This is a genomic window from Cellulomonas sp. T2.31MG-18 (assembly GCF_964266755.1).
Classification (GTDB): Bacteria; Actinomycetota; Actinomycetes; order Actinomycetales; family Cellulomonadaceae; genus Cellulomonas.
Genome location: NZ_CAXWGW010000001.1, coordinates 508,925 through 566,595, shown reverse-complemented (window position 1 = coordinate 566,595; position 57,671 = coordinate 508,925). Strand labels below are relative to the sequence as shown.

The window sequence follows — 57,671 nt, the reverse complement described above, 5'->3', positions numbered from 1 at the left end:
GGCTCGGCTGTATTCGAACGTGTGTTCGCAAAACTGTGTGTTCGCTGTGAGCGATATGACCCGCAGGCGACGGCGGACTCGTCGCGGCACCGCCCCCCGCCACACGAACCGCGCGGCCGGCCCAGCTCAACGCGCCCCGCGCCGGCCATGGCGGGACTCACGCCCACCGGGCGGCAGAGATACATGACTGTCTCTTGGGTGGGTACTCACGCGCCGGGCCGCCGCCGGTACCGGGCTCGGCGTCGGGCCCCGACACCCTCGACCTCGGCCCGCAGCTCGCAGCCGCCAGCCGGCAGGCGACACCGCGGACCCGCAGCTCTCAGCCCTGCGGCCGGAGCGCCACCGCCATCGCCTCGACCGCGAGCAGCGGCGCCACGTTCCCGGCCAGCCGCGTCCGTGCGACGCCCACGGCATCCATCCGCCGCAGCGTCTGCTCCGCGGTGCTGTCCGCCGCCAGCCCCCGCACCAGGGCCTCGTGCTCGCTGTTGACCAGCTCGACGCCCGCCCCGAACTGCACCACCAGGACGTCCCGGTAGAGCGACAGGAGGTCCACCATCGCCCGGTCCAGCACGTCGCGCTGCGAGCGGGTCGCGCGGCGCTTCTGCTCCTCCTCGAGCTGGCGCACCTGCGCCCGCACGGTCGGTGGGAGCGTCGCGGCGTTCTCGGCGCCGAGGGTGTGCAGCAGAGCGGCACGCTCGGCCGCGTCCTTCTCGTCCGTCCGCGCGCGGGCCTCCGCCTGCGACGTCTCGACCAGCTCCCCCGCAGCCAGCACCGCGTCGCCCACGCCGCGGATGCCACCGGCCAGCTCCAGCACGCGGTTGCGACGGGCCCGCGCGTCCGCGTCCCGCGCGAGCCGGCGGGCGATGCCGACGTGGCTCTGCGCGGCACGGGCCGCCACCAGGGCTGTGGTCGGGTCGATCCCGTCCCGACGAGCCAGCAGCTCCGCGACCGCCTCGACGGGCGGCACCCGCAACGGCACCGAACGACAGCGTGAGCGCAGGGTGACCAGCACGTCCTGGGCGCTCGGCGCGCACAGCACCCAGACGGTCCGCGCCGCCGGCTCCTCGATGGCCTTGAGCAGCACGTTGCCCGACGAGTCGTTCAGCCGGTCCGCGTCCTCGACCACCACCACCCGCCACCGGCCCTGCGACGGCGCCCGCGCCGCGAGCTCCACCAGCGGGCGCGCGGTGTCGACGCGGATGAACACGCCCTCGGTGGCCACCAGCGTCACGTCCGGATGGGTGCCCGCGAGCGCCGTCGTGCACTCGTGGCACACCCCGCAGCCGCCGCGCGGGCACTGCAGCGCCGCGGCGAAGGCCCGCGCCGCGTTGGACCGGCCCGATCCCGGTGGCCCCGTCAGCAGCCAGGCGTGGGTCATCGCCGTCGGGTCCGCCACCGCGTGCGCGAGCACGCCCACGGCCGGCTCCTGCCCGACGACGTCGTCCCAGACGGTCACGACGAGGCCCGCCCCGGATTGCCGACAGCCCCCGCGGCACCCACCGGCACACCGAAGAGCAGCGGCTCCACGCGCGCCCGGATCGCGTCCGCGAGCTCGTCGGCCGGCCGGGTCCCGTCCAGCACCAGCCACCGTCCCGGGTCCGCCGCCGCCCGGTCGAGGAACGCCTGCCGCGTCCGCCGGTGGAATTCGTCCCCCGCACGCTCCAGCCGGTCCGGCTCCCCGGTCAGTCGCGCCTTGCCCGCCACCGGGTCGATGTCGAGCAGCACCGTCAGCGCCGGGAGCAGCCCCTCGGTCGCCCACAGCGACAGCTGCTCCACGGCGTCGGCTCCGAGGTCCCGGCCGACCCCCTGGTACGCCACCGACGAGTCGAGGTACCGGTCCGTCACCACCACCTCGCCGCGGTCCAGCGCGGGCCGCACGACGGTGGTGACGTGGTGCGCACGGTCGGCGGCGTACAGCAGCGCCTCGGTGCGGGCGTCGACGTGGTCGCCGTGCATCACCGCGTTGCGGAGCAGCCGGCCGAGCTCGGTGTCCCCCGGCTCGAAGGTGAGCAGCACCGTGCGACCGGTGCTGACGAGCCAGTCGCGCAGCGCACGGGCCTGCGTCGACTTCCCGGCCCCGTCACCGCCCTCGAAGGACACGAACAGCCCGTTCACGTGCGCCAGGGTAGCCGCCGCCACCGACACCGCCCGGCACGGGGAGGGGGACCAGCCGCCTCGACCGATCCCCCCTTCGCCAACGTCGGGTGCGGCTCAGCCCCGCGGCTCGCCCGGGTACACCACGCCGACCTGCCGGCGCACCTCGTCCATCGTCCGGAGCACGGCCAGCGTGCCCTCCCACGTCATCCGCGGGCTCTCCGTCTCCCCTGCCGCCACGCGCCGCGCCACCTCGGCCGCCTCGTACTGCAGGCCGTTCTCGGCCGGCTGCGTGAACGTCCACACCCGCCCGTCCCGACGGGTCACCTGGAACGACGTCGGCCGGTAGAACTCGCCGGCGACCCGGATGTGACCCTCCGTGCCCGAGATGGACGACGTGGTGGGCGTCTTGGCCCACAGCGTGGTGTTCAGCTGCGCCAGCGCGCGGTCGCCGTAGCGCAGCACCGCGGACACCTGCCCATCCACACCGGTCTCCGTCAGCACGCCGACGGCGTGCACCTCGTCGGGAACGCCCAGGAAGTCGTGCGCCCAGGCGGCGGTGTACACGCCGAGGTCGAGCAGGGCGCCGCCGGCCAGCTCGGGTGCGTACACGCGGCTGCGCGGGTCGAAGGCGAACCACTGACCGTGGTCGGCGCGCAGGTTGACGATCTCGCCGATCTCACCGGCGTCGATCACCTGGTGCAGCGCGGCGACGTGCGGCAGGAACCGCGTCCACATCGCCTCCATGACGAAGACGCCGGCCTGCCGGGCGGCGGAGAAGATCTCCTCCGCCTCGGCGACGTTCCGGGTGAACGCCTTCTCGACGAGCACGTGCTTGCCGGCCTTGATCGCCTGCAGGGCGTTGTCCCGGTGCTCGGAGTGCGGGGTGGCGATGTAGACGGCGTCGACCTGAGGGTCCTCGACCAGCTGCCGGTACCCCACGTGCGTGGTCGGGATGCCGTGCGCCGTGGCGAACCGCTCGGCACGGTCGCGGTTGCGGGAGCCGACGGCCACCAGCTGGGCCCGCGTGTGCTGCGCCACCGCGTGGGCGAACACGGAGGCGATGCCGCCGGCGCCGAGGATGCCCCAGCGGATCGGAGGTGCGGTACGGGGGTCCTCGGTGCGTGGCATGGCGCCAACGTAGCGCTGCCGCGACCGCCTCGTCGCGCGCGCCCGAACGCGTCACGACGACCCTTGCGACCGGCTCACGACGAGCGTCGGGCCCCGTCCCGACGCGACCGCCGGAACCGCTCAGGAGCGCGAGCTCGCCCGGCTCTTCCCGGCCCCGGCACGGGCCCGCGGAGCCGCCTTCCGCTTGGTCGGGCCGGCCTCCCGCTTGGCCGCCAGCAGGGCGATCGCCTCGTCCGGGGTGATGGACTCGGGCGTCGTGTCCTTGGGCAGCGTGCGGTTGGTGACGCCGTCCGTGACGTAGGCGCCGAACCGGCCCTCCTTGACCACGATCGGCTTGCCGCTGGTCGGGTCGGTTCCGAGCTCGCGCAGCGGCGGCGTGGTGACCGCGCCGCGACCGCGCTTGGGCTGCGCGTAGATGGCGAGCGCGTCCTCGAGCGTGACGTCGAACAGCGCCTCCTCCGACGGGAGGGTGCGGGAGTCGGTGCCCTTCTTCAGGTACGGCCCGTACCGGCCGTTCTGGGCAGTGATCTCGGCACCGGTCTCCGGGTCGGTGCCGACCACGCGCGGCAGGGACAGCAGCTTGAGCGCGTCCTCGAGCGTGATGGTGTCCAGGGACATCGACTTGAACAGGGAACCGGTGCGCGGCTTGGGGGCCGCGGCGAGGGCCTTCTTCCGGGCCGCCGCCGAGAGGCCGGGGTCGAGCTCCGGCTCGGGCAGCACCTCGGTGACGTAGGGGCCGTAGCGGCCGCTGCGCGCGACGATGGTGGTCCCGGTGGACGGGTCCGTGCCGAGCTCGCGGTCGCCGTCCGGCTGCGTGGTCAGCAGCTCGTGGGCCTTCTCCACCGTCAGCTCGTCCGGTGCCAGGTCGTCCGGCACCGACGCCCGTTGCGGGTCCGTGGAGCCCTCCAGCGGCGGCGCCTCGAGGTACGGCCCGTACCGGCCGACGCGCAGCGTGATGCCGTCGCCGACGTCGATCGAGTTCACGTCCCGCGCATCGATCTCGCCGAGGTTGTCCACCAGCCCGTGCAGCCCGCCCGACTCGCGGGAGTCCGACCGGTCGCCGAAGTAGAACTCGGTCAGCCAGTCGACCCGGTCCCGCTGCCCCTCGGCGATCGCGTCGAGGCCCTCCTCCATGTCGGCCGTGAAGGAGTAGTCGACCAGCCGGTCGAAGTTCTCCTCGAGCAGCCGCGTGACGGCGAACGCCAGCCACGTCGGCACCAGCGCCTGCCCGCGGCTGGTGACGTAGCCGCGGTCCTGGATGGTGGAGATGGTGGCGGCGTACGTGGACGGGCGGCCGATGCCGCGCTCCTCGAGGGCCTTGACCAGGCTCGCCTCGGTGTACCGCGGGGGCGGTGACGTCCGGTGGCCGTCCGCCGCCAGGTCGCTCGCGGTCAGCGGGTCGCCCTGCGCCATGCGCGGCAGGCGCGCCTCGCGGCCCTCACCGGCGGAGCCGGCCGCGGCGTCGTCGTCGTACCGGGAGACGTCCCGGCCCTCCTCGTACGCCGCGAGGAACCCGCGGAACGTGATCACGGTGCCGGAGGCGGAGAACACGGCCTCACGCCCGTCGCTCGTCGTCGCCGCCAGGCGCACCGAGGCCGTCTGGCCCCGGGCGTCCGCCATCTGCGAGGCGACCGTGCGCTTCCAGATCAGCTCGTACAGGCGGAACTGGTCGCCGGACAGCTCGCGGGCCACCTGGGCCGGCGTGCGGAAGTGGTCACCGGCGGGGCGGATCGCCTCGTGCGCCTCCTGGGCGCCCTTCGCCTTGGCCGTGTAGATGCGCGCCACGTCCGGCACGTACTCCGCGCCGTACAGCTCGGCGGCCTGCCGGCGCGCCGCGTCGATCGCCTGCGTGGACAGTGCGGGCGAGTCGGTCCGCATGTAGGTGATGTAGCCGTTCTCGTACAGACCCTGTGCGGTGCGCATCGCCTGGCGGGCGCTCATCCGCAGCTTGCGGCCGGCCTCCTGCTGCAGGGTGGAGGTGGTGAACGGCGCCGCCGGGCGGCGGGTGTACGGCTTGGTGTCCAGCGACTGCACGGCGAACGGCGAGGCGGCCAGCGCGCCGACCAGGGCGGTCGCTGCGGCCTCGTCGAGCGCGACCACGCCGGACGACGAGCGCAGCGCGCCCCGGTCGTCGAAGTCGCGGCCGCTGGCCACCCGCGCCCCGTCGAGCCCCGTCAGCCGCGCGGAGAACGTCGGCTCGTCGTCGTCGGCCACCGCGAACGTGCCCGTCAGGTCCCAGTAGTCCGCGGCGCGGAACGCCATCCGCTCCCGCTCGCGCTCCACCACCAGGCGGGTCGCCACCGACTGCACCCGGCCGGCGGACAGGCCGGGCCGCACCTTGCGCCACAGCACCGGCGACACCTCGTACCCGTACAGCCGGTCGAGGATGCGGCGGGTCTCCTGCGCGTCCACCAGCCGGTCGTCCAGCTCCCGGGTCGACGTCAGCGCCCGCTGGATCGCCTCGCGGGTGATCTCGTGGAACACCATCCGCTTGACCGGCACCTTGGGCTTCAGCTCGGACAGCAGGTGCCAGGCGATCGCCTCGCCCTCGCGGTCCTCGTCGGTGGCCAGGTAGAGCTCGTCGGAGTCCTTCAGCAGCCGCTTGAGCTCGGCGACCTTCTTCTTCTTGTCCGCGTCGACCACGTAGTACGGCGTGAACCCGTTGTCGACGTCGACGGCGAACTTGCCGAACGGGCCCTTCTTCATGTCCGCCGGCAGCTCCGACGGCTGCGGGAGGTCGCGGATGTGGCCCACGGACGCCTCGACGTCGTACCCCTCGCCGAGGTACCCCGCGATCGTGCGCGCCTTGGCAGGCGACTCCACGATGACGAGCTTGCGTCCTGCAGCCATGCTGTCCGGCCTCTCCAGCGTTCCGGCGCATCGGTCGAGCGCCGTTCCCGCCGAACCCTACGACCTTCCGTCAAGCGAGCCGGTGGCCCGGCGCAGCACCAGCATCGCGGCGAAGGTCAGCGCGGAGGCGGCGATCACCGCGCTCACGCCGCCGGCGTAGGCGAGCACCTCGGCGGCCCGGGTGGCCGTGGCGGACCGCACCGACCACGTGCGGACCAGCAGCAGCGCGCCGACGACCGCAGCTGCCGCCCCGCCCGACAGCAGCACCCCGAGCACCACCGCGTGCGTGCTGGGCGCACCGTTCGTGCGGACCACGGGCACCTGGTCGGTGACGGTCGGCGCGGACCGGCGGGTGGACAGGGCGCAGGCGACGGCGGTCCACGCGAGCACGACGAGGGTCGCGGCGACGGCGTCCGACGGGCGGTGCCAGCGCCCGATCAGCGTCGAGACGCCGGTCGCGGCGGTGTACGCGCCGCCCAGACCAGCCACCCACGGGCGGGCGCGCGGCGGGACGACGAACAGCAGGGCCGCCGAGACGGAGGCGGCCGCGGTGGTGTGGCCGCTCGGCAGCGTGTTGTCCCCGGTGCCGGGCTGCAGGTGCGGCCGCTGGAGCACCACCAGCTTGAGCAGTCGCGTGGTGCCGTTGGCGCCGATCACCAGCACGGCGACCTGGACGGCCAGCTCCCACCGGCGCCGGACCAGCGCCACCACCACCGAGACGGCCAGCGCCGCGGCGATGAACCACGTCGACACCACGTCGAGCACGCCGTGGGCGGTGCTCCACAGGTGCGTCTGGCCGAACCGCGCACCGTCGAACGCCAGCCGCTCCACCTGCTGACCGGCCACCGTGTCCACGAACACCCGCCACAGCAGCCACACGCCGACGGCCGAGACGGCCGCCACCGACCAGGCGACCAGCGCCGCGCGTCGCCTGCTCACCGCCCCACGGTAGGCGACGGCACCGCTGCCCCGCCGCCGGCCCGTCGGCCCACGGCCCGCCAGCGGACCCGTCAGCGCAGCCGTCAGCCCCGCCGTCAGGCGACCGCCACCGGCACCGGCTCGCCGGCGCCGACCACCAGCGCGTGCGTGCACGCGCCCAGCCGGCCCCGTGCCTCGTCGTCCGCGTTGATGCACAGCAGGCAGCCGCCGCGGCCCTCGAGCCGGGCCGCCGCCTCGTCGATCGCCGCGGCCGCTCGTCCGGACCGCAACCGCGCCGCGCCGAGGTCCAGCACGACGAGGGACGCGCACGCGGAGAGCGCGTCCAGCAGGGCGCGCAGCCGGCCGACGTCCTCCCGTCCGAACGACCCCGCCGGTCGCACCTGCGCGGTGAGCCAGCCCTCGCCCTCGAGCGGTCGGTGCTCGGACGTGCGCGGCACGGTGGGAACCGTCATGGCTGGCCTCCTGGTCGATGTGACCTGGTCAGCCCATCGCCCGAGCCTGGGACGGTGCTGGGAGCCGACGTCGGGATGCCTGAGAGCGGCCCGCTCCCGGTCGACCTCCCGCTCAGCCGCCGAGCCCGGGGATCGTCGTCGCCTGGGCCGCGGAGCCGAGCAGCGGCAGGCCGAGCACCTGCTCCGTGGTGCGCAGCAGGGAGTAGTGGTCCAGGCGGGTGCCGATCCGGGTCTGCGCCGGGACGGTGGGCGCCACCACCAGCAGGGGGACGCGGTTGTCGTGCGCGGTGTCGTCCTCGTCCCACGTGATCAGCACCGCCGTGGTGCCGCGGGTGTAGGCGCTGCTGTTCAGCACCGCGGGCAGGTGCTCGCGCAGCCAGGTGTCGCCGGTGGACACCGAGCAGTCGTGCATGTCGTGGCACAGGTCGGGCGTGACCAGGGAGAACGCGGGCAGACGGTCGGCCGCGAGGTCGGTGGTCAGCTGGCCGAGGCCGACGTCCCAGCGGGCGCAGTCGGCGCGCACCGCGGTGTAGTAGGCGGCGGGGTTGTGCCGGACGGCATAGCTGCCCGACGAGCTCGGCGCGCACGGCGCCGGCATCCCCTCCTGGTACGACCGCCACTGCTTGCCCGCCGTCGTCAGCTGGCCGAACAAGGACGGGCCGGACAGCGGGTGGACAGCGGGGTCGCCGTCGTCCGCGACGCCGTTGGTGGAGCCGGAGGTCGCGGCGAGGTAGTTGGGCAGCGACGGGTGCGTGATGCCGTGGTAGTCCATCGCCAGCGCGCACGAGGCGGCGAGGGTGGTGATGTAGGAGGCGTCCGGTGAGCCGATGATGCTGGTCGAGGGCTTGTTCTCGAACCAGATCCAGATCACGTGCTCCCAGGTGGCCGGCTGCGCGGCGCCGACGCACGGCCGGTTGGACGAGACGCCGGACACGCTGGGCGACGGCGCCGACGTGGAACCGTCGGCCGCCGTGGCGATCGAGGACCCGGCCGTCCCAGCCGCCGACGGCCGAACGGACGACGAGGTGGTGGAACCGTCGGACGGCGACGTGCCGACCGTGCACCCGGCCAGCAGCAGGAGCACCGCGGCGGCACCGACCAGCGCCGACCGTCCCGTCGTCAGCCGACCCTTCACCCGAACGCGCACCCGGACACTGTGCCGCCCCCACCTACCGGGACGCGAACCGGCGGGCTGCCGGGGACGGACCCGGCGGCCCTCCGGCCGGCTCGGCGGGCCCGGTTCGGCAGGCCCGGTTCCGCAGGCCCGGCTCAGCGGCCCGGCTCAGCGGGCCGCGAGCTCCGGCGGCACCGGGACCGGCTCGAACCCGGCGGCGGCCACCCGCTCGGGTTCGTGGCGCAGGCACGCCACCGTCCGCCGCGGGTCGTCGCCGGCCACCGCCGGGGTCACCAGCTCCGGCCGCACGGCCGCGCACGCGTCGAGCACGTACGGGCAGCGGGCCCGGAACGCACAGCCGGACGGCAGGGCCGCCAGGTCCGGCGGCGAGCCAGGGATGCCGCCCAGCTCGCGCTTCGGCCCGCGCAGCGGCGGGAACGAGTGCAGCAGCCCGCGCGCGTAGGGGTGGCGCGGGCGGCGGTACACGTCCTGGGCGGCGGCGTCCTCGACGATCTCGCCGGCGTACATGATCGCGATGCGGTCGGCGATCTCGATCAGCAGCGAGACGTCGTGCGTGATGAAGACGACCGAGAAGCCGAGGCGCTCGCGCAGGTCGGCGATCTGCTCGACGATCTGCCGCTGCATCACCACGTCGAGGGCCGTGGTCGGCTCGTCCATGATCAGCACCTGCGGGTCCAGGGCCAGCGCCATCGCGATCATCACGCGCTGCCGCATGCCGCCGGACAGCTGGTGCGGGTAGCTGCGCAGCCGGTCGGTGGAGATGCCCACCAGCTCCAGCAGCTCGGCCGCCTTCTCCAGCGACTCGGCGCGGCCCATCCCGGGCCGGTGCGCGCGGATGCCGTCGGCGATCTGCCGGCCCACCCGGAACACCGGGTTGAGGGAGTTCATCGCCCCTTGGAACACGATCGCCGTGTCCTGCCAGCGGGAGGCGCGCAGCTCGGTGTCGCTCAGCGCCAGCAGGTCGCGGCGCGACCCGTCCCGGTCGGTGAACATCACCTCGCCGCCGGTGACCAGCCCCGGCGGCGGCAGCAGGCGGGTGGCGGCGTAGGCCAGCGTCGACTTGCCGCAGCCGGACTCACCGGCCAGCCCCAGCACCTCGCCGCGGTGCAGGGTCAGGGACACCTCACGCAGCACGTGCACCGGGTCCTCGTCGTACCCGTAGTCCACGGACAGGTTGCGGATCTCGAGCACGGGATCCCCGACCACGGCCCGCCCCGGACCGGTCTCCTCCAGCACCACGTCCACGCTCACTGCTCCTTCGCCTCGTGCACCACGGGGGTGAACCCGACGCGCGGCCGGATGCCGCGCCGGCGCAGGGAGCCGGCGTTCAGGCCGGTGCTGCGCAGGCGGGGGTTGACGAACTCGTCGATGCCGAAGTTGATCAGCGTCAGGCCGGTGCCCAGCAGCGCGATGCAGAGGCCGGCCGGCACGAACCACCACCAGGCGCCGCGCTGCAGCGCGAGGTTGCCCTGGGCCCAGAACAGGATGGTTCCCCAGTTCCAGCTGGACACGCTGGTCACGCCGATGAACGCGAGCGTGATCTGCGACAGCACCGCGAACACCACGGTGCCGACGAACCCGCTGGCGATGATCGCCGTCAGGTTGGGCAGGATCTCGCTGGTGATGATGCGCCACGTGCTCTCGCCGTTGGCGCGGGCGGCCTCGACGAAGTCCCGACGCCGCAGCGACAGGGTCTGCGCGCGCAGCACGCGCGCCCCCCACGCCCAGCCGGTCAGCGCGATCACCATCGCGACGGTGATGCCGCCGGCCGACGGCAGCTGCCCGGCGATGATGATGATCAGCGGCAGCTGCGGGATCACCAGGAACACGTTGGACAGCGCGGACAGCGTCTCGTCCCCCGCCCCGCCGATGTAGCCCGCGGTCACGCCGATCAGCACGCCCATCGCGGTGGCGACCACGCCGGCGATCAGGCCGACCACCATCACGCCGCGGGTGCCGACCACGATCTGCGACAGCACGTCCTGACCCAGGTGCGTGGTGCCCAGCCAGTGCTGGGCCGACGGCGGCTTGAGGATCGCCGTCGAGACGGCGCTCGGGTCGTACGGCGCGATCCACGGGCCGATCACGGCGAGCACGCCGAAGAACCCGAGGATCGCCATGCCGGTGATCGCCTTGGCGTTGCGCAGGAACAGCAGCCTGCGCCGCTTGCCCTTGCGGGCCCCCTGCACGGGGGCGGTGACGTCGGCGCCGGTGGTCAGCGCGGTGGTGTCGACGGCCATGTCAGCCCTCCTGCCGGGTGCGCGGGTCGAGCAGGGCGTACACGACGTCCGCGACGGCGTTGGCCACCAGCACGGACAGGGTGATCACCAGGAAGCAGCCCTGCATCAACGGGTAGTCGTGGTTGGACACCGCGGTGTACAGCGCCCAGCCGATGCCCTGGTAGCTGAAGACCATCTCCATCACCAGCGTCCCGCCGACGATGAAGCCGAGGGACAGGGCGAAGCTCGACACCTGCGGCAGGATCGCGTTGCGCGCCGCGTAGCCGAACATCACGCGTCGCTCCGACAGGCCCTTGGCGTGCGCGACGGTGACGTAGTCCTCCGAGGAGACGGTCACCATCATGTTGCGCATCCCGAGGATCCAGCCCGCGATGGACGACAGCACGATGGTCAGCGCCGGCAGCGTGCCGTACCGGATCACCGACCCGGCGAACTCCGGCGTCAGCGCCGGCACCATCGACCGGTCGTAGCTGCCCGAGGCGGGCATCCAGCCGAGCTTCACCGAGAACAGCGCGATGCACAGCAGGCCGAGCCAGAAGTACGGCACCGCCTGGAAGAACGTCGAGACCGGCAGGAGCATGTCCGCCCACGTGCCGCGCCGCCACCCGATGCCGGCCCCGATCAGGGTGCCGATGACGAAGCTGAGGACGGTGGCGATGCCGACCAGCCCGATGGTCCACGGCAGCGACTGCTTGATCACGTCCACCACGGGCGTCGGGAAGTAGCTGAACGACAGGCCGAGGTTGCCGTGCAGCAGCAGCCGCCAGTACTGCACGTACTGCGTCCAGATCGACGCGTGGCTGTCCAGGCCGAACAGAACGCGCAGCGCCTGCTCGGCGGAGGAGTCGAGGCGACCCTGGTTCTTGGCGATCAGCGCGGCGACCGGGTCGCCCGGCATCATCCGCGGGATGAGGAAGTTGATGGTGACCGCGGCCCACGCCGTGATGACGTAGAAGATCGCGCGGCGGACGAAGAACTTCACGACAGGTCCTCCTCGACCGGCACGGTGGACGGGCGCGCGGGGCCCGTGGCGGCGGCCAGTGCGGAGCGGTCGCCGTAGGCGTCCAGCACCGAACCCAGCACGGGTGCGTCCGGGCGGTCCGAGTAGCCCCAGCACGCGGCCTGACGCTCGGCGCCGACCTCCAGCAGCGGCGGCACCTCCGCGCTGCACAGGTCGACCGCGAACGGGCAGCGCGGGTGGAACCGGCAGCCGCTCGGCGGGTGCACCAGCGACGGGGCCTCGCCGTGGGCGCCGTGGGCACGGGCGGCCAGGTCGTCGGGGTCCGGGGCCGAGCGCACCAGCAGCTGCGTGTACGGGTGCGCCGGCTCCTGCGTCACCGACTCGGCGTCCCCGCTCTCGACGACACGACCGGCGTACATCACCATCACGCGGTCGGCGAAGTAGCGGGCCGAGGCGATGTCGTGCGTGATGTAGAGGATCGCGATCTGCAGCCGGTCCCGCAGGTCGCGCAGCAGGTTGAGGATGCCGAGACGGATCGACACGTCGAGCATCGAGATCGGCTCGTCGGCCAGCAGCACGTCGGGGTCCGCCGCCAGCGTCCGGGCGATCGCCACGCGCTGGCGCTGACCGCCGGACAGCTCGTGCGGGAACTTGTCCACGTACTGCGCCGCCGGCACCAGCTGGACGCGCTCCAGCAGGCCGGTCAGCGCCGCCTCGAGCTGCTCGCCGCGCAGCCGCCCCTGGTGGATCCGCACCGCGCGGGTCAGCGTGTACCGCACGGTGTGGATCGGGTTCAGCGACGCGAACGGGTCCTGGAAGATCATCTGCACCCGGCGCGTGTAGGCCCGGAATGCCCGGCGGCCGTGCACCGTGGCGTCCTGCCCGTCCACCAGCACCTGGCCGGCCGTCGCCGGTATCAGCTGGGCCAGCAGCCGCGCGATCGTCGACTTGCCGGAACCGGACTCACCGACCAGCGCCACGACGCGCCCGCGGTGCAGCTCGAGGTCGACGTCCTCCACGGCGTGCACCACGTCGTGCGACCGCACGCCGCGGACGGGGAAGTGCTTGCGCAGGCCGACGGCCTGCAGCGCCGGGACGTCGGAGGCAGGGGCCGACCGGGGCCCCGGCACGGGCGGGGGGTTGCTCAACGTTCACCTCGGAGACGGGCGGGGGTGCGGCGGTCGCGCGGCTCACGCGACCGCCGCACCCGGTGACGGACAGGGTCAGAGGCTCACTTGGTGGGGGTGAGCTTCATGACGATCTGGGCGGCCTGCGGACCCGTCGGCTGCGGGTTCGCGTAGGGGTCGTCGTCCGTCGGGAAGCCCGTGTAGTTCGCCGTCGCGTACTGCGCGACGGACGGACGGGCCCAGATCACCAGCGCCGGGGCGTCGTCGACGAAGTGCTTCTGCACCACGGCGAGCGACGACTTGCGGGTGGCGTCGTCCGACGCGCCGCGGAAGTCCGCGAGCGCCTTGGTCACCTCGTCGTTCTTGTACCGGCCGAAGTCCCAGGTGGCCGTCTTGCCGAGCGGCACGTAGGAGGCGCCGTCCATCACGTCCGCGTACATGTTCCACGGGGTGGCGCCACCGTCGGTCCAGTGCAGGGTCGCCTGGAAGTTGCCGTTGGGGATGATGTCGTTGAACCAGGCGTCCTGGTTCGCGGCGTTGACGGTGGCGTCGGCGCCCAGCTGGGCGGCCGCCGTCTTGATCAGGTCCAGGGCCGTCAGGTAGTCGTTCCAGCCGGCGGGGTTGACCAGCTCGAAGGTGACCTTCGCGCCCTTGGGGTCGACCAGCTTGCCGGCGCCGTCCCACGTGTAGCCGGCGTCCTTGAGCAGCGCCTTGGCGGCGTTGACGTCCACCGACTGCTTCTTGCCCTTGTAGTCCGGCGCGATCCAGTCGTCACCCGACGGGCTCGGCATGCCGGTGACAGAGCCGATGGCGGGCCAGACGCCCGAACCGGCGAGCTGCGAGATCTGCTCGCGGTCCACCACCATCGACAGCGCCTTGCGGAACGCCACGTTGTCGAACGGCGCCTTCTCGTTGTTCAGGTAGAGCACGTCCACCCCGAAACCGCCGCCGGCGACCTGGTGGAACGCCTTGGGGTTCTTGGCGATGTACGTGTTCTTGTAGTCGGCGATGAACGTCCAGCCCCACTGCGCCTCACCGGTGGTCAGGGCCGTGGTCAGGGCGTTGTTGTCGTTGTACGAGGAGTACTGCAGCTTGGCGACCTTCGGCGTGCCGCCCCAGTACGTGGGGTTCGGGACGAGCGTCGCAGCCTGCGGCGTCCAGGACTGCAGCGTGTACGGGCCCGTGCCCACCGGCTTGGTGTCGGTGTAGGTGGTCGGGTCGACGTCCTTCCACAGGTGCTCGGGGACGATCACCTGCTTCAGCAGCTTGATCTGGTTGACGTACTCCGGCTGCGTGAAGTCGACGGTCACCGTGCTGCCCGACGCGGTCGCGGACTTGATCTGGTCCGGGAAGTCGGCGTTGATCGCCTTGTACTTGATCAGCAGGTTGAGGGTGAAGGCGATGTCGTTCGCGGTGAACGCCTGGCCGTCGGACCACTTCACACCGTCACGGGCGACGATCTTCGCCTCCGTGTAGTCGGCGTTCCACGTCACCGACGTGGCCAGCCACGGCGTCGGGTTCTCCAGCGGCTTGATGTCGTTGACCTGCATGAGCGACTCGTAGATCACCCACGCGTAGCCCAGCGACTTCGCCGCGGAGCCGGTGGGGATGATCGGGCTCTGGTTCTCCGTCAGCGTGCCGTTGGGCATGCCGACGGTCAGCACCGCGCCCGATCCCTTGCCGGTGGTGCCGGACGACGAGCTGCTGGCGCTGCCCGACGAGCAGGCGGTGACGGCCAGCGCGACGGCTGTCAGTCCGACCACGAGCGGTGCGAGCTTCCGCGTTCTCACAAGTGCCTCCTTGCACTGGTTGCTGCCGTGGAGCGGGGGCGGACGCCCCCACCGATCACTGAGGTGCTGCTGCGCGCGTCGGCTGGACCACGTCCAGCGCCAGGCGCAGGTCCCGCGAGGACCGGCCGATGCGCAGCCGGTAGGTGCCGGCCGGGACGGTCCAGCCGCCGCGACCTGCGTCCCCTGCCTGCCAGGTGCGGAAGGCCTGCACGGCCACCGGCACCCGGACCGTGGTGGTGACGCCCGGCTCGGCGTCCACCACGGCGAACCCGCCGAGCACGCGCACCGGACGCTCGCCGCGAGGCGTGCCCTCCGGGGGCTCGACGTACACCTGAACCACCTCGCGGCCGGGCCGCGGGCCCGTGTTCCGCACGGTGACGGCCAGCTCGACGGACCCGTCGGGCGCCTGGGCCCCGAGCGTCACGGACTCGTGCTCCCACGTCGTCCAGCCCAGGCCGTGCCCGAACGGCGCCGCCGGCGTGCGACCGAGCAGGTCCCACGACCGGTGCCCGACGTGCACGCCCTCGCGGTACTCGACGACGCCGTCCACCGGGATCGCGTCCGGCACCGGCACGTCCTCGGCCCGGGCGGGCAGCGTCCACGGCAGCCGTCCGGCCGGTTCGGCGCGACCGGCCAGCACGTCGGCGACCGCGTCGGGCCACTCCTGCCCGCCGAGCCAGCCCCACACCACGCAGGGCGCCCGGTCCAGCCACGGCAGCAGCACCGGGGCGCCGGCGTTGACCACCACGACGGTGCGCGGGTTGGCCGCCAGCACGGCGTCGACCAGGGCGTCCTGCTCGCCCGGAAGGGCCAGCGAGGTGCGGTCCCAGCCCTCGGACTCGACCTCCTCGGTGGTACCGACGACGACGATCGCGACGTCGGCGGCGGCCGCCGCGGCGGCCGCCTCCTCCCGCAGCCGCGCGGCGGACGGTCCGGGCACGCGGTGCACCAGGAGGGCGCGGGCGAACGAGTCGTAGCCGACGGGGTGCACGGCCTGCACGGTCGCGTCGAGGTGGACCGTCGCGGGGCCGGCGACGGGCAGCATCGCCGGGGCGGGGTGGTTGACCGTCGAGTCGAGGATCACCTCGGCGCCGACCACGTGCTCGGACGAGGACACCGTGACGCCGTCGACCACCAGGCGGTGCGCGCCGACCGTGCCGACCCCGACCTGGTGCAGGCCCGGTTCGGTCAGCCGGACCGCAGCCCGCAGCCGGACAGAGGCCGCGGCGGCCGGCGGCTCGCGCAGCCAGCCGTCCCAGGCCGTCACGTCGTGGGTGTCCAGCACGGCATCGTCGGCGTCGAGCAGCTCGACGCGCAGGCCCGGCGTGCCGTCCGGCGTCGTGCACGCCGCGAGGTCCAGGTCGGGCGGCACCAGCCGGGACGCCGCACCGACGTGCACGTCCACCGGCACGCCGAGGGCGTCCGCCAGCCGGTCGGCCAGCACGGCGCGGCGGTCCGGGGCGACCATCGAGGAGCCGCCGCCCTGCAGGAACGGTTCGACGGCGTTGGCGCCGATCAGCGCCACGCGGGTCGGCGCCGTACCGGCTGCCGGGACGCGGGACGTGCCGGTCAGCGGCAGCAGACCCTCGTCCCGCAGCACCACCATCGAGGCCGTGACCAGGGCGCGCAGCTGCGCGGCGACCTGCGCCGGGTCGGGCAGCGGCAGGGCTGCCTCGTCGTCGGCCGCCCCGTCGTCGTCGGCCGCCGCGAACGCGCCCACGCGCTGCGCGAGCCGCAGCAGCCGCAGCACCTTGTCGTCCAGCTCGCTCTCCGCGACGACGCCGGTGCGCATCGCGTCGAGCAGCCCGTCGCCCCACGGTCCGTCCGGACCGGGCATCTGCAGGTCGAGCCCGCCGCGGACGGCGCCGGCCACCGACCGGGTGGCCACCCAGTCGCTGAGCACCACGCCGTCGAAGCCCCACTCCTCCTTCAGCACCTCCGTGAGCAGGTGCCGGTGCTCCAGCACGGGGGCCGCCTCGACCCCGTCGTCCACGCCGCTGTACGCGCCCATCACCGACCACGCGCCGGCCCGGACCGCGGCCTCGAACGGCGGCAGGTACACCTCCCGCAACGTCCGCTCGTCGACGTGCGACACGTACCGGGTGCGGTCCGTCTCGGAGTCGTTGGCGACGTAGTGCTTGACGCACATCGCCACCCCGGCACGCTGCGCGGCGTCGACCAGCGGCACGGTGAGCCGGGACGTCAGCAGCGGGTCCTCGGAGAAGCACTCGAAGTGCCGCCCGCCCACCGGCGTGCGCTGCAGGTTCACCTGCGGGGCCAGCACCACGTCGACCCCGTGCCGGTGGGCCTCCGCGGCGAACAGGGTGCCGACCCGGCCGGCCAGCTCGGTGTCCCAGGTGGCCGCGAGCGCGGTCGGCGCCGGGAACGACGCCGACGTCCCGGCGTCCGGACCGACGCCGCGCACCCCTGCGGGCCCGTCCGACAGCACCATCGCACGCAGCCCGATCCGCGGGATCGCGGTGGTGGTCCACAGACCGGCGCCGACGACGAGCGCGACCTTCTCCTCGAGCGTGAGGGTGCCGGCGAGCGCGACGAGCGCGTCGGTGCCGGTGCTCGGCTGCTGAGCCGTGTCGAGTGCCACTGCGGTGAGGCCTTCCGATCGGGGGACGTCGTCGTCCGACCGGAGAACAGAACCACATCGCTTACTTACCTGTCAGTAAGTGATTGATAACAGTATGGTGTCGGTCCATGGCGGACCCCGCTCCCCCGACGCCGGCGTCGACGGATGCCGCACCGGGCAGCGCCGCGCCCGCGGGCCGCTCGCCGAAGCCCGGCGCCACGGCCGCGCGCGGGCCACGCCGCCGCCCCGCCACCGCGGAGCGTCGCGAGGAGATCCTTCGCGCGGCGGCCAACACCTTCGGCGCCAAGGGCTACAAGACCGGTTCGCTGGCCGACGTGGCCGAGCAGGTGGGCATGACGCACGCGGGCGTGCTGCACCACTTCGGCTCCAAGGAGCAGCTGCTGATCGAGGTGCTCGAGTACCGCGACAAGGAGGACGTGCGCGACCTCGAGGGTCAGAAGATCCCTAGCGGCCTCGAGCTGTTCGTCCATCTGCTGCGTACGGTCCGGGCCAACGAGCAGCGCCGCGGCGTGGTGCAGGGCTACACGGTGCTGACCGGCGAGTCGGTCACCGAGGGGCATCCGGCGGCGGCGTGGGCCGGCAACCGGTTCTCGATCCTGCGCGGCGAGATCGTCGACGCGCTGCGCGAGCTGGCCGGCCCCGACGTGCCCGAGGCGACGTTGAGCCAGGCCGCGAGCGCCATCATCGGCGTGATGGACGGGCTGCAGGTCCAGTGGCTGCTCGACCCCGACGCCGTGCACCTGGCCGAGTCGACGACGTTCGCCATCGAGGCGATCGTCGCGACGGCCGTCGCCGGGGCTGCCGCCCCGCTGCCGGTCCCACCGCCGGACGCGTCGAGGCAGGCTCACTGAACGGCCGACGTCCGGACCACGTGCTGGGCCGATGTCCGCCTGCCCGCCTACCGTCGTGGCATGTGCCGCAACATCACCACCCTGCGCGGGCTGGAGCCGCCCGCCACCGCTGACGAGATCCAGGCCGCTGCGGTCCAGTACGTCCGCAAGGTCACCGGCATCACCAAGGTCACCGACGTGACCCGTGAGGCGTTCGACGCCGCCGTCGCGGCGGTCGCGGCCGCGACCGCGCAGGTGCTGGGCGACCTGCCGGAGCGCCGGAACCCACCGGCGAAGCTCCCGGCCCCTGCGCCGCGAGGAGGTCGCCGCCCGGGTGGCTGCGCGCCAGCGCGCACGCGAGGAGCACGAGCGCCTGCACGAGCTGGGCGTGCCCCACACGCACTGAACGCCTCGACACAGGAAACTCTCAGGCTCGCTCCAGGGCCGCCACAGCGTCCGCTCCCACGCTGGTCGCATGACGACCACCGCCGCCCGACGCCCCGACGTGCTCACCCGTGCCGACGGCTCCCCCGTGCGCGCGCTCGTCGTGGACGACGAGCCCAACCTCGCCGAGCTGCTGTCCACCGCGCTGCGGTACGAGGGCTGGCAGGTGGAGCACGCGCTGACCGGCCACGCGGCGGTCCGTCGGGCCAAGGACCTGGACCCGGACGTCATCGTGCTGGACATCATGCTGCCGGACCTCACCGGCCTGGAGGTGCTGGCCCGGGTCCGCGCGACGCACCCGAACGTGCCGGTGCTGTTCCTCACCGCGAAGGACGCCGTCGAGGACCGCATCGCCGGCCTGACCGCCGGCGGCGACGACTACGTCACCAAGCCGTTCAGCCTCGAGGAGGTCGTCGCCCGCCTGCGCGCCCTGCTGCGCCGGGCCGGTGCCGCGTCCGGCCGCGAGGAGGCCCAGCTGGTGGTGGGCGACCTGCGGATGGACGAGGACAGCCACGAGGTGTGGCGGGGTGCGGACGAGGTGCACCTGACCGCCACGGAGTTCGAGCTGCTGCGGTACTTCATGCGCAACCCGCGCCGCGTGCTGTCCAAGGCCCAGATCCTCGACCGCGTGTGGCAGTACGACTTCGGCGGGCAGGCCAACATCGTCGAGCTGTACGTCAGCTACCTGCGCCGCAAGATCGACAAGGGACGGGCGCCGATGCTGCACACCCTGCGCGGCGTGGGGTACGTGCTGCGCCCGGCGGCGTGAGCACGCGCTGGACTCTTCGGCGGCGGCTGCTGGCCACCGTCCTGGGACTGCTCGCCGTCGTCGCGACGGTGATGGGCGTCGCCTCCACCCTCGCGCTGCGGGCCTCGCTCGTCGCGCAGATGGACGACCGGCTGCGGTCGGCGAGCCAGCGCGCGGTGCACGCGCCCGAGCGGAGCAGCAGCGGCACGACGGGCACCGGCTCGGCCGCGGCGGCGCCCGGCAGCTCCCCCACCCCGTCGGCCACCACGCCGCCGTCACCTTCCGCCGACACCCGCCCGCCGTGGTTCGAGGGTCCGGGCCAGGAGGTCGGCACGGCGAACCTGGTCGTCTCCGGCGGCGTGACCCGCGCGGGCTACATCGGCGCCGACGGCACGTACCACCACCTCGACACCGGCCAGCACGCGACGCTGCTCGCCCTGCCGACCGACGGCGTCGTCCGGCCGGTGGACCTGGGGGCGCTCGGTGGCTACCGGGCCGTGGCCGTGCGCACCGAGACGGGCGCCATCGTGGTGACGGCGCTGCCGACCAGTGAGCTGGAGGCGACGGTCGAGCGGTACGTCGTCGTCGAGGTGCTGGTCGCGATCGTCGGGCTCACGCTGGCCGCCGTCGGCGCCAACGTGCTGCTGCGCCGCGAGCTGCGACCGCTGATCCGGGTGGCGTCGACCGCGACGCGGGTGTCCGAGCTGCCGCTGGACAAGGGAGCCGTGCGGATCCGTGACCGGGTGCCGGCGCGCGACACCGACTCGACCACCGAGGTCGGGCAGGTGGGTGCGGCGCTGAACCGGATGCTCGGGCACGTCGAGCAGGCGCTGGCCGCCCGCCACGAGTCGGAGTCCCAGGTGCGCCGCTTCGTCGCCGACGCGAGCCACGAGCTGCGCACGCCACTCGCGTCGATCCGCGGCTACGCGGAGCTGGTGCGCCGCTCGGAGGAGGAGCTGCCCGGCGATGCGCGGCAGGCGATGACCCGGGTCGAGGCGGAGACCGTCCGGATGACCGCCCTGGTGGAGGACATGCTGCTGCTCGCCCGGCTGGACGCCGCGCAGCCGCTCGAGCACGAGCCGGTGGACCTGTCGGCGCTGGCGGTGGATGCGGTCGCCGACGCGCACGCGTCCGGGCCCGACCACACGTGGAGCCTTGCGCTGCCCGGTGGAGACGACGTCCCGGACGACGTGCCGGACTGCTTCGTGGACCGTCTCGACGACGATGCCGTCGACCTCACCGACGACGCCGTCGACGAGCTCGAGCCGGACCCCGACGACGAGCCGTCCACCGAGGTGCTCGGCGACGACCACCGCCTGCGCCAGGTGCTCGCCAACCTGCTGACCAACGCCCGCGTGCACACCCCGGCGGGCACGCACGTGCAGGTCGCGGTCGCGCGGGAGGGTGCCGACGTCATCGTGCGGGTGACCGACGACGGCCCCGGCATCCCGCCGGACCTGCGGGAGCGGCTGTTCCAGCGGTTCACCCGTGGGGACGCCTCGCGCAACCGCGCGGCCGGCTCGTCGACCGGGCTCGGCCTGGCGATCGCGCACGCCGTGGTCGCCGCGCACGGCGGCGAGCTGTCCGTCGAGAGCGAGCCGGGGCGCACGCAGTTCGTCGTCCGGCTCCCGGCCGCTTCACCTGCGCCGATGCCGGCCCCGGCCCCACAGCGGCACCACAGTGAGCACCTGACCACCGCGTAGGTCCGCTCGACAACCTCGAGGCATGGACACCACCAGCCTCGACCAGCCGGCCGTCGCGCCGGCGCCGGACCAGGTCCCCCGGACGCCGCTCGCGCCGGTGCTCGACCTGGTCATCCCGGTGCACGACGAGGAGAAGGACCTGGAGCGCGCCGTGCGCGCCACCCGCCGGTACCTCGACGAGCACTTCCCCTACCCGGCACGGCTGACCATCGCGGACAACGCCTCGACGGACGGCACGTGGGCGATGGCCCTGCGGCTGGCCGAGGAGCTGCCGGGTGTTCGGCTGCTGCACCTCGAGGCCAAGGGTCGCGGGCGGGCGCTCCGAACCGCCTGGACCGCCTCGGACGCCGCCGTGCTCGCCTACATGGACGTCGACCTGTCCACCGACCTCTCGGCTCTGCTGCCGCTGGTCGCCCCGCTGATCTCGGGCCACTCGCACCTGGCGATCGGTACCCGCCTGTCCCGCTCCTCGCGGGTGCTGCGCGGCCCCCGCCGCGAGGTGATCTCCCGCTGCTACAACGTGCTGCTGCAGGGCACGCTGGCCGCCCGGTTCTCGGACGCGCAGTGCGGGTTCAAGGCGATCCGGGCGGATGCCGCCCGGTGGCTCTTGCCGCTGGTCGGCGACACCGGGTGGTTCTTCGACACCGAGCTGCTGGTGGTGGCCGAGAAGGCGGGGCTGCGCATCCACGAGGTGCCGGTGGACTGGGTCGACGACCCCGACAGCCGGGTGGACGTGGTGGCCACGGCGCGCGGCGACCTGGCCGGCATCGCCCGGCTGGCACGCGAGCTGGTGTCCGGCCGGCTGCCGCTGGAGGAGATACGTGCGCACCTCACGCTGGCCTCCGACACGGCTTTCGAAGCGGACGGCACCGCACGGTCCGACGCCGCCGTCGCCGGACGAGACCGGCGGCTCCTCGGGCAGCTGATCCGGTTCGCCGCCGTCGGCCTCGCCTCGACGCTGGTCTACGCGCTGCTCTACCTGGCGCTCGCCCCGCTGCTCGGCGCGCAGGCCGCCAACGTGCTGGCCCTGCTGATCACGGCCGTCGCCAACACGGCGGCCAACCGGACGTTCACGTTCGGCGTCCGCGGACCGGCTCGCGCAGTGCGGCACCAGGGGCAGGGGCTGATCGTGTTCGCCCTGGCGTGGGCGCTGACGTCCGGGTCGCTGACCGGGCTGCACCTGCTGGTGCCGGGCGCCGGGCGGACGGCCGAGCTCGTGGTGCTGACCGTGGCCAACCTCGTCGCGACCGTCCTGCGCTTCGTCCTGCTGCGCGGCTGGGTGTTCCGCGCCGCGACCCCCGCCCACGTACCGGCCTCCGCACCCGTGCCCGTCACGGAAGGGATCCTCCGATGACCACCACCGCCCCCATCCAGCCCCCCGGCGCCGCCGGCGGTGCCGCACCGATCCCGGCGCCCGCACCGCTCGGCACCCCGCCGGCCTCCGACCCGACCACAGCACCGCTCCTGACCGACGCCATCCCGGCCGACGGCGCTCCGGCGCCGCGCGACCCCGGACCGACCCTCACCGACCTGCCCGCCCACCGGCGCTGGGACACCCCCGCGTTCGTCGGCCTCCTCGTGCTGACCGCGGTCCTGTTCCTCTGGAACCTGTCCGCCTCCGGCTACGCCAACTCCTTCTACTCGGCGGCCGCCCAGGCCGGCTCCCGGTCCTGGTCCGCGTTCCTGTGGGGGGCGTCCGACGCGGGCGGCTCCATCACGGTGGACAAGCCCCCGGCCGCCCTGTGGGTGATGGCCCTCTCCGTGCGGGTCTTCGGACTGTCGTCGTGGTCGATCCTCGCGCCGCAGGCGCTCATGGGGGTCGCCGGCGTGGCGCTGCTCTACCGCACGGTCCGCCGGCACTTCGGCGCCACGGCCGGCCTGCTCGCGGGCGCCGTGCTGGCGCTGACCCCCGTCGCCGCCCTGATGTTCCGGTTCAACAACCCGGACGCCCTGCTGATCCTGCTGCTGATCGCCTCGGTATGGGCCACCCTGCGTGCCGTCGACGGCCCTCGCACCACCCGGTGGATGGTCCTCGCCGGCGTGCTCGTCGGCCTCGCGTTCCTCACCAAGCAGCTGCAGGCGTTCCTCGTCCTGCCCGGCCTGGCGGCTGTGTTCCTGTGGGCCGGTCCCGTGCCGCTGCTCAAGCGGGTCCGCGACGGGCTGCTCGCCGTCGGCGCCATGGTGATCTCCGCCGGCTGGTGGGTGGCGCTCGTCGAGCTGTGGCCCGCGTCCTCCCGGCCTTACATCGGCGGCTCGCAGACCAACTCGTTCCTCGAGCTGACGTTCGGCTACAACGGCCTGGGCCGGATCACCGGGAGCGAGGTCGGCTCGGTCGGCGGCGGTGGCGGCGGCGCCAACGCCGGCGGCAACTGGGGTGCCACCGGCATCACCCGGATTTTCGGCTCCGAGGTCGGCGGTCAGATCGCCTGGCTGGTCCCTGCCGCGCTGATCCTCGCGGTCGCCGCGCTGTGGCTGCTGCGCCGCGCACCGCGGACCAGCGGGGCCCGCTCCCAGGTCGGCGCCTGGCTCGCGTGGCTCCTGGTCACCGGCCTGACCTTCTCGTTCATGGCGGGCATCTTCCACGCGTACTACACGGTCGCCCTCGCACCGGCGGTCGCGGCCCTGGTCGGCATCGGTTCGGTCCTGCTGTGGCGGCGGCGCACGACGATCGCCGCCCGCACCGTCCTGGCCGGCACCACGCTGGTCACCGCCGCCTGGGCGTGGCAGCTGCTCGGTCGCTCGTCGACGTGGCTGCCGTGGCTGCGCCCCTCGATCCTGGCGACCGCCGTGATCGGTGCCGTGCTGCTGCTGGCCGGTCCCGGCCTGGTCGGCGGCCGCGCCGGTCGGAGCATGACCGGCGTCGGTGCCGCGGTGGCCCTGGCTGCCTCGCTGGCCGGGCCCACCGCGTACACGCTGCAGACGGTGTCCACCGCGCACGCCGGCTCCATCGTGAGCGCCGGACCGACCGTGGCCGGCACCGGGTTCGGCGGCCGTCCCGGCGGCATGCGCGGCCAGTTCGGCGGTGGCCAGCTCCCGGCTGCCACGCAGGGTCAGCCGCCGGCGGGCGCACCGGGCGCGACGACGGGTCAGCTGCCCGGCGGTCAGACGGGCACCGGACCCACGGGCGCCGGCACCGGCACCGCACCCACCCAGGGCTTCGCCGGCCGCGCCGCCGGCGGCGCAGGCGGCATGGGTGGCCTGCTCAACGGCACGACGGTCAGCGCCACCCTCAAGACGATGCTCGAGGCCGGCGCCTCGCAGTACCGCTGGGTCGCCGCGACCACCGGCTCGCAGAACGCCGCGAGCTACCAGCTGGCCACGCAGCAGTCCGTGATGCCGATCGGCGGCTTCAACGGCTCCGACCCATCACCGACCCTGGCCCAGTTCCAGGCGTGGGTCGCCGCGGGCCAGATCCACTACTACATCGGTGGCAGCGGCTTCGGCCGGTCGAACGGCGGCTCGGACGTCGCCGGCCAGATCAGCACGTGGGTCGCGTCGAGCTTCACCGCCCAGACGGTCGACGGGGTGACGGTCTACGACCTGACGTCACCGACCTCCGGCTCCTCCTCGACCACGTCGTCGACAGGAGCCTGACCCGCGACCATCGTCGTGACATCGGTGCGCGGCAGGTAGGCCAGCGCACGCAGACCGGGCCCGGCGGTCCGCTCGAGCAGGAAGTCCCCGACCAGCTCGAGCGGGCCACCGGGCCCCGCCACGTGCCAGTGCGCGGTCACGACGAGACGGGCCGCACCGAGCTCCACCACGTCGACCCGCCCCAGCCGCGGCGCGGGCAGGTCGGACATCGCACGCTGCCGGCCGACGACGGCGGCGACGAACCGCTCGCTCGGCAGCGCCGTCGTCGACGGCGGGGCGCCCCCGGCACCGCCGACCAGGATCACCGGCCCGAGCAGCCGCTCGGCCACCGCGGGATCGTCGAGCCGGGTCCAGTCCCGGAGAAACTGCCGGACGGCGGGATCGAGGCCCGCCAGAGAATCGTCATGTGAAGACATGACATTCTATTATATCACATTTCTTGTATTCCCGCGACATTCTCGGTGCATTCCGCGAGCACCGCCCAAGGGTCAGGCGGAGGCGGGGAACCTCTGCAGCACCGCACCCGAGTCCGCGTCGAGCACCACGATGCCGGTGCCGCTCACGCCGCTCGGCGCGGAGAAGTCCGGGATCGGCCCGCAGGTGCGCCGGTCCCAGCTCGAGATGACGCGTCCCGTGGCGGGGTCCAGCACGACGGTCCGCGGGTGGTCCCGCAGCTGAGCCGGCCATTGCGCCGGGTCGGTCAGCACGTTCCCGTTCGCGTCCGCGGGGGTCGAGCTCCACCAGCCCTCCGGGTCGCCGGGGGTCGGGGGCTGCGGCGGGAACTCTGCGCAGAGCGTCGGCGTCGGCGTCGGAGCGCTCACGGGCCCGTTCACCGGCCCCGCTGCCGCACCTGCGACGCCGCACCCACCGAGAAGCAGCACCGTCGCCACCGCCGCGGACCCGTACCTCGTGCCCATCCCGACCGCCCCCTGACGTCACCGTCACCGTAGCGGCGGCGGCGTCGCCGCCGGGGCGGTTCGGGCGTCGTCCCGCCCGCCACCCCTGCCACCGGGGACCTCCCGCCTACCATCGGCGGATGCCCGAGCCGACCCTGCTGCTCCGCCCCCTGACGACGGCCGACGAGGCCCAGGCGCTGCTCGCCGAGCGCGAGCTCGCCGCCGACGGCTTCGACTTCCTCGTCGGGCGCGACGGCCGGCCGTTCGACCGGTACGTCGAGCTGTTGGCGGCGACCCGGGAGGGGCGCGACCTGCCGCCGGGCTACGTGCCCGCGACGTTCCTGGTCGGCCTGGTCGACGGCGACCTCGTCGGCCGCGTGTCGGTGCGGCACCAGCTGAACGAGCACCTCGCCCGCGTCGGCGGGCACATCGGCTACGGCGTCCGACCGGGCTTCCGCCGGCGCGGGTACGCGACCGCGCTGCTCCGCGGGGGTCTGGCGATCACGGCCGGCCTGGGCATCGAGCAGGCGCTGGAGACGTGCGACGACGCCAACGTGGCGTCATCGGCCGTCATCGAGCGCTGCGGCGGCGTGCTGCAGGACGTGCTGGCCGACGGTGCGGCACGCGTGCGGCGCTACCTCGTACCGACGAGCGCGGTGTACACGAGCGCGGTGCGGACGAGCGCGGTGCAGCCGAGCGCGGTGCCGACGAGCGACGAGGCCGCCCGGCTCAGAGCGGGAACGCCGTGTAGGCGGCGTACGCGTCCGCCGCGGGCGCGACCAGCATGAACACCGACTGGCCGTTGGTCCACACCGCCGTCGCGGTGCCGTCCCCGGAGTCCACCACCGAGTAGGTGCCGACCGTCGCACCACCCGCGGTGACGTCCCCCGACCTCGGCAGCCCCGCCGTGGCGGTCGAGCTGGCACCGGCCGACGGGGTCGCGACGGCCGAGGCCGTCGGTGCGGGCGTCGCCACCGCTGCGACCAGGGTCGCCGCGAACGCCTTCGCCTGGTCGGCGGTCTCCCACTGACCCGCGCGCAGCTTCAGCGTGTGCGCGGACCCGTCCGTGTACGTCTCGTCCCACGCCTCGAGGGCACCGGCGTTCTGCCACGCGGTGTCCGCCGTCGAGGTGGCGAGCGCGTACTGCAGCACGCTGCTCGGCAGCGCCTTGGCGAAGGCTGAGGTCGCCTGCCGCGCGACCGCGGTGACGGTCGGGGTGGGCGACGGCAGCACCACGGTGGCGGCGGCGGCCGGCGAACCCGTCGCGCCGCTCTTGCCCGAGCGCTGCGACAGCACGACGCCGACGACGATCCCGGCGACCACCACCACGGCGGCGACGATCGCCACCGGAAGCAGCCAGGCCGGACGCCCGCCGGTCCCCGACCCGCTGTGGTGTGCCGTCTCGCTCATGCCGTCCCACCCCCGCACCGCCGGCCGAGCGCCGGACGGACGGCAGCCTATCGACGCGCCCGCCGCGTCGTGCCCCTGCTCCGGGGCCGTGTCGGTGCCCACCGCTACCGTCCGACCCGTGACCAGCACCTCCGTCCGCCGCCCGGCGAGCCCACGTGGTGACGCCGCGCGCGCCGACCGCAGCCGCCCGGCCTTCCGCTGCGTCGAGTGCGGGTGGACCACGTCGAAGTGGGTCGGCCGCTGCGGCGAGTGCCAGGCGTGGGGGTCGGTGTCCGAGGACGTCGGGCCAGGCGGCGGCGCACCCCGCACGGCCGCGGTGGTGCCGACGCGGTCGCCCGCGCGGCCCATCGGCGAGATCGACGTCGAGGCAGCACGGGCCCGTCCGACGGGCGTCCCGGAGCTGGACCGGGTCCTGGGCGGCGGCCTCGTGCCGGGCGCCGTCGTGCTGCTGGCGGGCGAGCCGGGCGTCGGCAAGTCCACGCTGCTGCTCGACGTCGCGGCGCGCACCGCCGCTGCCGGCCGCACGGTGCTCTACATCACCGGCGAGGAGTCCGCGGGCCAGGTTCGGCTCCGCGCCGACCGCATCGGAGCGCTGCACCCCGGACTGCTGCTCGCGGACGAGACGGACCTCGCCACCGTCCTGGGCCACGTCGAGCAGGTCGACCCCGATCTACTGGTGCTGGACTCGGTGCAGACGGTCGCCTCCGCCCTGGTGGACGGCACGGCCGGCGGTGTCGCGCAGGTCCGGGAGGTCGCCGCCGCGCTGATCGCCACGGCCAAGAGCCGCGACCTGCCCGTGGTGCTCGTCGGGCACGTCACCAAGGACGGGTCGGTGGCCGGTCCCCGCACGCTCGAGCACCTGGTGGACGTGGTCTGCCAGTTCGAGGGCGACCGGCACTCCCGCCTCCGGATGCTGCGCGCCACCAAGAACCGGTACGGCCCGACGGACGAGGTCGGCTGCTTCGACCTGTCGGAGCGGGGCATCGTCGGCCTGGCCGACCCGAGCGGTCTGTTCGTGTCCCAGGCGCTGCACCCGGTGCCCGGCACCTGCCTGACCGTGACGCTCGAGGGCCGCCGTCCCCTGGCCACCGAGGTGCAGGCGCTGGTGGCGCCCAGCGCAGCACCGAACCCGCGCCGGACCACGTCCGGCGTCGACCCCGCCCGGCTGTCGATGGTGCTCGCGGTGCTGCAGCGCCGGCTCGGTGCGCGCCTGTCCGACCAGGACGTCTACGTGTCCACCGTCGGCGGCGCGCGGGTGGTCGAGCCGGCGGCCGACCTGGCGCTGGCTCTCGCCACCGTCAGCGCACGGGAGGACGAGACGCTGGTGCGCGGGCTGGTCGCGGTGGGCGAGGTGGGTCTGGCGGGCGAGATCCGGACGGTGGCCGGGGTGGACCGGCGGCTCGCGGAGGCCGCTCGGCTCGGCTTCCGGCGGGCCGTGGTGCCGGCCGGAAGCCTCGAGGGCCTCGTCGTCCCGGAGGGCATGCAGGTGGTCGGCGCCGGCGACCTGGCACAGGCCGTCGACGCCGCGGGCGTCGGTGTCCCCGCGGGCGTGACTCGGCTGCGGGGTGGCCAGCACGGCTGACCTGCTCCGGGTCGACGCCGACGTGCCCGCCGCGCGGGTGGTGCCATCTCACCCGAACACCCGCGGACCCCTCCAGGCTCCGCGCAGCATCCGCCTATACCATCGCCTGGTGCCTGCGCCGTCCCAGGAGGAGCTGCTCCGCTCCACCCTCAGCGCCGTCGCGCCCGGCAGCGGCCTGCGCGACGGGCTCGAGCGCATCCTGCGGGGGCGTACCGGCGCGCTGATCGTCCTCGGCATGGACCAGGCCGTGGAGCGCCTGTGCTCCGGCGGGTTCGTGCTGGACGTCGAGTTCAGCGCCACGCGCCTGCGCGAGCTGTGCAAGATGGACGGCGCCGTGGTGCTGGACCCGGCGACCAACCGCATCGTCCGCGCCGCGGTCCAGCTGCTGCCGGACCCCAGCATCGAGACGTCCGAGTCGGGCACCCGCCACCGCACCGCCGAGCGCGTCGCCAAGCAGACCGGCATCCCGGTGATCTCCGTGTCCGCCTCCATGCGGATCATCGCGATCTACGTCGGCGACGCGCGGCACCAGCTCGAGGACTCGACCACCATCCTGTCCCGCGCCAACCAGGCGCTGGCGACGCTGGAGCGGTACAAGGCCCGGCTGGACGAGGTCAGCGGCACCCTGTCGGCGCTGGAGATCGAGGACCTGGTCACCGTGCGGGACGTGTCCGCGGTGGTGCAGCGCCTGGAGATGGTGCGCCGCATCAGCGAGGAGATCGACGGCTACGTCGTCGAGCTCGGCTCCGACGGCCGGCTGCTGGCGCTCCAGCTCGACGAGCTGATCGCCGGGGCCGGTGCCGACCGGGCTCTGGTGATCCGCGACTACGTCGACACCTCGCGCCGTGACGTCGACCAGGTGCTCGCGGCACTGGCCGACCTGACGTCCACCGAGCTGCTGGACCTGGCGCACATCGCCCGGGTGCTGGGCCTGCCGGGCAGCACCGACACGCTCGACGGAGCGGTCGGCCCCCGCGGCTACCGCCTGCTGTCGCGGGTCCCCCGGCTGCCCAGCACCGTGGTCGACCGGCTCGTCGCGCACTTCGGCGGCCTGCAGAAGCTCCTCGCGGCCGGCGTCGACGACCTGATGTCCGTCGACGGTGTCGGCGAGCAGCGCGCCCGCTCGGTGCGCGAGGGGCTGTCCCGGCTGGCGGAGTCCAGCATCCTCGAGCGCTACGTCTGACGCCCGTCCCGCTCCGGTGGGCTGACGACCGTCCGCACCAGGCCCGGTGCAGGTCCGGCTCAGTGCAGGTCCGGCTCAGTGCAGGTCCGGCTCAGTGGAGGTCCGGCTCAGTGCAGGACGAACACCGCCGGCCCGCCGGTCGCCCCGGCGAGGTTCACGGCGGCCTGGTAGGTGCCCGTCCCGGGACGTGACTGCCCGCCCGGGCATCCCGGCGCCGACCGCACCCGGTTCCACGGCATCTGGGTGGTGTCCGACTGGCCGGCGGCCAGCAGCAGCGTCCGTCGCGGTGCGTTGGCCGCCACGCAGTCCTTGGACGACCACACCCGGTCCGCACCGGACGTGATCACCACCTCGCGGTAGGCGTCGCCGGCGTCGACCAGGCACGGCGCCGTCCCGGTGTTCTTGATGGTCACCGTGAACGTCGGGCTGACGCCGGCCGGCACGTCCACCGCAGCCGGGGTGAGGCCCAGCGCGAGCTGCGCCGGCTGGCAGTCGCCAACGCCCCCACGCAGGGACGGCGTGGGGGTCGGCGTCGGTGACGTGCTCGCCGGCGCGGCCGGTGCAGCGGCCGCGGCCGTCCCCGCTGAGGTCGTCGTCGACGTGGTCACCGATACGCGCGCGGCGGCGCGGTCCGCGGCCCGACCGGCCCACGGGTGGATCACGACGAGCACCAGGAGCAGCAGCACCAACGGCACACCGAGCACCACCGCTCGTCGCACCCAGTACACCCGGGCCGGTAGCCTCCGGCTCGTCGTCGCCACGTCCGTCGCCCTCCGTCGTGCAGCGGGCAGCCCCCACCGGGCGCCCGTCGGGCATCCACGCTACGAAGCGCAGGGAACGGATCGGCGCAGGACGCGCCCGAGCGACCCGACGGCGACCGGGCCGGGCGCCTACAGCTCGAGCCGGACGATCGCCCGCCCGTGCCGCGGCCGCGCCACGAGCTCGAAACCGGCGCGCAGGAACAGGTGCAGCGTCCCCCGGTGCAGCGAGTCATCCTCGGGCTCGGACCGCTCGGACGTGTCGGCCGGGTACCCCTCGAGCCAGCCGGCGCCGGACGAGCGGGCGTGCTCGACGGCCGCGTCGAGCAGGGCGGTGGCAACCCCACGCCGACGGAACCCGGCGCGCACCACGAAGCAGGTGACGGACCACACCCCGGGGTCGTCGGGCTGGATGCCCGGCACCGACATCGCGCTGCAGCTGCGGGCGCGCACGAACTCCACGCGCGGCGCCACGGAGCACCAGCCGACCCGTTCGCCGCCGATGCTGGCGATCACTCCGGGCGCAGGCAGGTCCTGCGCGATGCGATCGGCGAGCCGGCCCCGCAGGTCCGTCGGCGTCAGGGTCCGCTGCTCGACACCGGACAGCCGGTCGGCCTGGCACCAGCAGTGCGCCGCCTGCCCGTGGGCGCCGATCACCTCGTCCACGTCGCCGATGGACCGGCACAGGGCGGTCTTCACCAGCGGACGGGCGGAGACCACGGGGATCCCGGCGGTGGTGGGCGGTGGCTGGTGAACGCCGGTGGTGGTCCCGGGCGTCGCGGACCGTTGCGTCACCCAGTGGGTCCGCACTCCGGTGTCCGCCGACGGACCGTCGACCATGTCATAACGGTACGCGTGGGGCGCGCTCCCTGTCCCGGGACGAACGTCTGGGACCATGGTCCGGTGCTCGACGGTCCGGCTCGGCGCTCGTCGGACGCCGCGGCGCTGCACGGCACGCTCCTCGACTGGTACCGGGACAACGCCCGTGACCTGCCGTGGCGGGCGCCGGACCGGACGCCCTGGGGCGTGCTGGTCAGCGAGGTGATGCTGCAGCAGACCCCCGTCGTCCGGGTCGAGCCGGCCTGGCGCGCGTGGATGGACCGCTGGCCCACCCCGGCGGCACTGGCCGCGGCGTCCACGGCGGACGTGCTGCGCGCATGGGACCGGCTCGGGTACCCCCGGCGCGCGCTGCGGCTGCAGGAGTGCGCGTGCACGCTCGTGCAGCGGCACGGCGGGCAGGTGCCGGACGACCCGGCCGAGCTCCGCGCGCTGCCCGGTGTCGGCGAGTACACCGCCGCAGCCGTGCTGGCGTTCGGGTTCGGCCGTCGGTCCGTGGTCCTGGACACCAACGTGCGCCGCGTCCTGGGTCGGCTGCTCGGGGGCACCGCCCTGCCACCACCGGCCCAGACGGTCGCGGAGCGGCAGCGCGCCGCCGCCGTGGTGCCCGACGACGACGCCACCGCCGCCCGGTGGGCGGTCGCGACGATGGAGCTCGGCGCGCTGGTGTGCACCGCGCGGTCCCCCCGCTGCGCGGCGTGCCCGGTGGCCGACCGCTGCGCCTGGCTGGTGGCCGGGCGGCCGGACGACGAGCACGCCCACCGACGCCGCACCCAGGCGTTCGCCGGCACCGACCGGCAGGTGCGGGGCCGGGTGATGGCGCTGCTGCGGGAGACGCTCGAGCCGGTGCCCGCGACCGGCGTGGAGGCCGTGTGGCCCGATCGCGTCCAGCTGGCGCGGGCGGTGAACGGCCTGGTGGCGGACGGTCTGGTCGAGGTTCTCGTCCCCGCGTCGGACGACGAGCCGGCGGCCTACCGGCTCCCCGCCTGACCCCGGACCGCTAGAGCTCGAGCAGCATCCGGGTGTTGCCCAGCGTGTTCGGCTTCACGCGCGCCAGGTCGAGGAACTCCGCGACGCCGTCGTCGTGCGAGCGCAGCAGCTCGGCGTAGACGGACGGGTCCACCGGCGTCCCCTGGATCACCTGGAAGCCGTGCGCGGCGAAGAACTCCACCTCGAAGGTCAGGCAGAACACCCGGGCGAGGCCGAGGTCCCGGGCCCGCTGCACCAGGCCGCCGAGCAGCGCGTGCCCCACGCCGTGCCGGCGCTGGTCCGGCCGGACCGCCAGTGTGCGGATCTCCGCGAGGTCCGACCACATCACGTGCAGGGCACCGCAGCCGACCACCTCGTCGTCGACCACGGCGACCAGGAACTCCTGGACGGCCTCGTAGTAGCCGACCCACTCCTTGGGCAGCAGGATGCGCTGCTCGGCGTAGGGCTCCACCAGGTCGTGCACGGCGTGCACATCGGCGGGCAGGGCGGCCCGGACCACGACCTCGCTCACGCCGGTCACGGTACCTGCCGCCCGGCGCAGGCCCCGACGCAGACCCGGCCCGGCCCGGCGTCGGGCGGGGGTCCAGCGCGCGCAGAGGCCTACGCCCGCGAGCGCTGCCGCCCGAGCCGCGGCACGTCGACGTGCTCGAGCAGGCCGGTCGCGGTGATCTCGTCCACCACCAGGTCGGTGACCACCCCGGCGCGCAGGGCGGCGAGCAGCGGTGCGACCTTGTTGTCGCCGGCGACCACGCACACCCGCCGCGGGATGTGCTTCAGCTCGTCCGGCGTGGGCCCGGTCGCGCGGGCGTTCAGCGGCACGTCGGCCCAGGAGCCGTCGGCGCGCAGGAAGACGGTGCACACGTCGCCCACCACGCCCTCGTCGTGCAGGGCCTGCACGTCGGCGTCGTCCAGGTACCCGGCCGAGTACACGTGGCTGGGCACCGCCCCGGCCACCGCACCCACGCTGAACAGGGCGATGTCCACGCGCGCCTGCATGTCCAGCACCCGCCGCACGGACCGTTCGCGCCACATCGCCGCCTTGGTGTCCGGGTAGTCGAAGAAGGCGGGCACCGAGAAGTGGTGCACGCCCGCGCCGAACGCCGTCCCGAACGACGAGATCAGGTCGGACGCGTACTCGATCCCGCTGGTGCGCATGTTGGCCGCGCCGTTCAGCTGCACCACCACCGACCCCCGGGTGGCCTTCGGCGTCAGGTACCGGGAGACGGCGGCCAGCGTGGTGCCCCACGCGACGCCGAGCACCATGTCGGAGTCGAACCACGAGGTCAGCAGCTTGGCGGCGGTCATCGCCACCTGGTCCAGCCGCTCGACCGTCCCGGCGGAGTCCGGCACCGCGACCACGTAGGCGTCGACGCCGAACGCCGCGGTGAGCGAACGACCGATCCCGGGTGCACGCGTGCTCGCCGGGCGCAGGGTGATCTCGACCAGGCCGGACTGCCGCGCGCGCTTGATCAGCCGCGAGACCGTGGACCGCGAAGTGCCCAGGTGCCGTGCGATGACCTCCATCTTCATGTCCTGCAGGTAGTACATCGACGCCGCCCGGAGCACGTCCTGCTCCCGCTCCACGTACACAGGTGCCTCCTCGCCCCTGCGTGCACATTTGTGCACTGCTGTTGCGCGTACGTTCCGCCGCTGCCGAGGATAGGGCGAATCCGGGCCGTTCGTCCTGGGCCATCGGCCCGAACGGCCGCGACACCGTCGTCGCGAGAACCCGGGCGAACGTCACCAGCACCGAGGAGCCAGCCACATGAGGACCGCCCCGCTCACCGTCCAGGCCCGGACCGACTCGTTGGAGCGGTTGCGTCGCTCGACGGAGCGGGACTCCGAGCTGGACATCCTGGTGATCGGCGGTGGCGTGACCGGTGCCGGCATCGCGCTCGACGCGGTCACCCGCGGGCTGGACGTGGCGATGGTCGAGGCGCAGGACTGGGCCAGCGGCACGTCCAGCCGCTCGTCCAAGCTGGTGCACGGCGGTCTGCGGTACCTGCAGATGCTCGACTTCCACCTGGTGCACGAGGCGCTGACCGAGCGTGACCTGCTCATCTCCAAGCTGGCCCCGCACCTGGTCAAGCCCGTCAGCTTCCTGTACCCGCTGGAGAACCGCGTCTGGGAGCGCGCCTACGTCGGCGCCGGCGTGGCGCTGTACGACACGCTGGCCACCGCGTCCGGCACCCGCCGGGCGATGCCGATCCACCGCCACCTGACCCGCAAGGGCATGGAGCGGATGTTCCCGGACCTGCGGCACGACGCCGCCATCGGCGCCATCCGGTACTGGGACGCCAGCGTCGACGACGCCCGCCTGGTCGAGACGCTCGTCCGCACCGCCGTCTCCTACGGCGCCCACGCCGCCTCGCGCACCCAGGTGCTCGACCTGCACACCACCACCGGCGGCGCCGTCAGCGGCGCGCTGCTCGAGGACCTGGAGACCGGCGAGCGGTTCGACGTGCGCGCCCGTGCCGTCATCAACGCCACCGGCGTCTGGACGGAGAAGACCGAGGCGCTGGCCCGCAGCGGCGGCGGCCTGCGGGTGCTGGCCAGCAAGGGCATCCACATCGTCGTGCCGCGCGCCCGCATCCAGGGCGACACCGGTCTGATCCTGCAGACCGAGAAGTCGGTGCTGTTCATCATCCCGTGGTCCCGCTACTGGGTGATCGGCACCACCGACACCCCGTGGCACCAGGAGCTGACCCACCCCGTCGCCACCAGCGCGGACATCGACTACGTGATCGAGCACGCGAACGCGGTGCTCGCCCGGCCGCTGACCCGCGACGACGTGATCGGCGTGTGGGCCGGCCTGCGCCCGCTGCTGCAGCCGGGCACCAAGGAGGGCACCAGCTCCGCCAAGGTGTCCCGCGAGCACACCGTCGCCTCCCCCACACCGGGTCTGACGGTGATCGCCGGCGGCAAGCTGACCACCTACCGCGTGATGGCCAAGGACGCGGTGGACTTCGCCATCGGCTCACGGGCGACGACGCTGCCGTCGATCACCCACGAGGTGCCGCTGGTCGGTGCCGAGGGACTGCGCGTGTTCCAGCGGCAGGCCCGGGCCATCGGGCTGCGGTACGGCTGGGAGCAGCACCGGATGGACCACCTGCTGCACCGGTACGGCTCGCTGCTCGGCGAGCTGATCGACCTGGTGGACGCCCGTCCCGAGCTGGCGCAGCCGCTGCACGGCGCCCCGGCGTACATCGGTGCGGAGATCGTCTACGCGGCGACGCACGAGGGCGCGCTGCACCTGGACGACGTGATGATGCACCGCACGCGGCTCAACTACGAGCAGGCGGACAAGGGCGTCGGCGCGCTCGACCAGATCGCCGACCTGCTGGCGGCCGAGCTCGGCTGGGACGCTGCGACCCGCGAGAAGGAGATCGAGGCGTACAAGGCCCGGGCCAAGGCGGAGCACGAGGCCGCCGAGCAGCCCGACGACGCCTCGGCCGAGCGCGTCCGGCTGCAGGTGCCGGACCTGTCGCCGATGCAGCCGCTCGAGGGCGTCGCGACGCCCGGGACCGGCACCGGCTCGGTCGGCCCCGGGTCGGCCGGCACCACGGGGCACGCCTGACGGCTGCCCCCTCAGGACCCCCGCGACCGATGTCGCGGGCGATGCAGACAACGACGTCGACGAAAGAGGTCCACGTGAACTACACGATCGGGCAAGCCTTCATCTCGGAGGTGCTCGGCACCGGAATGCTGATCCTTCTCGGTGGCGGCGTGGTTGCCAATGTGATCTTGCCCAGGAACAAGGGTTTCAACGGCGGGTGGATCGTCATCACCTTCGGATGGTGCATCGCCGTCATGGCCGGCGTGTACGTCGCCTTCAAGTCGGGCGGCTACCTGAACCCCGCCGTGGTGCTGGGCGTCTGGGCGTCGGGCGCCAAGACGCTGGCCCCCGGCATCGACATGACCGCGACGAACGCCCTGCTGTTCATCGTCGCCGAGCTGCTCGGCGCCTTCATCGGCGCCGTGCTGGTGTACCTCGCCTACAAGAAGCACTTCGACGAGGACGCCGACCCGGCCACCAAGCTGGGCGTCTTCTCCACCGGCCCGGCGATCCGCTCCTACTTCTGGAACTTCGTCACCGAGGTCCTGGGCACCTTCGTCCTGGTGTTCTGGGTGCTGGTGTCCGGCAAGACGCCGGCCCAGATCGGCCCGCTCGCCGTGTCGCTCATCGTGCTCGGCATCGGCCTCTCCCTCGGTGGCCCCACCGGGTACGCCATCAACCCCGCCCGTGACCTCGGCCCGCGCATCGCGCACTTCGTGCTCCCGATCCGCGGCAAGGGCTCCAGCGACTGGGCGTACTCCTGGGTGCCGGTCTTCGGCCCCATCGTCGGCGGCGTGCTCGCCGGCCTGACCGGTCACTGGTTCGTCGGCTGACCACCCACTGACAGCACGTCCTGAACGACCCTCGACGAGGAGGCACCATGGCTGACAAGTACGTGATGGCGATCGACCAGGGCACCACGAGCACCCGCGCGATGATCTTCGACCACGCGGGAACGGTGGTCTCGGTCGGCCAGAAGGAGCACGAGCAGATCTTCCCGAAGCCGGGCTGGGTGGAGCACAACCCGAAGGAGATCTGGGACAACACGCGTGAGGTGGTCGGCCAGGCACTCGGCAAGGCGAGCCTGAACTACGACGACCTCGCCGCGGTCGGCATCACCAACCAGCGCGAGACCACCGTGGTGTGGGACCGCGAGACCGGCGAGCCCGTCTACAACGCGATCGTCTGGCAGGACACCCGCACGCAGAAGATCGCCGACGACCTCGGCGCCCTCGGCGGCGGTGCGGACCGGTACAAGGCCCGCGTCGGTCTGCCCCTGGCGACCTACTTCTCGGGCCCGAAGATCCGCTGGATCCTCGACAACGTCGAGGGTGCCCGGGAGAAGGCCGAGGCCGGCAAGCTCGCGTTCGGCAACACCGACTCGTGGGTCCTGTGGAACATGACCGGCGGGGTCGACGGCGGCATCCACGTCACCGACCCGACCAACGCCTCGCGCACCATGCTGATGAACCTCGACACGCTGACGTGGAACGAGGAGATCGCCGGCGAGATGGGCATCCCGCTGTCGATGCTGCCGCAGATCCGCAGCTCGTCCGAGGTGTACGGGCACGGTCGCAAGGGCGGTCTGGTCCCGGGCGTGCCGATCTCGGGCATCCTCGGCGACCAGCAGGCGGCGACGTTCGGCCAGGCGTGCTTCGAGGTCGGGAACGCGAAGAACACCTACGGCACCGGCAACTTCATGCTGCTGAACACCGGCACGTCGCCCATCCCGTCGAAGAACGGCCTGCTGACGACGGTCTGCTACAAGATCGGCGAGCAGCCGACGGTCTACGCGCTCGAGGGCTCCATCGCCGTCACCGGCTCGCTGATCCAGTGGCTGCGGGACAACCTCGGGTTCATCCAGAGCGCGCCCGAGGTCGAGCAGCTGGCCGAGACGGTCGAGGACAACGGCGGGGCGTACTTCGTCCCGGCGTTCTCGGGCCTGTTCGCGCCGTACTGGCGCGGCGACGCCCGCGGCGTCCTCGTCGGCCTGACGCGGTACGTCACCAAGGGGCACATCGCACGCGCCGCCCTGGAGGCCACCGCCTTCCAGACCCGTGAGGTGCTCGACGCGATGAACGCCGACTCCGGCGTGGACCTGACCGAGCTGAAGGTCGACGGCGGCATGGTGGCCAACGAGGCCCTCATGCAGTTCCAGGCCGACATCCTCGGCGTGCCCGTGATCCGGCCGAAGGTGGCCGAGACCACGGCGCTCGGCGCGGCCTACGCGGCCGGCATCGCCGTCGGGTTCTGGAACGGCGAGCAGGACGTCATCGACAACTGGGCCGAGGACAAGCGCTGGACGCCGTCGATGGACGACGCCGAGCGTGACCGCCAGTACCGGTTGTGGAAGAAGGCCGTCACCAAGTCGTTCGACTGGGTGGACGAGGACGTGCGCTGATCGCACGGTAGTGCGGCCGGGGGTCGCGACGACGGGTGGAGAAACCGGCGTCGCGGCCCCTCGTCGTGCGTGGCGACGGGCGCCGGGCGTCGCCCGCCCGACGGGCCACCCGCCCGCTCGGGTGTCCGGCCTCACGTCGGCTCGGCAGGTGGGCGCGTCGGTGGCCGTGCTTACGATGCGCGGCGTGATGACGACAGTGCAGGTGGGCCACTCGGACCTCGCGGTTCTTCCGCTGGCCCTGGGGGGCAACGTCTTCGGGTGGACGGCCGACGAGGCGACGAGCCTCGACGTGCTCGACGCGTTCGTCGACGCGGGCGGGTCGATGGTGGACACCGCCGACGGGTACTCCCACTGGGTGCCGGGCCACACCGGCGGCGAGAGCGAGACGATCATCGGCCGGTGGCTGGCCCGCCGCGGCCGCCGGGACGACGTGGTGGTGGCGACGAAGGTCTCGCGGCACCCGGACTTCCTGGGCCTGGCACCGGACACGATCCGCGGTGCGGTGCACGCGTCGCTGCAGCGGCTGGGCACCGACCACATCGACCTGTACTACGCCCACTTCGACGACCCGTCGGTGCCGCTGGCCGACTCCCTCGGGGCGCTGTCCGCCCTGGTGGACGAGGGGCTGGTGCGCTACCTCGGCATCTCCAACTACACCCCCGACCGGATCGACGAGTGGCTGGCCGTCACCGAGCGGGAGAACCTGCACCGGCCGGTCGCGCTGCAGCCGGAGTACAACCTGGTCGAGCGCGGGTTCGAGGACGGGCTGCAGGCCCGTGCCGAGACGTACGGCCTGGGCGTGTTCCCGTACTACGCGCTGGCGTCCGGGTTCCTCACCGGCAAGTACCGCGCCGACGGCTCGCCGAGCGGTCCGCGTGCCAGCCGGGCGGCGCAGTACCTCGAGGGCCGCGGCGCCGCGGTGCTCCCCGTGCTGGACGAGGTCGCGGCGGCGCACGGCGTGTCCGACGCGACCGTGGCGCTGGCGTGGCTGCGCCGGCGGCCGACGGTCGTGGCGCCCATCGCGAGCGCCCGGAGCCTCGACCAGCTGCCGGACCTGCTGGCCTCCACCACCCTCGAGCTGGCGGCCGACGAGGTCGCTGCGCTGGACGCCGCCTCGCGCTGACCCCCACGACCGCGGGCGGACGGTCAGGCTGTCACCGGTCGCAGGTACCGTGCCGTCCATGCGCCTGGCCACCTGGAACGTCAACTCGATCCGTGCCCGCGTGGACCGGGTGCTCGCCTACCTCGAACGCACCGGCGTCGACGTGCTGGCGATGCAGGAGACCAAGGTCAAGGACGAGTCGTTCCCGCGGGAGGGCTTCGAGGCCCTCGGGTACGAGGTGGTCACCAGCGGGTTCAGCCAGTGGAACGGCGTCGCCATCGCGTCGAAGGTCGGCGTGGCCGACGTGGAGCACGGTTTCCCCGGCCAGCCGACGTGGGGCGACCCCGGGGCCGTCGAGGCGCGAGCCGTGGGCGCGACCTGCGGCGGGGTGCGCGTGTGGAGCCTGTACGTGCCTAACGGTCGCGACGTCGGCGACCCGCACTTCACCTACAAGCTCGAGTGGCTGGAGCGCCTGCGGGAGGCCGCCGGCGGGTGGCTGCACGCCGACCCCGCGGCCCGGATCGCCATGGTCGGCGACTGGAACATCGCCCCGCTGGACACCGACGTCTGGGACATCGGCTTCTTCGCGGGCCGGACGCACGTCACGCCGGCCGAGCGGGAGGCGTTCGAGGCGATCGCGGCCGCCGGGTACACCGAGGTGTCGCGGCAGCACGTCCCCGCCGAGCACACCTACACGTACTGGGACTACCAGCAGCTGCGGTTCCCCCGGAACGAGGGCATGCGCATCGACCTGACGTACGCCTCACCGGCCCTCGCGGCGGAGGTCACCGACGTGGTCATCGAGCGGAACGAGCGCAAGGGCAAGGCGCCGTCCGACCACGTACCGGTGGTGCTGACGATCGCCGACTGACGGCGGAGGCCGCGCGCGTGGCGACGGGTGCGGGCTGCAGGTCGGGCGGGGTCGGGCGGGTGTGTCCCCCGGCACAGATCGCCCGCCGACCAGGGCATACGTGTGGGAGCGCTGCGCTACGTTGCGGCCCATGAGTCAGGACCCGGGTGCCGCAGCGGACTCTGCGCAGCAGCCCGACCCGTACGCCGCACCCATCCCGCAGCCCGAGGGTGGTGGCAGCGCCCCGGCCCCGATGTACGCCCAGCCGAACCCGTACGGCGAGGCACCGGTGTCGGGGCAGACACAGCCGGGGCAGGGACAGCCGGGGCAGCAGCCGGTGCACGGGCAGGAGCCGTACGGAGCGGCGCAGCCGTACGGGCCGGCGGCTTCGTACGGTCCGGCGCCGGTGTACGGGCAGCAGGCGGTCTACGGGCAGCAGCCGGCGTACGGGCAGCAGCCGGCGTACGGGCAGCAGCCGGCGTATGGGCAGCAGGCGGTCTACGGGCAGCAGCCGGCGTACGGGCCACCGGGGCAGGTCCCGACGTACGGTCCGTACGGCTACCCCACGGGGCAGCCGTACGCCCCGGCGGGCGGCTGGGACACCCCCAAGACGGACCCGATGTCCATCGCGGCACTCGTCGTCGCGCTGAGCGGGTTCCTGTTCGGTCTCACGTTCCCGGTCGGCCTGGGACTCGGCATCGCCGGCATGGTGCGCACCAAGCGTCGCCAGCTCGAGGGGCGTGGCCTCGCCATCGCCGCGGTGGTGGTCGGGGCCTTCGGGACACTGCTGATCATCGGGTTCATCGTGCTGATCGCCGTGCTGGGGAGCAGCGGCGGGCTCGACGACTCGGCGTCGTCGTCCCGGACGTCGTCGGGGCCGGTGCACAGCGGCTCGGCGTCCGGCACCACGCTGCCGGAGTACCGACTGGTGCAGGGCCTGACGCCCGGCGAGTGCCTGCAGGGCGACACCAGCTCCTGGTCGCTGGCCGACGCCGTCCCGGTCCCCTGCACCGCACCGCACAACCTCGAGGTGGTGTCGGTGTACACGCTCGCCGAGCGGCCGGTGAACAGCACCAAGGAGCCCGGCGCCGAGCTGGACAAGGCCCAGTCGGCCTGCGAGGACGACGTGCTGGCGGCGAACTCCGCGCTGCTCGGCGCGGACGACTGGTCGGACGTCTGGGCGCCGCACCCGGACCAGTGGGACGCCGGCGAGACGTCCGCCTACTGCCTGTGGGGCACGGACTCCACCGTGACGGGCTCGGCCACGCAGGGCTTCGGGGTGCAGAGCTCCAACCTCTGACCCACCGCGCCGGTCCCACCGGCCGCCCCGCACCGCCGGTCCACCCTGCCCGTCCACAGTGCCGGCCCGACCGGCCGCACGTTCGCCCGTCAGACCGCGGCGATAGCCTGACCGCACCGCCGCCACAGGAAGGTTGCACCGATGGTCGACGTCGACCGTGTGCTCGCAGCACTGACCCTCCAGGAGAAGGCCGGGCTGACGTCCGGTGCGGACTTCTGGCACACCAAGGCCGTCGAGCGGCTGGAGCTGCCGGCCGTCATGGTGGCGGACGGGCCGCACGGCCTGCGCAAGCAGGTGGCGGAGGGCGGCTCGGCGGAGCTCGGCGAGTCGGTTCCGGCCACCTGCTTCCCGACGGCGGCCGCCCTCGGCTCCACGTGGGACCCCGAGCTGCTGCAGCGCGTCGGGGCGGCGCTGGGCCGCGAGACCAGGGCGAACGGCGTCTCCGTCCTGCTGGGCCCCGGCGTGAACATCAAGCGCACCCCGCTGTGCGGGCGCAACTTCGAGTACGTGTCCGAGGACCCGTTGGTCGCGGGGGCGCTCGGCGCAGCACTGGTCGAGGGGGTGCAGAGCCAGGGCGTCGGCACGTCCCTGAAGCACTTCGCGGCGAACAACCAGGAGACCGATCGCATGCGGGTCTCCGCCGACGTCGACGAGCGGACGCTGCGCGAGATCTACCTGCCGGCGTTCGAGCGGATCGTCACGCAGGCGAAGCCGTGGACCGTGATGTGCTCGTACAACCGCATCAACGGCACGTACGCCTCGCAGCACCCGTGGCTGCTGACCCAGGTGCTGCGGGACGAGTGGGGGTTCGACGGGCTGGTCGTGTCGGACTGGGGTGCGGTGCACGACCGTGTGGCGGCCCTGACCGCCGGCCTGGACCTGCAGATGCCCGGCGTCGGAGCGCGCCCCGACCTCGACGTGGTGTCGGCCGTGATCGATGGCCGGCTGGACGAGCAGGTGCTGGACCGCTCCGTCCGCCGCGTGCTGCAGCTGGTGGACCGGGCGCAGCCGGCCGTCGCCGACCCCGGCACCGCCGACCTCGACGCCCACCACGAGCTGGCCCGCGAGGCGGCGGCCGCCGGTTCGGTGCTGCTGCGCAACGAGCGCGTGGGCGGTGCACCGCTGCTCCCGCTCGAGGCGGACGCGGCCCGCGGTGCCGTCGTCGTGGGCGAGTTCGCCCGCACCCCGCGCTACCAGGGCGCGGGGTCGTCGCAGGTGCGCGCGACCCGCGTCGACGACGCGCTGACGGCGCTCCGCGCGGCCACGGGGACGGAGCTGCCGTTCGCCCCGGGCTTCTCCCTGGCGGGTGACGACGAGCACGACGAGGTGCTCCGCACCGACGCCGTGGCGGCGGCACGCGACGCGTCCGTCGTGCTCGTGTTCCTGGGCCTGCCGGCCGCCGACGAGTCCGAGGGGTACGACCGGCCGCGGTGGGGCCTGCCCGACAACCAGGTGCGCACGCTCGCCGCGATCGCGCAGGTCAACCCCAGGATCGTGGTGGTGCTGTCCAACGGCAGCGCGGTCAACGTGTCGCCATGGCGCGAGCTCGCGCCGGCGATCCTCGAGACGTGGCTGTCCGGGCAGGCCGGCGGCTCGGCGGTTGCGGACGTGCTGCTGGGCCACCGCTCCCCCGAGGGCCGGCTGACCGAGACGATCCCGCACCGGCTGGTGGACACCCCGGCGTTCGGCAGCTTCCCCGGTGAGGGAGGGCACGTCCGGTACGGCGAGGGCGTGCTGGTGGGCTACCGCTGGTACGACGCGCGTGACCTGGAGGTGGCCTACCCCTTCGGGCACGGGCTGACGTACACGACGTTCGCGTACGACGAGGTCGCGGCCCAGGTGCACGGCGAGGGTGCGGCCGCCACCGTGGACGTCAGCGTCCGGGTGACCAACACCGGCACGCGGGACGGTGCCGAGGTGGTCCAGGTGTACGTGGGCGACCCGGAGGCGTCCGTGCAGCGGCCCGTGCGTGAGCTGCGGGCGTTCCGCAAGGTCTGGCTGGCGCCCGGCGAGTCGCAGGTGGTGAGCCTGACGCTGACGGCGCGCGACCTGTCCTACTGGCACCCCGACCTGCGCCGGTGGGTGGTGGAGGGCGGCACGTTCGTCGTCGAGGTCGGCGCCTCGTCGCGGGACCTGCGCGGTTCCGTGGAGGTCGAGGTGGTCGGCGAGCCGATCTGGCCGCCGCTGACCGCCATGTCCACTGTCGCGGAGTGGTTGGCGGACCCCGCCGGCGGTCCCGCGCTGCGGGCGGTGCTCGCGGCCGGCGGGGTCACCGAGCTGGCCGCCCACTGGTCGGCGGAGCTGGCGCAGGTGCCGCTGCGGGTAGCCGTCGACTTCGGCATGGCGGCGGGCTTCGGTCCCGACGAGGTCAACGCCCTGGTCCGCGACGTGACGGCGGCGGTGCCCGCCTCCTAGCGCCAGGCGGGCGGCAGGTCAGCCTGCGGGGTCGGCGTCAGCCGGCGAGGTAGACCGTGAGGCCTTCGACGACGAGCGCATGGTCGTCCTGCTGCGGCAGCCCCGACACGGCGACGACGCCGACCAGCTGCCCGTCGACGCGCAGCGGGAAGCAGCCGCCGTGGGCCTTGTAGGTCTCGTCCAGACCGGACGACTCCTCGAACGTCGTGCCGTCGACGCGGTAGCGGGTGCCCACCGCGAACGACGAGTGGCCGTAGTGGCGCACCACCTTCGCCTTGGCGCCGATCCACCAGTCGTTGGTGGTGGACGAGCCGGGGAACGCCCGCTGGAACACGGTGTGCGGCCCGTCCGGGGTGTCCACCTCGACCCGCACCACCACCGGCAGCTGCCGCTGCTCGGCCAGCACCGCGACGGTGGCGCCGATCCGCGCGGCGTCGTCGTACGTCAGGTGCGGCAGCACCAGGCGCTGCTCCTGCGCCTCGAGCTCGGCCAGCAGCGCGGGGTCGGAGAACTTGACGGGGGTCGCCTGGGCGGCGGACTGGGCGGCGTCGTCGGTCACGCCGCGACGGTACCCCGAACGGCATGGCCTCCGGCCGGCCGGATGGGCACCTCGCGGTTCAGAGCCGGCCGTCCGTGGGTACGGACTCCTCAGCGGACGGCGGCGACCGCGACCCGCAGGTCCGCGACCAGGCCGTCCAGCGCGGCAGCCCGCTCGGCGCTCCCGCGCACGCGCAGCACCGACGACGGGTGCACGGTGACCAGCGTCCGCAGCGGCGCGTCGGGCGGCTCGAGCAGCCGGCCACGCAACGACGTCACGGACTCGTCCCGGCCGAGCACCGCCTGCGTGGCGGTGCCGCCGAGCGCGACGACCACCCGCGGCTCGACCGCGGCCAGCTCGGCGGTCAGCCACGGCAGGCACGCCCGGATGTGGCCCACCGCGGGTGTCTTGTGGATGCGCCGTGGACCGCGCTCCTCGAACCGGAAGTGCTTCACCGCATTGGTCAGGTACACCTCCGAGCGCGAGGTCCCGGCCGCCTCCAGCGCCTCGTCGAGCAGCCGTCCGGCGGGGCCGACGAAGGGCGCGCCCTCGCGGTCCTCCTTGTCCCCCGGCTGCTCGCCGACCAGCACCAGGGGCGCGGCCGGGTCACCGGAGGAGAACACCACCTGCGTGGCCGGTGCCCACAGCTCGCAGCCGCGGCAGCCCGGCGCCGCGGCGCGCAGCGCGGAGACGTCGCCCTCGGGCGGCACCCACTGCTGCGCGCCGGGTCGCTCCGGCTGCCGGGTCACCCGGTCAGCATCGCCGCCGTCAGGCCAGCACGCTCGGTGAGCCGGTGGTCACCGACAGGGTGCCGGCGTCGTCGCGGTCGACCACCACCGTGTCGCCGTCGTGCACCTGGCCGGCGAGCAGCGACCGGGCCAGCCGGTCCCCGATCTCCTTCTGCACCAGCCGGCGCAGCGGCCGGGCACCGTAGGCGGGGTCGTACCCCTCGAGCGCCAGCCACTCGCGGGCGGCGGGGGTGACGTCGAGCGTCAGCCGGCGGTCGGCCAGCCGACGGGCCAGCGCGGCGACCTGCAGCTCGACGATCTGCCCGATCTCGTCGATCGACAGGGCGTCGAACAGCACGATGTCGTCCAGCCGGTTGAGGAACTCCGGCTTGAACGCCGAGCGCACCGCCGTCATCACACCCTCGCGCCGGGCGTCGTCGGACAGCATCGGGTCCGCGAGGAACTGGGAACCGAGGTTCGACGTCAGCACCAGGATCACGTTGCGGAAGTCGACCGTGCGGCCCTGGCCGTCGGTCAGCCGACCGTCGTCCAGCACCTGCAGCAGGATGTCGAACACCTCGGGGTGCGCCTTCTCCACCTCGTCGAGCAGCACCACCGCGTAGGGACGGCGCCGCACCGCCTCGGTCAGCTGGCCGCCCTCCTCGTAGCCGACGTACCCGGGAGGGGCACCGACCAGGCGGGCGACCGAGTGCTTCTCGGAGTACTCGCTCATGTCGATGCGGACCATGGCGCGCTCGTCGTCGAACAGGAAGTCCGCGAGCGCCTTGGCCAGCTCCGTCTTGCCGACGCCGGTGGGGCCCAGGAACAGGAACGAGCCGGTGGGGCGGTCGGGGTCGGAGATGCCGGCGCGGGCCCGACGGACGGCGTCGGAGACGGTGGCGACGGCCTTCTTCTGGCCGATCAGCCGCTCGCCGAGCACCTCCTCCATGCGCAGCAGCTTGGCGGTCTCCCCCTCCAGCAGCCGGCCGGCGGGGATGCCGGTCCAGGCGGCCACCACCTCGGCGACCTCGTCGGGACCGACCTTCTCGGCGATCATCGGGGTGCTGCCGGCGAGGTCCTCGTCGACACCCTCCTCCGACGACTCGGCGGCGGCGATCTCCTTCTCCACCGCCGGGATCTCGCCGTACATCAGGCGGCCGGCGGTGGCCAGGTCACCCTCGCGCTGCGCGCGCTCGGAGTCGGCACGCAGCTGGTCCAGGCGGGCGCGCAGGTCGCCGACCCGGTTGTGACCGGCCTTCTCCTTCTCCCACCGGGCGGTCAGCGACGCGAGCTCCTCGCGGCGGTCGGCCAGGTCGGCGCGCAGCTTGTCGAGGCGGTCGCGGGAGGCGGGGTCGTCGGCCTCCGAGAGGACGACCTCCTCCATCTCCAGGCGGGTGACGGCGCGCTGCAGCGCGTCGATCTCGATGGGGCTGGAGTCGAGCTCCATCCGCAGCCGGCTCGCCGCCTCGTCCACCAGGTCGATCGCCTTGTCGGGCAGCTGGCGCCCGGAGATGTACCGGTCGGACAGCGTGGCGGCGGCGACAAGGGCGGCGTCGGAGATGGTCACCTTGTGGTGCGCCTCGTACCGCTCCTTGAGGCCGCGCAGGATCGCGATGGTGTCCTCGACCGACGGCTCGCCGACGAACACCTGCTGGAAGCGGCGCTCGAGGGCCGGGTCCTTCTCGATGCGCTCGCGGTACTCGTCGAGCGTCGTCGCGCCCACCAGGCGCAGCTCCCCGCGGGCCAGCATCGGCTTGAGCATGTTGCCGGCGTCCATCGCGCCCTCGCCGCCGGCGCCCGCGCCGACCACGGTGTGCAGCTCGTCGATGAACGTGACGATCTCGCCCTCGGCACCGGTGATCTCGGCGAGCACCGCCTTGAGCCGCTCCTCGAACTCGCCGCGGTACTTGGCGCCGGCGACCATGGACGCGAGGTCCAGGGAGACGAGGCGCTTGCCGCGCAGCGACTCCGGCACGTCACCGGCGACGATGCGCTGGGCGAGACCCTCGACGACCGCTGTCTTGCCGACGCCCGGCTCGCCGATCAGTACCGGGTTGTTCTTGGTGCGGCGGGACAGCACCTGGATCACGCGGCGGATCTCGGCGTCGCGACCGATCACCGGGTCGAGCTTGCCGTCGCGCGCCTGCTGCGTCAGGTCGACGCCGTACTGCTCGAGGGCCTTGAACGTGCCCTCCGGGTTCGGAGTGGTGACGCGGGCGTTGCCGCGGACGGTCGGCAGGGCCGCGACCAGGGCGTCGCGGGAGGCACCGACGGCCGTGAGCGCCTCGGCGATCCCGGACTGCCCGGTAGCGAGGCCGATCAGCAGGTGCTCGGTGGACACGTAGTCGTCCCCGAGGGCGCGGGCCTCCTTCTCGGCGGCGTCCAGCGCGGTCACCGTCTGGCGGGAGGCCGACGGCTGGGACACCGAGGCGCCGCTGCTGGCGGGCAGCTTGACCAGCATCGCGCGGACCTGGCGGCCGAGCGTCGCACGGTCGGCGCCGACGGCGTCGAGCAGGCCGTTGGCCACGCCGCCCTCCTGCTCGAGGAGTGCCGACAGGACGTGCGCCGGCTCGAGCTGCGGGTTGCCCGCGGCGGTCGCGTGCTGGATGGCGGCGCCGAGCGCCTCCTGTGCCTTGGTGGTGAACTTCGCGTCCACGGATGCGCCTCCCTGGGCGTTGCCGGATGTCGTCTGCTGCTGCCTTGGGCAACGGAGCCGAAGTTGAGTGTATTCCGCTCAACTCTGTGCGCCAGTGGCCGCCGATGTTCGCCCGGCGATCACCGGCGCGTCGCCGAGCGTCCATGAACCGGGTCTAGCGTCGAGGGCGACGACAACGACGAAAGGGCGACGATGACCCTCACTCTGACGCTCGTGCGACACGGGCAGACCCACTTCAACGCACGCCGGCTGCTGCAGGGCAGCTGCGACTCCCCGCTCACCCGCGTCGGCCGCGAGGGGGTGCGCACCACGGCCCGCCACCTCGCGGACGTCCCGTTCCTCGCGGCGTACTCCTCGCCGTCGGGACGCGCGGTGTCGACCGCCGTGGAGATCCTGCGGCACCACCCGGACCTGCGGCTGCGCACCGACGCGGACCTGCGCGAGTACGACTTCGGCACCTTCGAGCGGCACCCCGAGCGGGACCTCGAGGCGGTGCTGCCGTGGACCGAGCTGGTCCCGCAGGTGCTCGACGGCACGCACCCCGGCCTGCCGAAGGGCGAGCACGCCGCCGACTTCATGGCGCGCACCCGCCGGGCCTTCTCGCTGATCGCCGACCGGCACCCGGACGGGGACGTGCTGGTGGTCGGGCACGGGCTGGCGCTGGGCGCGTGGCTGTCGACCATCCACCCCGAGGGACTCGTGGCGCTGCCGAACGCGTCGGTGTCCCAGGTCGAGGTGCACCCCGACGGCTCGACCCGCGTGCTGAGCATCGGGCTGGACGTCGCCGGCCAGGGCATGGTGGCCGCGCGGCCGGTACCGGCCCGGGAGGATGCGCTGCCGCAGGCGGTGTAGCAGGATCCGGCGCATGGCGGACGACGAGGTCAGCGACGTTCTCGGCGTGCCCTGGGTGGCCCGCACGCTGCAGCTGCGACCCGACGGCGTCACCGCGCGCACCGGCATCCCGCCGGTGGCCACGCTGGTGCACCGGGACGAGCCGCCGCGACGCCGCGCGGTGCTGTACGTGCACGGGTTCGTCGACTACTTCTTCCACCCCCACGTCGCCGCGGCGCTCGCCGAGCACGGGTACGACCTGTACGCCCTGGACCTGCGGGACTACGGCCGTTCCATCCGCCCCGGCCGTCCGCCGGACGACGTCACCGACCTGGGCCTGTACTCGGAGGAGATCGACACCGCCGTCCGGCTGCTGCGCCCCCGGTACGAGCGGCTGGTGCTGCTGGGCCACTCGACAGGCGGGCTGATCGCGGCGCTCTGGGCGGACGCGCGTCGCGGGCTCGGGCTGATCGACGCCCTCGTGCTGAACAGCCCGTGGCTGGACCTGCGCGGCAGCTGGGCGCAGCAGCACCTGCTGACGCCGGTGCTCGACGTCGTCGGCCGCGTCGCGCCGACGGCCGTGGTCGCCCGTCTGGACCCGGAGTACGGCAAGGCCCTGCACTCCGCCACGGGCGGAGAGTGGGACTACGACCTGGCGTGGAAGAACTCGGACTTCCCGGTCACGGCCGGCTTCATCCGCACCGTCCGCCGGGGGCACGCCCGGGTGGCGCGCGGCCTGCACGTCGACGTGCCGGTGCTGGTGCTCCGCTCCGACCGCAGCGGGCCGAACAAGGGCTGGCACGACGAGCTGGTGACCACGGACTCGGTGCTCGACGTCGAGCAGATCGCCGCTCGCGCCCCGCTGCTCGGCGACGACGTCACCCTCGTGACCGTCCCGGGCGGCGCGCACGACCTCGCGCTGTCCCCCGCGCCGGCCCGTGAGCAGTACCTGCGCGAGGTGACCGACTTCCTCGCGGCGCGGCTGCCCGACGCGACGCCCCCGGCTCCCGCTACGGCAGCAGGGACGGCTCGTCCGGCTCCGACAGCGACAGCACCGCCCCCACCACCGCCGGCCGCTGCCTGAGCGACGCCTCGAGCCGCGCGAGCGCGTGCGACGCCTGCTCCTCCGGCTCGTCGCCCACCAGGTCCACGGCGCCGACGACGAGCACCTGCCCGGCGCCCATCACCTCGAGGCGCAGCGAGGTGACCCGCGCCACCTCGGGCCGTTCGAGCAGCGCCTGCAGCACCATGCGGTGCACCTGCGGGTCCGCCGTCTCGCCCACCAGGAAGTCCCGGTTGCGCTCGATCAGCACCACGGCGACGACGCCCAGCAGGAGCCCGATCAGGATCGAGCCGACCGCGTCCGGCACCACCGACCCGGTCAGCTGGTGCCCCAGGATGCCGGCCGCCGCGATCACGATGCCGACCAGCGCCGCGGAGTCTTCGAAGAACACCGCCCGCACCGTCGGGTCGGAGGTGCGCAGCACGTGCTCGCGCAGCGTCCGCTGCCGTTTCGCGGCCTGCCCGCGCAGCTGCCGCCAGGCCTGCGCGAACGAGGCGCCCTCGAGCACGAACGAGATGGCCAGCACGACGTAGGCGACCGTGAACGAGGCGGCCGGTTCCGGGTGCATCAGCTCCTGCACGCCGTGGGTCACCGAGACACCGGCCCCGACGGCGAACAGGCCGATCGCGGCGAACAGCGACCACACGTACACCTCGCGGCCGTAGCCGAGCGGATGCGTGGCGTCCGGTGGCCGGTCCGCCTTGCGGTGCGCGATCAGCAGGAACACCTCGTTGCCCGTGTCCGCCCACGAGTGCGCGGCCTCGGCGAGCATCGACGCCGCTCCCGTGACCACCGCGGCGACCGACTTGGCCAGCGCGATGAGCAGGTTGGCCCCCAGCGCCACGATCACGGTGGTCAGGGACTCGCCGCCGGCGCGGGACTCGCGGGCCACCTCGTGCGTCATGCCCCCTGGTTAGCACAGCCTCTCCGGTGTCGCGCGTGCGGCGGCGGTGATGTGATGGCGGCATGACGACGCAGCAGGTGCCCTGGTCACCCGGTACCGCGTGCTGGGCGGACATCACCGTGCCGGACCTCGACCGGGCGATCGGCTTCTACGGTCCCCTCCTCGGCTGGCGGTTCGAGACGGGCGGTCCGGAGACCGGCGGGTACACCCAGGCCTTCGTCGGCGACCGCCAGGTGGTCGGCCTGACCGAGCCGATGGGCGAGGACCCGGCTCCACCGGCGGCGTGGTGCGTCTACCTGGCGACGGACGACCTGGCGACGACCGTGCAGCGCGCCGAGCAGCTCGGCGGCCGCACCCTGCTGGGGCCGATCGACGTGATGGGCTTCGGGTCCATGGCCCTGCTGACCGACCCGACCGAGGCCGTGGTGGGGCTGTGGTCGGGTGGCTCGCACATCGGCTGGGAGGTGGTCGACGAGCCGGGCGCGGTGGTGTGGACGGAGCACATGTCCCACGACCAGGCCCGCGCCCTCGCGTTCTACGACGGGCTGTTCGGGTACGACGTGACGGACCTGTCCGCACCCGACTTCGACTACGCGTCCGTCGCGGTGGACGGCGAGACGGTGCGCAGCGGGATCGGCGGCTACGGCCCCGGTGCGGGCGCGCAGGTGCCGGCCGCGTGGACGGTGTACTTCCAGGTGCGGGTGGCCGACGACGCGGCGGCCCGCGTCACGGAGCTCGGCGGCACGGTGGTCAGCCCGCCGGAGGACACGCCGTACGGCCGGATGGTGCTGGTCAAGGGTCCGTTCGGCGAGGTGTTCGCGCTGATGGAGCCGCCGGCCGAGCAGCCGCCGACGGGCACGCCTCCCGCCTGAGCCCTCCGCCTGAACCCCCCGCCTGGCCGCCGGGTAGCCTGCGGCCGTGACCGGCGCCTCCCCCGACGACTTCCACCACGTCGCGGCAGGCCCGCACGAGCCGCTGCGCACGTTCCACCCGCGGCGGGCGGCGCTCGGCCGCGACCGGGCCGACGCGCTGAACCGGTTGTGGCCGCGCTACGGCTTCTCGGTGCACGACGAGGCGCTCGGCCGCGGCCCCCGCACGCCGGACGGTCTGCTCGACACCGACGCCCTGTTCGGCCGGCACGCCCCGCTGGTGCTCGAGATCGGCCCGGGCATGGGCGAGGCCACGGTCGAGACCGCGGCCGACGACCCGGCGCGGGACTACCTCGCGGTGGAGGCGCACCTGCCCGGCGTCGCCAACCTGCTGTCCCTCGTCGAGCGCGCCGGCCTGACCAACGTCCGGGTGGGCCACGGCGACGCCCTGCAGCTGGTGCGCGAGTCGATCGCCCCGAGCAGCCTCGCGGCGGTGCACGCCTTCTTCCCCGACCCGTGGCCCAAGGCCCGTCATCACAAGCGCCGGCTGATCCAGCCGGACCACGTCGCTCTGCTGCGCGAGCACCTGGTCATCGGCGGCATCCTGCACACCGCCACCGACTGGGCGGACTACGCCGAGCAGATGCGCGAGGTGCTCTCCACGGACCCGTGCCTGGCGGACGCCTCCGCCGACCCCCAGGCAGCACGACGCCGCACGACGAAGTTCGAGCGGCTGGCCCTGGCCCAGGGCCGGACCGCCGTCGACCTCGTCGTGCGGCGCGTGTGCTGAGGTGCCCGCGAGGGCCTAGAACGAGTGCACCGGCTGCGTGTGCCAGATGCGGTCGATGTAGTCCTGCATCGACCGGTCGGACGAGAAGAACCCGCTGCGCGCCACGTTGAGGATCGCCGAGCGGGTCCACGCCTCGGTGTCCGCGTAGTGCTCGTCGACCCGCGCCTGCGCCTGCAGGTACCCGTCGAAGTCCGCGAGCGCCATGAACGGGTCCTGGTGCAGCAGGTTGTCCACCACCGCGGCGAACATCCCGGGGTTGCCGTTGCCGAACGTGCCGCTGGCGATCAGGTCGATCGCCGCCTTCAGCCGCGGGCTCGACTCGTAGAACGACATCGGGTCGTAGCCCTGCGCCACCAGCTTCTCCACCTCGGGCTCGAGCATCCCGAACAGGAAGAAGTTGTCGTCGCCCACCAGCCGGCGGATCTCGACGTTGGCGCCGTCGTCCGTGCCGATCGTCAGCGCACCGTTCAGCGCGAACTTCATGTTGCCGGTGCCGGACGCCTCCTTGCCGGCGAGCGAGATCTGCTCCGACAGGTCGGCGGCGGGGATCAGCGTCTCGGCGAGCGTCACGTTGTAGTTGGCGGGGAACGCCACCGTCAGGGCGCCCTTCACGCGGGGGTCCGCGTTGATCGTCGAGCCCACGTGGTTGATCAGGCCGATGATCTTCTTCGCCATCTTGTAGCCCGGTGCCGCCTTGGCGCCGAACGCGAACACCCGCGGGGGGATCGACGTCGGGTCCAGCTCACCGGACAGGATCCGCTCGTACAGCGACACGATGTGCAGCACCTTGAGGGTCTGCCGCTTGTACTCGTGCAGCCGCTTGACCATCACGTCGAGCATCGCGCCCTCGGGCAGCACGACACCGTCGCGCTCCGCCAGGACGGCCGCCAGCCGGGCCTTGTTGTCGGCCTTCACCGCACGGAACCGCTCACGGAACTCCTGGTCGTCGGCCAGCGGCTCCAGGCCGGACAGCATCTCCAGGTCGGTGACCCAGCCCGGGCCGATCGCCTCGGTGATCAGCTGGGACAGGCCGGGGTTGGCCAGCCGGACGAACCGGCGGGGCGTGACGCCGTTGGTCACGTTGGTGAACTTGTCCGGCCAGTACTCGGAGAAGTCCGGCAGCACCTTGTCGCGCAGGAGCTGGCTGTGCAGCTCGGCGACGCCGTTCACCTTGCAGCCCGCGACGGTGGCCAGGTACGCCATCCGGACGGCCCGTACGGGCTGCTCCTGGATGATCGACATGCGGCGCACGTGCTCCTCGTCGTCCGGGTACGCCGTGCGCACCTCGGCCAGGAACTCGTCGTTGATTCGGTAGATGATCTCGAGGTGCCGGGGCAGCAGCCGGCCCAGCAGCTCCGTGGGCCACACCTCGAGGGCCTCGGGCAGCAGCGTGTGACAGGTGTAGGCGAAGCACTTCTGGGTCAGCGCCCAGGCCTCGTCCCAGTCCCAGCCCTTCTCGTCGACCAGGATGCGCATCAGCTCGGGGACCGCGATCACCGGGTGGGTGTCGTTGAGCTGGAAGATGATCCGCTCGTCCAGCTGGTGCAGGTCGAAGTCCTCGGGCAGCACCTCGTCGATGAAGTCGCGCAGCGAGCACGCGACGAAGAAGTACTGCTGCTGCAGCCGCAGCTCCTTGCCCTGCGGGGTGGAGTCCTCCGGGTACAGCACCTTGGAGATGTTCTCGGCGAACGTCTGGCTGCGCACCGCCTCCGGGTACCGGCCGGCGTTGAACAGCTCGAGGTCGAACGCGTTGCTGGCGGTGGCGCTCCACAGGCGCAGCGTGTTGACCCGGCCGTTGTGGTAGCCGGGGACCATGTAGTTGAAGGGCACGCCCTCGACGCCCCACGCCGGCACCCACCGGGTGCGCGGCCGGCCGGCCTCGTCGACGTACTGCTCGGTGTGCCCGCCGAACTGCACCTGCACCGAGTGCTCGGGGTGCGGGAACTCCCACGGCGATCCCAGGCTCAGCCAGCTGTCCGGCTGCTCCACCTGCCAGCCCTCGACGAAGGTCTGCTTGAAGATGCCGTACTCGTACCGGATGCCGTAGCCGATGCACGGCACGCTCATGGTGGCGAGGGAGTCGACGAAGCAGGCGGCGAGCCGGCCGAGGCCGCCGTTGCCGAGGCCGGGCTCGACCTCCTGCTCGGCGATCAGGTCGAGGTCGAGGCCGAGGTTCGCCATCGACTCGCGCGCGATGTCCTCGAGGTCGGTCGCCAGGAGCGCGTTCTCCAGCTGCCGGCCCAGCAGGTACTCGGCGGACAGGTAGGCCACCGACTTCGCCTGCGCGCGGCGCTGACGCGTCAGGGTGTCGAGCCACCGGGCCATCAGGTAGTGCCGGACCGCTCGCGCCAGTGCGAGGTACTGGTCGTTGACGGAGGCCCGCGACAGGGTCACGCCCTGCCCGAAGTTGAGCTCGCGGAGGAACTCACGCGTGAACTTCTCGACGGTGTGCTCGGGAAGGATCACCGGGGTCGAGGAGAGAGGTTGGTTCTCGGTCACCGGCACACGCTAGCGGGTGCAACGACTTGCAGGGAATTTCGCAAGGTGGAATCTGGACGGATGTTCAGACGACGCTCGCGAGCGGGCCGCCGCCGAGTCTCAGGACGCACTCCCGGGCGATCGCCATGCCGGCCGCGGCAGCCCCGACAGGGTCGTCCGCGCGCAGCCAGGTGGTGAGGAAACCGGCGCAGAACGCGTCCCCCGCACCGGTCGTGTCGACCGCGTGCACGCGCTGCGCGGGCAGCGCGACGGGCTCCTCGCCACGGCGCGCGACGACCGCCCCGTCGGCGTCGAGCGTCACCACCACCGTGTCGTAGTGCGCGCACAGCCGGCGCGCGGCCTCCACCGGGTCGGCCGTGCCGGCCAGCAGCGCGGCCTCGTCGCGGTTGGGGAAGACGAGCGACGCCCCGGCCGTCCAGGCGAGGAACTGCTCCGGGCCGACGTCCCGCAGGAACGCCACCGAGCTCGGGTCGACGGACACCGGCACCCCGGCGGCCCGGGCACCGGCCATCAGGTCGAGGGCGGTGCCGCGGGCCGGCTCCTCGAACAGCGTGTAGCCGCTCAGGTGCAGCAGCGCGGCACTGTCCAGCACGTCCGGCGGGACGTCGTCGGGCGTCAGCGCGACGTTGGCACCGCGGTCGGTCAGCATCGTCCTGCCGCCGTCCGCGTCGACGATTACCACGATCGTGCCCGTCTCCCGCTCGGGGTCGGCGGCCAGGTGCGGGTCGATGCCCAGGCTCGCGAGGCGGCCCGCGTGCAGGTCGTGGTCGAGCGCGCCGACGCGGCCGACGAACGACACGGCATCGCCCAGGCTGGCCAGCCAGCTGGCCAGGTTGGCCGCGCTGCCGCCCGGGCGGCGGACGATCTGCGCGCGCGTGTCGGTGTCCGGGGCCACCGGGCCGAGGGGGCGCACCAGCACGTCGTTGATGACGTCGCCGACGACGACCACGCGCGGTCGTACCGTCGCCGCGGGCCCGTCGTCCGTCGTCGCGCGGGCGGCGTCCGGCTCGGCCACGGTGCTCAGCCCTGCCGGCGCGCGGCCCAGGCCGTCGCGATCTGCCCGCCGAGCCGGATGTTGTTCACCACGATGTCGAGGTTCACCTCGAGGCTCGCGCCGTGCGTGTGCGCCTGGAAGTAGTCGAGCAGGAAGGGGGTGACGGCCTTGCCGGTGATGCCGCGGCTGTCCACCAGCGCCAGCGCCTCCTCCAGCACGGAGTCGTGCACCGTCGGGTCCAGCTGCTGGTCCGCCGGGATCGGGTTGGCGACCAGCACGGCCTGGCTCTGGCCCAGCGCGTCGCGGGCGGCCATCACGCCGGCGATCTCGTGGGCCGAGTCGACCTTCCAGTCGATCTCGAAGCCGGAGTCCGACAGGTAGAAGCCGGGGTAACGGGTGGTGCGGTAGCCGAGCAGGGTCACGCCGAGGCTGTCCAGCCGCTCGAGGGTCGCGTGGATGTCGAGGATCGACTTGGCGCCGGCCGAGACGACGGTGATCGGCACGCGGGACAGCATCGTCAGGTCCGCCGACTCGTCGAACGACTGCGCGGCACCCCGGTGCACGCCGCCCAGCCCGCCGGTGGAGAACACCCGGATGCCGGCCAGGTTGGCCAGCACGGCGGTCGCCGCCACCGTCGTGCCGCCGGTGACGCCCTTGACCATCGCCACCGACAGGTCCCGGCTGGAGACCTTCTCCACGGTCTCGTCCTCGGCGATGCGGTGCAGCGCGGCGTCGTCCAGGCCCACGTGCGGCACGCCGTCGACCAGGGCGATCGTCGCCGGCGTGACGCCCGCCTCCGTCAACGTCGCCTCGAAGCTGCGGGCCGCCTCGAAGTTCCGGGGGCGCGGCAGGCCGTGGCTGATGATCGTCGACTCGAGCGCGACGACGGGACGTCCGTCGGCCAGCGCCGCGGCGACGGCGTCGGACAGGACCACGGGGCTGCTGCTCACTTCTGGACTCCTTGCCGGGACGTGGTCCGCGCGGGTGCGCGCGGATCCGGCCCCAGGATGCCCCTGTCCGGGCTACCGGCGTGACAGCCCCGGTTCTAGCGTGGTGACCAGCGGCAACCCTCGCAGCGGCATGCGCACGGGCCGCGCGCGGGGCCGGAGCGGGACGGACCGCGGTCCCGGGTGGAGGGCGACGATGACACGGCGGGCGAGCTTCTACTGGAGGTTCTTCGGAAGACCGGTCGGCCGCCTGGGGAGAGTCGGAACGCGCCTCATGGTGCGGATCAACCGGAACAACTACGCCCGGATGGCGGCAGCGCTGGGGCTACGCCCGGACGACGACCTGCTCGACGTCGGCTGCGGCTCGGCGATGCTGCTCGCGGAGCACGCGAAGCGCGCGCGCCACGTCGCCGGCCTGGACGCCTCCGACCTGCAGCTGGACGTGGCGCGGCAGCGCCTGGCCGACCACCTGGCGGCGGGCACCGCCGAGCTGGTGAAGGGCGATGCGGCGGCGCTGCCGTGGGCGGACGGCCGGTTCAGCGTGGTGACGTCGATGTTCTGCCTGAAGTTCGTGCCGGATCCGCTGAAGGCGCTCGAGGAGATGTTCCGGGTGCTGCGTCCGGGCGGTCGCGCCGTGGTGGCGCTCTGCGACCAGCTGCGGGACGAGAAGGCGTCCGGCACCGTGAACGCCTGGGGCCAGTGGGGATGGAACGCGTCGGACGCGCGGCTGCTGATGGAGAAGGCGGGGTTCGCCGAGGTCACGTCGTCGGTGATCGGCAGCCCCGCGTCGCAGCTGGTGCAGGGCGTGCGGGTGGTGTAGCCGTAGGGCGCCGGCCGCAGCCTGGCGGCCGACAGCCGCGTGTCCATCAGCCAGCCGAGGAACATCAGCGGGATGGTCAGCAGCCAGGGATCTTCACGGCGGACCGGAACAG

The 57,671-nt window shown here is 73.5% G+C and carries 48 protein-coding genes and 1 pseudogene; 22 read left to right on the top strand and 27 right to left on the bottom strand.

Annotation, left to right across the window (positions count from 1 at the left end; all coding sequences use genetic code 11):
- Positions 1-319: 319 nt before the first annotated feature.
- The 13 genes from ACFQTY_RS02580 to ACFQTY_RS02520 all read right to left on the bottom strand — a co-directional run bounded on the left by ACFQTY_RS02580 (position 320) and on the right by ACFQTY_RS02520 (position 17,321).
- The gene (locus tag ACFQTY_RS02580; RefSeq protein ID WP_378096853.1) at positions 320-1,456 is read right to left on the bottom strand and encodes a DNA polymerase III subunit delta'; all 1,137 of its coding nucleotides are present in this window, start codon (positions 1,454-1,456) and stop codon (positions 320-322) included.
- The gene (gene tmk / locus ACFQTY_RS02575) at positions 1,453-2,115 is read right to left on the bottom strand and encodes a dTMP kinase (protein WP_378096850.1); all 663 of its coding nucleotides are present in this window, start codon (positions 2,113-2,115) and stop codon (positions 1,453-1,455) included. Before tmk ends, ACFQTY_RS02580 begins: the two co-directional genes overlap by 4 nt.
- 96 nt (positions 2,116-2,211) lie before the next feature.
- Positions 2,212-3,225: a Gfo/Idh/MocA family protein gene (locus ACFQTY_RS02570; RefSeq protein ID WP_378096847.1), complete on the bottom strand. Its 1,014-nt coding sequence runs from the start codon at positions 3,223-3,225 to the stop codon at positions 2,212-2,214.
- A gap of 120 nt (positions 3,226-3,345) precedes the next feature.
- On the bottom strand, positions 3,346-6,075 hold the full coding sequence (gene topA, locus ACFQTY_RS02565; RefSeq protein WP_378096844.1) for a type I DNA topoisomerase: 2,730 nt from the start codon (positions 6,073-6,075) through the stop codon (positions 3,346-3,348).
- A gap of 57 nt (positions 6,076-6,132) precedes the next feature.
- Entirely contained in the window at positions 6,133-7,014 is an 882-nt protein-coding gene (locus ACFQTY_RS02560; protein ID WP_378096841.1) for a phosphatase PAP2 family protein, read from the bottom strand.
- A gap of 95 nt (positions 7,015-7,109) precedes the next feature.
- The gene (locus ACFQTY_RS02555) at positions 7,110-7,466 is read right to left on the bottom strand and encodes a hypothetical protein (RefSeq protein WP_263731264.1); all 357 of its coding nucleotides are present in this window, start codon (positions 7,464-7,466) and stop codon (positions 7,110-7,112) included.
- A gap of 112 nt (positions 7,467-7,578) precedes the next feature.
- The gene (locus ACFQTY_RS02550) at positions 7,579-8,613 is read right to left on the bottom strand and encodes an alkaline phosphatase family protein (protein ID WP_378096837.1); all 1,035 of its coding nucleotides are present in this window, start codon (positions 8,611-8,613) and stop codon (positions 7,579-7,581) included.
- Positions 8,614-8,748: 135 nt separating this feature from the next.
- On the bottom strand, positions 8,749-9,846 hold the full coding sequence (locus ACFQTY_RS02545; protein WP_378096834.1) for an ABC transporter ATP-binding protein: 1,098 nt from the start codon (positions 9,844-9,846) through the stop codon (positions 8,749-8,751).
- A 2-nt stretch (positions 9,847-9,848) separates the two neighbouring features.
- Positions 9,849-10,841 (bottom strand): ABC transporter permease, encoded by a 993-nt coding sequence (locus ACFQTY_RS02540; RefSeq protein WP_378096831.1) that lies wholly within the window; start codon positions 10,839-10,841, stop codon positions 9,849-9,851.
- Position 10,842: 1 nt separating this feature from the next.
- Complete coding sequence (locus tag ACFQTY_RS02535; protein WP_378096828.1) at positions 10,843-11,823, bottom strand: ABC transporter permease; 981 nt, start codon at positions 11,821-11,823, stop codon at positions 10,843-10,845.
- A complete protein-coding gene (locus tag ACFQTY_RS02530; RefSeq protein WP_378096825.1) occupies positions 11,820-12,950 on the bottom strand; it encodes an ABC transporter ATP-binding protein in 1,131 nt (376 codons plus the stop codon). Before ACFQTY_RS02530 ends, ACFQTY_RS02535 begins: the two co-directional genes overlap by 4 nt.
- Before the next feature lie 83 nt (positions 12,951-13,033).
- Complete coding sequence (locus ACFQTY_RS02525; protein WP_378096823.1) at positions 13,034-14,719, bottom strand: ABC transporter substrate-binding protein; 1,686 nt, start codon at positions 14,717-14,719, stop codon at positions 13,034-13,036.
- A gap of 55 nt (positions 14,720-14,774) precedes the next feature.
- The gene (locus ACFQTY_RS02520; RefSeq protein WP_378096820.1) at positions 14,775-17,321 is read right to left on the bottom strand and encodes a beta-glucosidase; all 2,547 of its coding nucleotides are present in this window, start codon (positions 17,319-17,321) and stop codon (positions 14,775-14,777) included.
- 107 nt (positions 17,322-17,428) lie between these two features.
- On the opposite strand from ACFQTY_RS02520, the gene ACFQTY_RS02515 reads away from it, so the two are divergent.
- From ACFQTY_RS02515 to ACFQTY_RS02490, 6 genes and pseudogenes are all read left to right on the top strand, one after another.
- Positions 17,429-18,172, top strand: a complete 744-nt coding sequence (locus ACFQTY_RS02515; RefSeq protein WP_378096817.1) for a TetR/AcrR family transcriptional regulator — start codon at positions 17,429-17,431, stop codon at positions 18,170-18,172.
- A gap of 60 nt (positions 18,173-18,232) precedes the next feature.
- A pseudogene (locus ACFQTY_RS02510) lies at positions 18,233-18,557 on the top strand (DUF2277 domain-containing protein).
- Between the two features lie 69 nt (positions 18,558-18,626).
- Complete coding sequence (locus ACFQTY_RS02505; protein WP_263731254.1) at positions 18,627-19,364, top strand: response regulator transcription factor; 738 nt, start codon at positions 18,627-18,629, stop codon at positions 19,362-19,364.
- Positions 19,361-21,046: a sensor histidine kinase gene (locus tag ACFQTY_RS02500; protein ID WP_378096814.1), complete on the top strand. Its 1,686-nt coding sequence runs from the start codon at positions 19,361-19,363 to the stop codon at positions 21,044-21,046. Before ACFQTY_RS02505 ends, ACFQTY_RS02500 begins: the two co-directional genes overlap by 4 nt.
- Before the next feature lie 22 nt (positions 21,047-21,068).
- Positions 21,069-22,400 (top strand): glycosyltransferase, encoded by a 1,332-nt coding sequence (locus ACFQTY_RS02495; protein ID WP_378096811.1) that lies wholly within the window; start codon positions 21,069-21,071, stop codon positions 22,398-22,400.
- Complete coding sequence (locus ACFQTY_RS02490; protein WP_378096808.1) at positions 22,397-24,640, top strand: ArnT family glycosyltransferase; 2,244 nt, start codon at positions 22,397-22,399, stop codon at positions 24,638-24,640. The genes ACFQTY_RS02495 and ACFQTY_RS02490 overlap by 4 nt, the downstream gene beginning before the upstream one ends.
- Here ACFQTY_RS02490 and ACFQTY_RS02485 read toward each other — a convergent pair.
- Together ACFQTY_RS02485 and ACFQTY_RS02480 are read right to left on the bottom strand one after the other, a co-directional pair.
- The gene (locus ACFQTY_RS02485; protein WP_378096805.1) at positions 24,580-25,056 is read right to left on the bottom strand and encodes a hypothetical protein; all 477 of its coding nucleotides are present in this window, start codon (positions 25,054-25,056) and stop codon (positions 24,580-24,582) included. The genes ACFQTY_RS02490 and ACFQTY_RS02485 overlap by 61 nt on opposite strands.
- Positions 25,057-25,128: 72 nt before the next feature.
- Positions 25,129-25,461: a hypothetical protein gene (locus tag ACFQTY_RS02480; protein WP_378096802.1), complete on the bottom strand. Its 333-nt coding sequence runs from the start codon at positions 25,459-25,461 to the stop codon at positions 25,129-25,131.
- A 215-nt stretch (positions 25,462-25,676) separates the two neighbouring features.
- Here ACFQTY_RS02480 and ACFQTY_RS02475 point away from each other — a divergent pair, with 215 nt between their 5' ends.
- Entirely contained in the window at positions 25,677-26,324 is a 648-nt protein-coding gene (locus tag ACFQTY_RS02475) for a GNAT family N-acetyltransferase (protein WP_378096799.1), read from the top strand.
- On the opposite strand, the gene ACFQTY_RS02470 is transcribed toward ACFQTY_RS02475, so the two are convergent.
- Positions 26,266-26,946, bottom strand: coding sequence for a hypothetical protein (locus ACFQTY_RS02470; RefSeq protein WP_378096796.1), 681 nt, complete (start codon positions 26,944-26,946; stop codon positions 26,266-26,268). The two genes, ACFQTY_RS02475 and ACFQTY_RS02470, sit on opposite strands and share 59 nt — an antisense overlap.
- A 118-nt stretch (positions 26,947-27,064) precedes the next feature.
- Between ACFQTY_RS02470 and radA the strand changes: the two genes are divergently transcribed.
- Complete coding sequence (radA, locus tag ACFQTY_RS02465) at positions 27,065-28,528, top strand: DNA repair protein RadA (protein ID WP_378096793.1); 1,464 nt, start codon at positions 27,065-27,067, stop codon at positions 28,526-28,528.
- A 109-nt stretch (positions 28,529-28,637) separates the two neighbouring features.
- On the top strand, positions 28,638-29,711 hold the full coding sequence (gene disA, locus ACFQTY_RS02460) for a DNA integrity scanning diadenylate cyclase DisA (protein ID WP_378096790.1): 1,074 nt from the start codon (positions 28,638-28,640) through the stop codon (positions 29,709-29,711).
- Between the two features lie 107 nt (positions 29,712-29,818).
- On the opposite strand, the gene ACFQTY_RS02455 is transcribed toward disA, so the two are convergent.
- Together ACFQTY_RS02455 and ACFQTY_RS02450 are read right to left on the bottom strand one after the other, a co-directional pair.
- Complete coding sequence (locus tag ACFQTY_RS02455) at positions 29,819-30,472, bottom strand: hypothetical protein (RefSeq protein WP_378096787.1); 654 nt, start codon at positions 30,470-30,472, stop codon at positions 29,819-29,821.
- Between the two features lie 129 nt (positions 30,473-30,601).
- The gene (locus tag ACFQTY_RS02450; RefSeq protein ID WP_378096784.1) at positions 30,602-31,309 is read right to left on the bottom strand and encodes a GNAT family N-acetyltransferase; all 708 of its coding nucleotides are present in this window, start codon (positions 31,307-31,309) and stop codon (positions 30,602-30,604) included.
- 63 nt (positions 31,310-31,372) lie between these two features.
- Between ACFQTY_RS02450 and ACFQTY_RS02445 the strand changes: the two genes are divergently transcribed.
- The gene (locus ACFQTY_RS02445; protein WP_378096781.1) at positions 31,373-32,296 is read left to right on the top strand and encodes an A/G-specific adenine glycosylase; all 924 of its coding nucleotides are present in this window, start codon (positions 31,373-31,375) and stop codon (positions 32,294-32,296) included.
- Between the two features lie 10 nt (positions 32,297-32,306).
- On the opposite strand, the gene ACFQTY_RS02440 is transcribed toward ACFQTY_RS02445, so the two are convergent.
- Complete coding sequence (locus ACFQTY_RS02440; RefSeq protein ID WP_378096778.1) at positions 32,307-32,807, bottom strand: amino-acid N-acetyltransferase; 501 nt, start codon at positions 32,805-32,807, stop codon at positions 32,307-32,309.
- A gap of 89 nt (positions 32,808-32,896) precedes the next feature.
- Entirely contained in the window at positions 32,897-33,886 is a 990-nt protein-coding gene (locus tag ACFQTY_RS02435) for a sugar-binding transcriptional regulator (protein WP_378096775.1), read from the bottom strand.
- A gap of 175 nt (positions 33,887-34,061) precedes the next feature.
- Here ACFQTY_RS02435 and ACFQTY_RS02430 point away from each other — a divergent pair, with 175 nt between their 5' ends.
- The 7 genes from ACFQTY_RS02430 (at position 34,062) to ACFQTY_RS02400 (ending at position 43,920) form a co-directional block, all read left to right on the top strand.
- Positions 34,062-35,873 (top strand): glycerol-3-phosphate dehydrogenase/oxidase, encoded by a 1,812-nt coding sequence (locus ACFQTY_RS02430; RefSeq protein ID WP_337973796.1) that lies wholly within the window; start codon positions 34,062-34,064, stop codon positions 35,871-35,873.
- 41 nt (positions 35,874-35,914) lie between these two features.
- Complete coding sequence (locus tag ACFQTY_RS02425) at positions 35,915-36,685, top strand: MIP/aquaporin family protein (RefSeq protein ID WP_378096770.1); 771 nt, start codon at positions 35,915-35,917, stop codon at positions 36,683-36,685.
- 47 nt (positions 36,686-36,732) lie between these two features.
- On the top strand, positions 36,733-38,253 hold the full coding sequence (gene glpK / locus ACFQTY_RS02420; protein ID WP_337973798.1) for a glycerol kinase GlpK: 1,521 nt from the start codon (positions 36,733-36,735) through the stop codon (positions 38,251-38,253).
- Positions 38,254-38,440: 187 nt separating this feature from the next.
- Complete coding sequence (locus ACFQTY_RS02415; RefSeq protein WP_378099073.1) at positions 38,441-39,376, top strand: aldo/keto reductase; 936 nt, start codon at positions 38,441-38,443, stop codon at positions 39,374-39,376.
- 58 nt (positions 39,377-39,434) lie between these two features.
- Entirely contained in the window at positions 39,435-40,226 is a 792-nt protein-coding gene (locus ACFQTY_RS02410) for an exodeoxyribonuclease III (protein ID WP_378096766.1), read from the top strand.
- A 130-nt stretch (positions 40,227-40,356) separates the two neighbouring features.
- Positions 40,357-41,505, top strand: a complete 1,149-nt coding sequence (locus ACFQTY_RS02405; RefSeq protein ID WP_378096763.1) for a DUF4190 domain-containing protein — start codon at positions 40,357-40,359, stop codon at positions 41,503-41,505.
- A 141-nt stretch (positions 41,506-41,646) separates the two neighbouring features.
- On the top strand, positions 41,647-43,920 hold the full coding sequence (locus ACFQTY_RS02400) for a glycoside hydrolase family 3 C-terminal domain-containing protein (protein ID WP_378096760.1): 2,274 nt from the start codon (positions 41,647-41,649) through the stop codon (positions 43,918-43,920).
- Positions 43,921-43,957: 37 nt separating this feature from the next.
- On the opposite strand, the gene ACFQTY_RS02395 is transcribed toward ACFQTY_RS02400, so the two are convergent.
- From ACFQTY_RS02395 to clpB, 3 genes are all read right to left on the bottom strand, one after another.
- A complete protein-coding gene (locus ACFQTY_RS02395) occupies positions 43,958-44,479 on the bottom strand; it encodes a heme-degrading domain-containing protein (RefSeq protein WP_378096757.1) in 522 nt (173 codons plus the stop codon).
- A gap of 89 nt (positions 44,480-44,568) precedes the next feature.
- Positions 44,569-45,207, bottom strand: a complete 639-nt coding sequence (locus ACFQTY_RS02390) for a UdgX family uracil-DNA binding protein (protein WP_378096754.1) — start codon at positions 45,205-45,207, stop codon at positions 44,569-44,571.
- A gap of 19 nt (positions 45,208-45,226) precedes the next feature.
- Positions 45,227-47,842, bottom strand: coding sequence for an ATP-dependent chaperone ClpB (gene clpB / locus ACFQTY_RS02385; protein ID WP_378096751.1), 2,616 nt, complete (start codon positions 47,840-47,842; stop codon positions 45,227-45,229).
- Positions 47,843-48,055: 213 nt separating this feature from the next.
- On the opposite strand from clpB, the gene ACFQTY_RS02380 reads away from it, so the two are divergent.
- Together ACFQTY_RS02380 and ACFQTY_RS02375 are read left to right on the top strand one after the other, a co-directional pair.
- Positions 48,056-48,694, top strand: a complete 639-nt coding sequence (locus ACFQTY_RS02380; protein ID WP_378096747.1) for a histidine phosphatase family protein — start codon at positions 48,056-48,058, stop codon at positions 48,692-48,694.
- A 13-nt stretch (positions 48,695-48,707) separates the two neighbouring features.
- Entirely contained in the window at positions 48,708-49,757 is a 1,050-nt protein-coding gene (locus ACFQTY_RS02375; RefSeq protein WP_378096744.1) for an alpha/beta hydrolase, read from the top strand.
- On the opposite strand, the gene ACFQTY_RS02370 is transcribed toward ACFQTY_RS02375, so the two are convergent.
- Complete coding sequence (locus ACFQTY_RS02370; protein ID WP_291758441.1) at positions 49,684-50,640, bottom strand: cation diffusion facilitator family transporter; 957 nt, start codon at positions 50,638-50,640, stop codon at positions 49,684-49,686. The genes ACFQTY_RS02375 and ACFQTY_RS02370 overlap by 74 nt on opposite strands.
- Before the next feature lie 62 nt (positions 50,641-50,702).
- Here ACFQTY_RS02370 and ACFQTY_RS02365 point away from each other — a divergent pair, with 62 nt between their 5' ends.
- Both ACFQTY_RS02365 and trmB read left to right on the top strand, forming a co-directional pair.
- Positions 50,703-51,512: a VOC family protein gene (locus ACFQTY_RS02365; protein ID WP_378096740.1), complete on the top strand. Its 810-nt coding sequence runs from the start codon at positions 50,703-50,705 to the stop codon at positions 51,510-51,512.
- A 46-nt stretch (positions 51,513-51,558) separates the two neighbouring features.
- Positions 51,559-52,299, top strand: a complete 741-nt coding sequence (gene trmB / locus ACFQTY_RS02360; protein WP_378096737.1) for a tRNA (guanosine(46)-N7)-methyltransferase TrmB — start codon at positions 51,559-51,561, stop codon at positions 52,297-52,299.
- Positions 52,300-52,314: 15 nt separating this feature from the next.
- Here trmB and ACFQTY_RS02355 read toward each other — a convergent pair whose 3' ends face one another.
- From ACFQTY_RS02355 to ACFQTY_RS02345, 3 genes are all read right to left on the bottom strand, one after another.
- A complete protein-coding gene (locus ACFQTY_RS02355) occupies positions 52,315-54,798 on the bottom strand; it encodes a glycogen/starch/alpha-glucan phosphorylase (protein WP_378096734.1) in 2,484 nt (827 codons plus the stop codon).
- 64 nt (positions 54,799-54,862) lie between these two features.
- Entirely contained in the window at positions 54,863-55,813 is a 951-nt protein-coding gene (locus tag ACFQTY_RS02350; RefSeq protein WP_378096731.1) for a carbohydrate kinase family protein, read from the bottom strand.
- A 5-nt stretch (positions 55,814-55,818) separates the two neighbouring features.
- Entirely contained in the window at positions 55,819-56,742 is a 924-nt protein-coding gene (locus tag ACFQTY_RS02345) for a pseudouridine-5'-phosphate glycosidase (protein WP_378096727.1), read from the bottom strand.
- 271 nt (positions 56,743-57,013) lie between these two features.
- On the opposite strand from ACFQTY_RS02345, the gene ACFQTY_RS02340 reads away from it, so the two are divergent.
- Positions 57,014-57,559 (top strand): class I SAM-dependent methyltransferase, encoded by a 546-nt coding sequence (locus ACFQTY_RS02340; protein ID WP_378096724.1) that lies wholly within the window; start codon positions 57,014-57,016, stop codon positions 57,557-57,559.
- The last annotated feature ends 112 nt before the right edge of the window (positions 57,560-57,671 follow it).

Excerpts from the sequence above, each read along its gene's own strand:
- ACFQTY_RS02570 (WP_378096847.1), bottom strand. The coding sequence starts at position 3,225 with ATGCCACGCACCGAGGACCCCCGTACCGCACCTCCGATCCGCTGGGGC.
- topA (WP_378096844.1), bottom strand. The coding sequence starts at position 6,075 with ATGGCTGCAGGACGCAAGCTCGTCATCGTGGAGTCGCCTGCCAAGGCG.
- ACFQTY_RS02555 (WP_263731264.1), bottom strand. The coding sequence starts at position 7,466 with ATGACGGTTCCCACCGTGCCGCGCACGTCCGAGCACCGACCGCTCGAG.
- ACFQTY_RS02540 (WP_378096831.1), bottom strand. The coding sequence starts at position 10,841 with ATGGCCGTCGACACCACCGCGCTGACCACCGGCGCCGACGTCACCGCC.
- ACFQTY_RS02515 (WP_378096817.1), top strand. The coding sequence starts at position 17,429 with ATGGCGGACCCCGCTCCCCCGACGCCGGCGTCGACGGATGCCGCACCG.
- ACFQTY_RS02505 (WP_263731254.1), top strand. The coding sequence starts at position 18,627 with ATGACGACCACCGCCGCCCGACGCCCCGACGTGCTCACCCGTGCCGAC.
- ACFQTY_RS02495 (WP_378096811.1), top strand. The coding sequence starts at position 21,069 with ATGGACACCACCAGCCTCGACCAGCCGGCCGTCGCGCCGGCGCCGGAC.
- ACFQTY_RS02490 (WP_378096808.1), top strand. The coding sequence starts at position 22,397 with ATGACCACCACCGCCCCCATCCAGCCCCCCGGCGCCGCCGGCGGTGCC.
- ACFQTY_RS02485 (WP_378096805.1), bottom strand. The coding sequence starts at position 25,056 with ATGTCTTCACATGACGATTCTCTGGCGGGCCTCGATCCCGCCGTCCGG.
- ACFQTY_RS02475 (WP_378096799.1), top strand. The coding sequence starts at position 25,677 with ATGCCCGAGCCGACCCTGCTGCTCCGCCCCCTGACGACGGCCGACGAG.
- ACFQTY_RS02470 (WP_378096796.1), bottom strand. The coding sequence starts at position 26,946 with ATGAGCGAGACGGCACACCACAGCGGGTCGGGGACCGGCGGGCGTCCG.
- ACFQTY_RS02450 (WP_378096784.1), bottom strand. The coding sequence starts at position 31,309 with ATGGTCGACGGTCCGTCGGCGGACACCGGAGTGCGGACCCACTGGGTG.
- ACFQTY_RS02430 (WP_337973796.1), top strand. The coding sequence starts at position 34,062 with ATGAGGACCGCCCCGCTCACCGTCCAGGCCCGGACCGACTCGTTGGAG.
- ACFQTY_RS02425 (WP_378096770.1), top strand. The coding sequence starts at position 35,915 with ATGCAGACAACGACGTCGACGAAAGAGGTCCACGTGAACTACACGATC.
- glpK (WP_337973798.1), top strand. The coding sequence starts at position 36,733 with ATGGCTGACAAGTACGTGATGGCGATCGACCAGGGCACCACGAGCACC.
- ACFQTY_RS02415 (WP_378099073.1), top strand. The coding sequence starts at position 38,441 with ATGACGACAGTGCAGGTGGGCCACTCGGACCTCGCGGTTCTTCCGCTG.
- ACFQTY_RS02410 (WP_378096766.1), top strand. The coding sequence starts at position 39,435 with ATGCGCCTGGCCACCTGGAACGTCAACTCGATCCGTGCCCGCGTGGAC.
- ACFQTY_RS02405 (WP_378096763.1), top strand. The coding sequence starts at position 40,357 with ATGAGTCAGGACCCGGGTGCCGCAGCGGACTCTGCGCAGCAGCCCGAC.
- ACFQTY_RS02400 (WP_378096760.1), top strand. The coding sequence starts at position 41,647 with ATGGTCGACGTCGACCGTGTGCTCGCAGCACTGACCCTCCAGGAGAAG.
- ACFQTY_RS02375 (WP_378096744.1), top strand. The coding sequence starts at position 48,708 with ATGGCGGACGACGAGGTCAGCGACGTTCTCGGCGTGCCCTGGGTGGCC.
- ACFQTY_RS02370 (WP_291758441.1), bottom strand. The coding sequence starts at position 50,640 with ATGACGCACGAGGTGGCCCGCGAGTCCCGCGCCGGCGGCGAGTCCCTG.
- ACFQTY_RS02365 (WP_378096740.1), top strand. The coding sequence starts at position 50,703 with ATGACGACGCAGCAGGTGCCCTGGTCACCCGGTACCGCGTGCTGGGCG.
- ACFQTY_RS02340 (WP_378096724.1), top strand. The coding sequence starts at position 57,014 with ATGGTGCGGATCAACCGGAACAACTACGCCCGGATGGCGGCAGCGCTG.